At 40.5% G+C, this 57,671-nt stretch carries 55 protein-coding genes; 14 read left to right on the plus strand and 41 right to left on the minus strand.

What is annotated here, in order from left to right:
* Positions 1–252: 252 nt before the first annotated feature.
* Together IE056_RS16085 and IE056_RS16090 are read right to left on the minus strand one after the other, a co-directional pair.
* The gene (locus IE056_RS16085) at positions 253–606 is read right to left on the minus strand and encodes a DUF4870 domain-containing protein (RefSeq protein WP_189605834.1); all 354 of its coding nucleotides are present in this window, start codon (positions 604–606) and stop codon (positions 253–255) included.
* 85 nt (positions 607–691) lie between these two features.
* The gene (locus tag IE056_RS16090) at positions 692–1,207 is read right to left on the minus strand and encodes an outer membrane protein (RefSeq protein WP_189605836.1); all 516 of its coding nucleotides are present in this window, start codon (positions 1,205–1,207) and stop codon (positions 692–694) included.
* Positions 1,208–1,546: 339 nt separating this feature from the next.
* On the opposite strand from IE056_RS16090, the gene IE056_RS16095 reads away from it, so the two are divergent.
* Positions 1,547–2,311, plus strand: coding sequence for a LytR/AlgR family response regulator transcription factor (locus IE056_RS16095; RefSeq protein WP_189605837.1), 765 nt, complete (start codon positions 1,547–1,549; stop codon positions 2,309–2,311).
* A 34-nt stretch (positions 2,312–2,345) separates the two neighbouring features.
* Positions 2,346–4,421: a tetratricopeptide repeat-containing sensor histidine kinase gene (locus tag IE056_RS16100; RefSeq protein WP_189605838.1), complete on the plus strand. Its 2,076-nt coding sequence runs from the start codon at positions 2,346–2,348 to the stop codon at positions 4,419–4,421.
* A 105-nt stretch (positions 4,422–4,526) separates the two neighbouring features.
* On the opposite strand, the gene IE056_RS16105 is transcribed toward IE056_RS16100, so the two are convergent.
* Positions 4,527–4,886: a hypothetical protein gene (locus IE056_RS16105; protein ID WP_189605839.1), complete on the minus strand. Its 360-nt coding sequence runs from the start codon at positions 4,884–4,886 to the stop codon at positions 4,527–4,529.
* 307 nt (positions 4,887–5,193) lie between these two features.
* On the opposite strand from IE056_RS16105, the gene IE056_RS16110 reads away from it, so the two are divergent.
* The 3 genes from IE056_RS16110 (at position 5,194) to IE056_RS16120 (ending at position 7,388) form a co-directional block, all read left to right on the plus strand.
* Positions 5,194–6,009, plus strand: a complete 816-nt coding sequence (locus IE056_RS16110; RefSeq protein WP_229793792.1) for a carbonic anhydrase — start codon at positions 5,194–5,196, stop codon at positions 6,007–6,009.
* 170 nt (positions 6,010–6,179) lie between these two features.
* Entirely contained in the window at positions 6,180–6,719 is a 540-nt protein-coding gene (locus IE056_RS16115; protein ID WP_229793793.1) for a lipid-binding SYLF domain-containing protein, read from the plus strand.
* A gap of 123 nt (positions 6,720–6,842) precedes the next feature.
* Positions 6,843–7,388, plus strand: a complete 546-nt coding sequence (locus IE056_RS16120; protein ID WP_189605842.1) for a lipid-binding SYLF domain-containing protein — start codon at positions 6,843–6,845, stop codon at positions 7,386–7,388.
* 207 nt (positions 7,389–7,595) lie between these two features.
* Here IE056_RS16120 and IE056_RS16125 read toward each other — a convergent pair whose 3' ends face one another.
* The 4 genes from IE056_RS16125 to IE056_RS16140 form a co-directional block, all read right to left on the minus strand.
* The gene (locus IE056_RS16125) at positions 7,596–8,963 is read right to left on the minus strand and encodes an FAD-containing oxidoreductase (protein ID WP_189605843.1); all 1,368 of its coding nucleotides are present in this window, start codon (positions 8,961–8,963) and stop codon (positions 7,596–7,598) included.
* 19 nt (positions 8,964–8,982) lie between these two features.
* On the minus strand, positions 8,983–9,759 hold the full coding sequence (locus IE056_RS16130) for an SDR family NAD(P)-dependent oxidoreductase (RefSeq protein ID WP_189605845.1): 777 nt from the start codon (positions 9,757–9,759) through the stop codon (positions 8,983–8,985).
* Positions 9,760–9,892: 133 nt separating this feature from the next.
* Positions 9,893–13,438 (minus strand): BamA/TamA family outer membrane protein, encoded by a 3,546-nt coding sequence (locus IE056_RS16135; RefSeq protein WP_189605848.1) that lies wholly within the window; start codon positions 13,436–13,438, stop codon positions 9,893–9,895.
* Positions 13,439–13,831: 393 nt separating this feature from the next.
* On the minus strand, positions 13,832–14,281 hold the full coding sequence (locus IE056_RS16140) for a nucleoside deaminase (protein WP_189605947.1): 450 nt from the start codon (positions 14,279–14,281) through the stop codon (positions 13,832–13,834).
* Between the two features lie 38 nt (positions 14,282–14,319).
* Here IE056_RS16140 and IE056_RS16145 point away from each other — a divergent pair, with 38 nt between their 5' ends.
* Both IE056_RS16145 and IE056_RS16150 read left to right on the plus strand, forming a co-directional pair.
* Entirely contained in the window at positions 14,320–16,098 is a 1,779-nt protein-coding gene (locus IE056_RS16145) for a 1-deoxy-D-xylulose-5-phosphate synthase (RefSeq protein WP_189605850.1), read from the plus strand.
* A 35-nt stretch (positions 16,099–16,133) separates the two neighbouring features.
* Positions 16,134–17,165 (plus strand): DUF3078 domain-containing protein, encoded by a 1,032-nt coding sequence (locus IE056_RS16150; protein ID WP_189605852.1) that lies wholly within the window; start codon positions 16,134–16,136, stop codon positions 17,163–17,165.
* A 47-nt stretch (positions 17,166–17,212) separates the two neighbouring features.
* On the opposite strand, the gene IE056_RS16155 is transcribed toward IE056_RS16150, so the two are convergent.
* From IE056_RS16155 to IE056_RS16190, 8 genes are all read right to left on the minus strand, one after another.
* Positions 17,213–20,020 (minus strand): T9SS type A sorting domain-containing protein, encoded by a 2,808-nt coding sequence (locus IE056_RS16155; protein ID WP_189605854.1) that lies wholly within the window; start codon positions 20,018–20,020, stop codon positions 17,213–17,215.
* Between the two features lie 63 nt (positions 20,021–20,083).
* A complete protein-coding gene (locus tag IE056_RS16160) occupies positions 20,084–21,427 on the minus strand; it encodes a deoxyguanosinetriphosphate triphosphohydrolase (RefSeq protein ID WP_189605949.1) in 1,344 nt (447 codons plus the stop codon).
* 171 nt (positions 21,428–21,598) lie between these two features.
* Entirely contained in the window at positions 21,599–24,055 is a 2,457-nt protein-coding gene (locus tag IE056_RS16165; protein WP_189605855.1) for a ribonucleoside-diphosphate reductase subunit alpha, read from the minus strand.
* Positions 24,056–24,208: 153 nt separating this feature from the next.
* Positions 24,209–25,186, minus strand: a complete 978-nt coding sequence (locus tag IE056_RS16170) for a ribonucleotide-diphosphate reductase subunit beta (protein ID WP_189605857.1) — start codon at positions 25,184–25,186, stop codon at positions 24,209–24,211.
* Positions 25,187–25,494: 308 nt separating this feature from the next.
* Positions 25,495–26,568 carry a Gfo/Idh/MocA family protein gene (locus IE056_RS16175; RefSeq protein WP_189605859.1) on the minus strand — a complete coding sequence of 358 codons (1,074 nt, stop codon included), beginning with the start codon at positions 26,566–26,568 and terminating at the stop codon, positions 25,495–25,497.
* A gap of 79 nt (positions 26,569–26,647) precedes the next feature.
* The gene (locus IE056_RS16180; protein ID WP_189605861.1) at positions 26,648–27,391 is read right to left on the minus strand and encodes a hypothetical protein; all 744 of its coding nucleotides are present in this window, start codon (positions 27,389–27,391) and stop codon (positions 26,648–26,650) included.
* 134 nt (positions 27,392–27,525) lie between these two features.
* Complete coding sequence (locus IE056_RS16185) at positions 27,526–28,350, minus strand: DUF4412 domain-containing protein (protein WP_189605863.1); 825 nt, start codon at positions 28,348–28,350, stop codon at positions 27,526–27,528.
* A gap of 262 nt (positions 28,351–28,612) precedes the next feature.
* A complete protein-coding gene (locus IE056_RS16190) occupies positions 28,613–29,182 on the minus strand; it encodes a DUF3109 family protein (protein ID WP_189605865.1) in 570 nt (189 codons plus the stop codon).
* Between the two features lie 133 nt (positions 29,183–29,315).
* Here IE056_RS16190 and IE056_RS16195 point away from each other — a divergent pair, with 133 nt between their 5' ends.
* From IE056_RS16195 to IE056_RS16205, 3 genes are read left to right on the plus strand one after another with little or no spacing between them, the layout of a single operon-like run.
* On the plus strand, positions 29,316–29,891 hold the full coding sequence (locus IE056_RS16195; RefSeq protein ID WP_189605867.1) for a MarC family protein: 576 nt from the start codon (positions 29,316–29,318) through the stop codon (positions 29,889–29,891).
* Positions 29,888–30,085, plus strand: a complete 198-nt coding sequence (locus IE056_RS16200; protein ID WP_189605869.1) for a hypothetical protein — start codon at positions 29,888–29,890, stop codon at positions 30,083–30,085. The genes IE056_RS16195 and IE056_RS16200 overlap by 4 nt, the downstream gene beginning before the upstream one ends.
* Positions 30,085–30,693, plus strand: coding sequence for an FAD-dependent oxidoreductase (locus tag IE056_RS16205; protein ID WP_189605871.1), 609 nt, complete (start codon positions 30,085–30,087; stop codon positions 30,691–30,693). The genes IE056_RS16200 and IE056_RS16205 overlap by 1 nt, the downstream gene beginning before the upstream one ends.
* Here the strand turns inward: IE056_RS16205 and IE056_RS16210 are convergent.
* From IE056_RS16210 to IE056_RS16235, 6 genes are all read right to left on the minus strand, one after another.
* Positions 30,685–30,990, minus strand: a complete 306-nt coding sequence (locus IE056_RS16210; protein WP_189605873.1) for a hypothetical protein — start codon at positions 30,988–30,990, stop codon at positions 30,685–30,687. The two genes, IE056_RS16205 and IE056_RS16210, sit on opposite strands and share 9 nt — an antisense overlap.
* A gap of 13 nt (positions 30,991–31,003) precedes the next feature.
* The gene (locus IE056_RS16215) at positions 31,004–32,590 is read right to left on the minus strand and encodes a S41 family peptidase (RefSeq protein ID WP_189605874.1); all 1,587 of its coding nucleotides are present in this window, start codon (positions 32,588–32,590) and stop codon (positions 31,004–31,006) included.
* Positions 32,587–33,018 carry a deoxycytidylate deaminase gene (locus IE056_RS16220; protein WP_189605876.1) on the minus strand — a complete coding sequence of 144 codons (432 nt, stop codon included), beginning with the start codon at positions 33,016–33,018 and terminating at the stop codon, positions 32,587–32,589. The genes IE056_RS16215 and IE056_RS16220 overlap by 4 nt, the downstream gene beginning before the upstream one ends.
* A gap of 104 nt (positions 33,019–33,122) precedes the next feature.
* Positions 33,123–33,734, minus strand: coding sequence for a HupE/UreJ family protein (locus IE056_RS16225; RefSeq protein WP_505973601.1), 612 nt, complete (start codon positions 33,732–33,734; stop codon positions 33,123–33,125).
* Positions 33,735–33,792: 58 nt separating this feature from the next.
* Positions 33,793–34,695 (minus strand): hypothetical protein, encoded by a 903-nt coding sequence (locus IE056_RS16230; protein WP_189605879.1) that lies wholly within the window; start codon positions 34,693–34,695, stop codon positions 33,793–33,795.
* A 114-nt stretch (positions 34,696–34,809) separates the two neighbouring features.
* Positions 34,810–35,184, minus strand: coding sequence for a PH domain-containing protein (locus IE056_RS16235; RefSeq protein WP_189605882.1), 375 nt, complete (start codon positions 35,182–35,184; stop codon positions 34,810–34,812).
* 125 nt (positions 35,185–35,309) lie between these two features.
* Between IE056_RS16235 and IE056_RS16240 the strand changes: the two genes are divergently transcribed.
* Positions 35,310–35,537, plus strand: coding sequence for a hypothetical protein (locus tag IE056_RS16240; protein ID WP_189605884.1), 228 nt, complete (start codon positions 35,310–35,312; stop codon positions 35,535–35,537).
* 54 nt (positions 35,538–35,591) lie between these two features.
* On the opposite strand, the gene IE056_RS16245 is transcribed toward IE056_RS16240, so the two are convergent.
* The 4 genes from IE056_RS16245 to IE056_RS16260 form a co-directional block, all read right to left on the minus strand.
* Entirely contained in the window at positions 35,592–36,215 is a 624-nt protein-coding gene (locus tag IE056_RS16245) for a hypothetical protein (protein WP_189605886.1), read from the minus strand.
* Positions 36,205–36,708: an RNA polymerase sigma factor gene (locus tag IE056_RS16250; protein WP_189605888.1), complete on the minus strand. Its 504-nt coding sequence runs from the start codon at positions 36,706–36,708 to the stop codon at positions 36,205–36,207. The genes IE056_RS16245 and IE056_RS16250 overlap by 11 nt, the downstream gene beginning before the upstream one ends.
* 11 nt (positions 36,709–36,719) lie before the next feature.
* On the minus strand, positions 36,720–37,586 hold the full coding sequence (locus IE056_RS16255) for a TraB/GumN family protein (RefSeq protein WP_189605890.1): 867 nt from the start codon (positions 37,584–37,586) through the stop codon (positions 36,720–36,722).
* A gap of 289 nt (positions 37,587–37,875) precedes the next feature.
* A complete protein-coding gene (locus IE056_RS16260) occupies positions 37,876–39,360 on the minus strand; it encodes an aminotransferase-like domain-containing protein (RefSeq protein ID WP_189605891.1) in 1,485 nt (494 codons plus the stop codon).
* A gap of 83 nt (positions 39,361–39,443) precedes the next feature.
* Between IE056_RS16260 and IE056_RS16265 the strand changes: the two genes are divergently transcribed.
* Positions 39,444–41,327, plus strand: a complete 1,884-nt coding sequence (locus tag IE056_RS16265) for a TonB-dependent receptor plug domain-containing protein (RefSeq protein WP_189605893.1) — start codon at positions 39,444–39,446, stop codon at positions 41,325–41,327.
* Between the two features lie 173 nt (positions 41,328–41,500).
* On the opposite strand, the gene IE056_RS16270 is transcribed toward IE056_RS16265, so the two are convergent.
* The 6 genes from IE056_RS16270 to IE056_RS16295 form a co-directional block, all read right to left on the minus strand.
* A complete protein-coding gene (locus IE056_RS16270; protein ID WP_189605894.1) occupies positions 41,501–42,049 on the minus strand; it encodes a putative glycolipid-binding domain-containing protein in 549 nt (182 codons plus the stop codon).
* Between the two features lie 536 nt (positions 42,050–42,585).
* The gene (locus IE056_RS16275; RefSeq protein WP_189605896.1) at positions 42,586–43,314 is read right to left on the minus strand and encodes a CPBP family intramembrane glutamic endopeptidase; all 729 of its coding nucleotides are present in this window, start codon (positions 43,312–43,314) and stop codon (positions 42,586–42,588) included.
* Between the two features lie 84 nt (positions 43,315–43,398).
* Positions 43,399–46,044, minus strand: a complete 2,646-nt coding sequence (locus tag IE056_RS16280) for a carboxypeptidase-like regulatory domain-containing protein (protein WP_189605899.1) — start codon at positions 46,042–46,044, stop codon at positions 43,399–43,401.
* 24 nt (positions 46,045–46,068) lie between these two features.
* Positions 46,069–46,887: a GLPGLI family protein gene (locus IE056_RS16285; protein WP_189605902.1), complete on the minus strand. Its 819-nt coding sequence runs from the start codon at positions 46,885–46,887 to the stop codon at positions 46,069–46,071.
* Positions 46,888–46,952: 65 nt separating this feature from the next.
* Complete coding sequence (locus IE056_RS16290; protein WP_189605903.1) at positions 46,953–47,798, minus strand: GLPGLI family protein; 846 nt, start codon at positions 47,796–47,798, stop codon at positions 46,953–46,955.
* Between the two features lie 52 nt (positions 47,799–47,850).
* Complete coding sequence (locus tag IE056_RS16295) at positions 47,851–48,696, minus strand: GLPGLI family protein (protein WP_189605905.1); 846 nt, start codon at positions 48,694–48,696, stop codon at positions 47,851–47,853.
* Positions 48,697–48,812: 116 nt separating this feature from the next.
* Here IE056_RS16295 and IE056_RS16300 point away from each other — a divergent pair, with 116 nt between their 5' ends.
* Together IE056_RS16300 and IE056_RS16305 are read left to right on the plus strand one after the other, a co-directional pair.
* Complete coding sequence (locus IE056_RS16300) at positions 48,813–50,306, plus strand: sensor histidine kinase (protein ID WP_189605907.1); 1,494 nt, start codon at positions 48,813–48,815, stop codon at positions 50,304–50,306.
* A complete protein-coding gene (locus IE056_RS16305) occupies positions 50,299–50,982 on the plus strand; it encodes a response regulator transcription factor (protein WP_189605909.1) in 684 nt (227 codons plus the stop codon). The genes IE056_RS16300 and IE056_RS16305 overlap by 8 nt, the downstream gene beginning before the upstream one ends.
* 307 nt (positions 50,983–51,289) lie before the next feature.
* Here the strand turns inward: IE056_RS16305 and IE056_RS16310 are convergent, their stop codons facing one another.
* The 10 genes from IE056_RS16310 to IE056_RS16355 all read right to left on the minus strand — a co-directional run bounded on the left by IE056_RS16310 (position 51,290) and on the right by IE056_RS16355 (position 57,496).
* Positions 51,290–51,739, minus strand: coding sequence for a DUF6730 family protein (locus IE056_RS16310; protein ID WP_189605911.1), 450 nt, complete (start codon positions 51,737–51,739; stop codon positions 51,290–51,292).
* A 12-nt stretch (positions 51,740–51,751) separates the two neighbouring features.
* Positions 51,752–52,624, minus strand: a complete 873-nt coding sequence (locus IE056_RS16315; protein ID WP_189605913.1) for a relaxase/mobilization nuclease domain-containing protein — start codon at positions 52,622–52,624, stop codon at positions 51,752–51,754.
* Positions 52,621–52,917, minus strand: coding sequence for a mobilization protein MbpA (gene mbpA / locus IE056_RS16320; RefSeq protein WP_189605915.1), 297 nt, complete (start codon positions 52,915–52,917; stop codon positions 52,621–52,623). The genes IE056_RS16315 and mbpA overlap by 4 nt, the downstream gene beginning before the upstream one ends.
* Before the next feature lie 354 nt (positions 52,918–53,271).
* Positions 53,272–53,937 carry a P-loop NTPase family protein gene (locus IE056_RS16325; RefSeq protein WP_189605917.1) on the minus strand — a complete coding sequence of 222 codons (666 nt, stop codon included), beginning with the start codon at positions 53,935–53,937 and terminating at the stop codon, positions 53,272–53,274.
* Entirely contained in the window at positions 53,930–54,739 is an 810-nt protein-coding gene (locus IE056_RS16330) for a phage replication protein O (protein ID WP_189605919.1), read from the minus strand. Before IE056_RS16330 ends, IE056_RS16325 begins: the two co-directional genes overlap by 8 nt.
* Positions 54,740–54,743: 4 nt before the next feature.
* A complete protein-coding gene (locus IE056_RS16335) occupies positions 54,744–54,974 on the minus strand; it encodes a helix-turn-helix domain-containing protein (RefSeq protein ID WP_189605921.1) in 231 nt (76 codons plus the stop codon).
* 117 nt (positions 54,975–55,091) lie between these two features.
* A complete protein-coding gene (locus IE056_RS16340; RefSeq protein ID WP_189605923.1) occupies positions 55,092–55,271 on the minus strand; it encodes a hypothetical protein in 180 nt (59 codons plus the stop codon).
* Positions 55,272–55,537: 266 nt separating this feature from the next.
* The gene (locus tag IE056_RS16345; RefSeq protein ID WP_189605925.1) at positions 55,538–56,359 is read right to left on the minus strand and encodes a carboxypeptidase-like regulatory domain-containing protein; all 822 of its coding nucleotides are present in this window, start codon (positions 56,357–56,359) and stop codon (positions 55,538–55,540) included.
* A 305-nt stretch (positions 56,360–56,664) separates the two neighbouring features.
* Positions 56,665–56,952, minus strand: a complete 288-nt coding sequence (locus tag IE056_RS16350; protein WP_189605927.1) for a hypothetical protein — start codon at positions 56,950–56,952, stop codon at positions 56,665–56,667.
* Positions 56,945–57,496 carry a hypothetical protein gene (locus IE056_RS16355; protein WP_189605929.1) on the minus strand — a complete coding sequence of 184 codons (552 nt, stop codon included), beginning with the start codon at positions 57,494–57,496 and terminating at the stop codon, positions 56,945–56,947. Before IE056_RS16355 ends, IE056_RS16350 begins: the two co-directional genes overlap by 8 nt.
* Positions 57,497–57,671: the final 175 nt, after the last annotated feature.

The following is a 57,671-nucleotide window of genomic DNA, read 5'->3' on the forward strand; positions in this document are numbered from 1 at the left end:
AATATCTCTAACTTTTCTGATAAGCTCCATCTCTTGTATTTCATATTTCAAAGGTATAAATTGAAATTTAAAATATCACTCCGATCTTATTGGGGGCTAAATTAGTCGTTGTCACCCGAATCATCATCTGAGCATGAACTAAATCCAAAAATTGCAATGCAAAGAATTAATAGGTGGTTGATTGATATGTTTTTCATAATGTTTTGATTAAATAATTTGATGCGTATATTCTAATGTTCCTATGCCTGTATTTTAAATATTCTGGAACCACTCTTCAAACTTGTTTCCGAAGAAAGGGACAGGTTTTATTTTTCCGTTGATGGCATTAATAAGTCCCATTATCCATAAATACAGCAGGAAGAGTGATCCGAAAAAACTGATGATCCACCCCAGGATTGGCACCATACCCACCACAAAGACAGCAATTCCGCAAAGAGTTAAGCCTAGTGATTGCTTTATGTGATAAGCTGCAAAGGGGTCGTTCTTATCTTTGTTCATGATAAAAGCTATCAATAGCCCAATGATGGTGAGATATGCAACGATGGCCAGGGTAGCATCACCTGTATATTCATTTTTAGTTTCTGTATGAGTATTTCCCGATTCCATAGTAATTTTTTAAAGGTTCATAAATGATTTTTCAGCAGATTACGCTAGCTTTTCAAGAAATCTGGAGGGGCAACAGTTGTGCTGGTTACAGATTAAATTTTATACCGGCGCCAATAACCAACTGACTTCCGTCTATGATGACGTATTTCGCTTCAGCAAAAGGAGTGATGCTGCTTCCAATATTGAAATTTGCACCGGCACCAAGGTTTAGTCCAAATCTCCCGTCACTGGATTCCATGGAGGTGCCGCCAAAACCTGTTCCGTCAAAATCTATTTTTACATTGGTGTAATTGAGCCCGGCGATTCCGTAGAAACCAAAACTTTCATCATTCAGAAAATAATAATTGGCATTTCCGTTCAATTCCCACCATTTGATATCAATTCCAGCTTCATCTTTAGGCAGGTAATAAATGAATCCGGGAGAGATCGTGAGGTTTTCCATAATTGGGAATTCCGCATTCACCCCAATTCCTATATTCTCAATTTCGGTTCCATAGGCTACCATTGCTCCAAACCGGGTATCGGTTTGAGCAGAGCTTATAAAAGTTCCTCCAAAGAATAGTAAAGTAGCAGTGAGCAATAGTGTTAATTTAGTTTTCATGCTTAATTGTTTTTGGTTTGTTTGATTTTCAAGTCATCAACCAACTTTCATTGGGCCGGCTGATTAATTTATTGATGTAAATATCTTTATGTTATTCATTTTCAGCAATATGTATTGAGTGCAGATGGAATATGGATGAGTGAAAGTGTGCTACGTTTTATTTAGCGGGTTTTAGGGCTTGTAAATGGAGATACGGCAGTATTCTAATTCATATGGCATTTACACCATTGAAAAGCAGCTTTTTAGGGATAATTCTTTTAAAAGTCCATTAAGAAAAGTTACATTTAATGAGAATATCCCTTTTTTTTTAATTTTATAACCTGAAGAAATCTTACCCTAATGAGAATTGCAATTATAGATGATGAAGTACATTGTGTGGAAGGGCTGGTTTTGCATGTAAGAAGTAAGTTTCCTGAAGCCGAAATTGTGTTCAAAGGCACAAAACCCGAAGATGCGCTACAGTCATTGCCCAACGCCAGGCCCGATCTTTTATTTCTGGACGTGGAAATGCCCGGGATGAATGGTTTTGAATTACTGGATCATTTGCCGAGAGAATCATTTGATGTGATTTTTACAACCGCTTACAGCCAGTATGCCGCCCGGGCCTTTAAAGCCAAAGCGGTTAATTATTTACTGAAACCTATTGATGAAGCAGAGTTTGAAAATGCTGTTTTGGAGTGGAAGGAAGAAAAGGAAATGAAAAAGAACCTTTCTTCTGAAAGATTGAACGAACTCCTTATCTACATGAAGCGGGAAGGAATCCTGAAAAATAAAATTGCCGTTCCTGTTTCTGAAGGTTTCGAGTTTATTGAAACCAATGATATCCTGTACTGTCAAAGTCAGAATAATTACACGCTGCTCTTCACCACAGATAACCGGAAACTCGTATTAAGTAAGACCTTAAAGGAATTTGAAAAACTGCTGGATAAGTATTTCTTTATAAGGATTCATAAATCCTTTCTTATAAACCCCAACTATATGAAAAAGTACTACCGCAATGACGGGGGATACCTGGTCATGCAGGATGGAAAGTCCATTCCCGTTAGTAAAAGTAAAAAAGACCTTATCACCAATCTTTTTGATGCAATCACAAAAACTGCGTAATATCTTCATGTTGCCGGTATGAACTACAAAATATATGCGCACTTCAGGAAAATATTTTCACAGGCTCCAATGGCAGATCTGTTTTTTCATACTCTTCTTTTCTTTTTCCGGAAATGCACAGTCACGCCTGGATAGTCTTCAGACGGTTTTTCAACAGGAAAGCAACGATTCCCTAAAGATCATTTATGAACTTCAGTATGTACGTGAACTGCATAGAAAAGATCATGATGCAGATAAGGAATACGCTATTGCGCAGGATGCAATAAAGAGGGCATTAAACTACGGAGATACTTTGTTATATGCCCGAAGCCTGGATAACCTGGGATTGCTGTACCGTTATCATCAGGATTATTCCGAAGCAATGCCTCTTCATATAAAAGCTTTCAACCTCGTAAAAAACAAAAAGAGCGATCCTGTTCACAAAATGATCTTTGCGAACAATGCCGGTGTTGCAGGCAGGTATAATCAAAAATATGATTCGGCCATTACCTTTTACATGCATGCATTGAGGATTGCAGAAAGGGAAAATGACCTCAAGAACATTGCCATTTCAAGTAACGGAATTGGAAATGCACTGGGGAATATTCCCGGGCGGGAAGATGAAGCGCTGGGGTATTTTGAACGTTCTCTTGAGGCAGAAGAAGCAAGGGATAACAGTCTGGGTGTGGCTATGAATTATCTGTCAATCAGCGACTATTACATAGACAAGGAACAGTACAGGACAGCCCGGCAGTATCTTGATGAATTGCATAAAATTAATCAGGAACGAGAGGATTTATACGGGCTGGCAATCACGTATGAATTCTACGGAAAATCTTACCTGGAAGAGGGCAGGAACCTTGCAAAAGCTGCTTCTTATTTTCAGGATGCTCTGGGTAGGTTTAGAACTCTGGGAGATAAACACCGGCAGGCACAGATCTTAATGAGTATTGGAGATGTTTTTTTAGAACAAAATGATCTTGCACAAGCTGCCGGCTCTTACCAGAATTCCCTGGCACTGGCGCGGGAACTTGATCAGCACGGGTTGATCATGGCTAATTCGTTTGGCCTGTCAAATATTTCCGAAAAGCGAAATCAGCATGAGCAGGCCCTGGAATATTATAAACAGGGAAAAGCCTATGAAGACAGTATTAAACTTTCTGAACAGAATGTTGAAATAGCAGCCCTAATCCGAAAGTATGATATTGAAAAAAAGGAAAATCAAATTCAGTTACTGGAAAAAGATAAGGCGCTGCAGCAAACCCTGCTGGACAATCAGGAGCAAAAGCTGGAACGAAGAAGGATCTTTATGATGCTTATGGGCATAGGCCTTTTGTTCATTCTTACCATCATCTTTTTACAATACCGAAACGCACGGACAAAGAAGAAGACCAATGAGAGAATTTTAAAAGAGGAAAAAGCAAAATTAAAAGCGATTTATGAGCGAAACCTGGCGCGTGCAGAAATTCTGGTAACCCGGTTAAGGATCAATCCTCATTTCCTTTTTAATAGTCTTAATGCCATCACATACCTCATCCAGAGTGAGCAGAATGCGAAAGCCATGAAATATCTCGTGGTTTTTAGCCGCTACACGCGAATGGTGCTGGAAACATCCCAGCAGCATGTGGTTCCTTTAACCGAAGAGCTTAAATTAACCCGCTATTACCTGGCGCTGGAAGAGAACCGTTTTGAAAAGGATTTTAAATATGAGATCAGGGGAGACGATTCTCCAACTATTGAAAATGTGTTGATACCCCCGTTGCTGCTTCAGCCTTTTATTGAAAATGCTATATGGCATGGCTTGTTGCCGAGCAAACGTGATGAAAAAATAGTACTTCTGGAGGTGATTTCAGAAGGAGAAGATATTAGGATCATCATTGATGATAATGGAATAGGAAGAAAGAAAACCAATTCCCGGTCTTCCAAAGATGCCCATAAAAGCATGGGGATGAAGATCATCAGGGAACGTATTGAACTTTATAACAAGAGTTATCCAGACACGATTGAGTATGAGATCATCGATAAAGTAAACCCAGAGGGGGAACCCGAAGGTACCAGGATCGTATTTGTACTTAAACAGGAAAAACTCAAGCAGAAGCCTGTTCATTCCTTCTCAGATAATTATGAATAATAATTACTTCGGAAGAAATTAAAAAATTTCAGCTGTTGCTGATAATTCATTTTTAAAAGGGTGCTTTTTACCACCTGAAGAATAATACTGAATTTTCAGAAAATATTAATGAGTTGCGGTATCTGTAATGGACAATTCATCCATAAGCTCATTTCTGTACCTGTCCAGCTCTCTTACTTCCTGCTCCTCCATAATTACGATCAATGAGTTCAGTTTTTCCTGAAGTGGTTTTGCGTATGCCTGAAATTCCTCCCGGCTAGCTTCCTCATTTTCCACTTTTTCTATTCCTTCGAAGATCTTTCTGGAAATGGCTTTGGCTTCTTCCAGTTCGGCATTATCGGGAGGTATGCTGGTTTTCGGCTCCTGTTCTTCTGTTACTCCTGATCGTTCCTCACATCCAAAACAGAGAAAAAGTATAAAAGCCGATAAAAAGAATATTTTTTTCATGGTGGAGGTAATTGACATATCAAATATATTAAATTTTAACATAATCTGTAGCAGCCGATATCATATCAGTAAAATAATTTTTGCTGATTCTTGTTGAACAGCCAATGATTCTATTAGAATTCTTTCACGACAACGAGAAAGAGATAGTATCTCATTGTATTATAACACTTTATATTTTATTTGTGAACATGTTTTGAAGTGCTTCTTGAGAAATTCTTTAAATTGAAAGAAACCCTATTTAAGGTGTACTGCATGGAATGAAGATGTTATCTAATCAAAATGCAGGATGGATAAACAGATTTTAAACCTTTTTAAACTAATCAAAATGACTAATAGAAAAATGCAGCTGATTTTATGTTTTGGAGTATTTCTGATGTTCCTTCAAACATCCTGTGCACAAACCAGGAATACCTCTGAAAGGGATCAATCCACCATGAATGAAGAAAACCTGCAGTCCCGGGAATGGAGAGAGGAAAATTATATCGTTAACCGTGATTCTGCCTCGGCGAATCCCTATTACGGACTGCAGAAACTTCGCGGCGGGAACCAGCGTTTTGAGCAGGGGAGAAGTATTCACCCACGGCAGCACCCGGAATTAGTAGAAGCTTTGGTGGAAGGACAGTATCCGTTCGCGACTATTGTAGGTTGTTCAGATTCCCGGGTGGCGACAGAAATTATTTTTGATCAGGGGTTTGGCGATCTATTTGTGGCACGTACGGCAGGTCAGGTCATGACGCAGGCCAGTTATGCCACTTTGGAATATGCATATTTAAACCTTGGCACCAAACTCATTGTTGTTTTGGGCCATAGTAGTTGTGGCGCTGTGACTGCTGCAGTGGAAAGGCCGGCAGACCCGCCAAGTCATATTGTAAGTCTGATAAATGCCATTAAACCTGCTGCTTTGGCTGTGGAAGGAATGGGGGATAATCAACTTGAGATGGCAGTGAAGCAAAACGTGATCAACCAGGTAGAGGAGTTAAGAAGGCTCGAAGCGGTCCTGAGCAGAGGGTATGAAAAAGGAGACCTGTTGATTGTGGGAGCTGTGTATGATCTGCCTACCGGAAATATTGAGTTTTTAGAAGAGACCCTTCAGGAGCTGCCGGCCACAAATTATTCTACAAAAGATATCACGGGACTATAACAGTATCATTTCAACTGAAAAAAAGAACGGGAAAGGAAACGGCTCTTTAACGTTCATTAAGGAAAAGCGTTAATACCTAATGAAATAACACTCAATTAACATAAGAATACTTTGATTCAGAGTACATTGAGTAGTAACTAACTTAAAAATAAAGTAAAATGGAATCAGTTATGAGATTTAATAATTTTTACAAATCAATTTTTGCATTGATTTTTCTAGTATTCGCGAGTTGTGGATCTATGAAGAAAACAGGAGATGACCTGGTATCAGACGCTCAGGAGGCGAAGTCTACTATTGAACAAAATTATCCCGAAATGTCCGATCATTTTAATGATGCGGCAGGATATGCAATTTTTCCAAATGTAGGAAAAGGTGCATACGTAATAGGAGGGGCATCTGGTAATGGTGCAGTTTATGAAAATGGTAACCTTATTGGATATGGAGATCTAAAACAAGTAGATGTAGGTCTTCAAATAGGTGGTAAAGCCTTTATTGAGGTACTGTTTTTTGAAACTCAGGAAGCTTTAGATGATTTTAAGAACGGTAGCTACGAGTTATCGGCAAATGCATCTGCAATTGTACTGGATGAAGGAGCATCCCGTAATATTAACTTCGCAGATGGTGTTGCGGTTGTAACCATGCCTAAAGAAGGTGCAATGGCCGGAGTTTCTGTTGGAGGACAAAGGTTCGATTTCCAACCGGTACAGTAATCTTGAAATAATATTGAATAAAGAAGTGGTTCCTTATCCGGAATCACTTTTTTTATATGATGTACATCCAGATAAGTAGAATTGGTACAATAAATGAAACTATAAATGCATAACAGAAAAACTATGAATTCAACATTAATATTTAAAAGAACAGGAATTACCTTACTTCTCATTTTTTTTATGGGTACTATGGTAACCGCTCAGACGTCAGATCAGAAGAAGATCATTAATGATGCTGAAAAGGCAAAACAAACCCTTACTCAAAAAGATCCGGGAGTAGAAAACCTGCTGAATAATTCTGTGGGGTATGCTATTTTTCCGAATGTGGGGAAAGGAGCATACATCGTAGGAGGTGCATCTGGAAACGGAGCAGTATATCAAAATGGAGAATTGATTGGGATGGCCGATTTGAAGCAACTGGATGTAGGACTTCAATTGGGAGGTCAGGCTTTTATTCAGGTGTTGTTGTTCAAGACCCAGGCGGCATTAGATCGTTTTAAAGAAGGGAAGTTTAAACTTTCCGGTAATGCATCTGCCGTGGCTCTTGATAAAGGTCGTGCAGAGAGTATAGAATTCCGGGATGGAGTAGGTGTTATTACCATGCCTAAAGCCGGAGCGATGATCGAAGTTTCTGTAGGTGGACAAAAATTTAATTTTGAAGAACTGTAAGCAGTAGCTTAAGAATTTAAAGAGAGCTGTTTCAGGGTTTAAGTACTTTCTGTTCTTCTATGTAGAACCAGTCAGGAACAAAGCCCGAAACAGCTTTTTTATTTCCGATTATTTTCCTGTACGGCAAACAATCTCCCCAGAAGCCTCAACCAGGTAGTGTTTAAATTCTTTGTTCCTACAGCGAAATAATTTTGCTTTTTCTGGTAATTACTTCACGGGTTTTAGATTTTGCAGCATGGTAGGAATTAATTCACTTACCGTTGGATGTATGTGAACAGCATTTTTGATGACCGTATACGGCGCATCTGCATACATCACATCAATAATTGCATGGATATATTCATCTGCCCTGGTTCCCAGGAAAGAGGCTCCCAGGATTTTATCTGTTCCTTCTTCCGTATAGATCTTTAGAAGTCCGTCTGTTTCCCCCATTTCTTTTGCACGTGCTATCTCTTTCATAGGTTTAATTGCAATATTGGCTTTTAAGCCTTTTTCCCTGATTTCTTCCAGATTCATTCCAACCCGCGCCAGCGAAGGATCTATATAGGCGGCATAGCAGGAAATTCGATCTGAAAGATATTTTTTTTCCGTGCCCTGCAGGTGAGAATCAACGATCTGAAAATCATTATAGGAAGTATGGGTAAAAGCTCCCTCTCCATTGCAGTCGCCCAGAGCAAAAATATGATCCATATTGGTTTGCAGCCTCTCATTCACCTGGATGTATCCTTTTTTGTCGGTTTTAATTTCCGCAGCATCCAGTCCCAGTTCATCTGTGTTGGGTATTCTTCCTGTAGCCATGAGCAGGTGTGAACCTTTTATGGAAGGCTCCCCTGTTTCACATTCCAACTGAATTTCGACACCTTCTCCCGCGGGTTTTGCACTAATACACTCAGACTTAAACCGGATATGTATATCTTCCTTCTTCAGGATTTCAGCAATGGCTTCAGAAATATCTTCGTCTTCCTTTTTCATTAATCTTTCGCCTCTTTCCAGGATGGTCACTTTGCTGCCAAACCTCCTGAACATCTGGGCGAACTCTAATCCCACATAACCGCCACCCACAATGATGAGGTGCTCGGGAATTTCCTCCAGCTCCAGCATGGTTTCATTGGTCAACACCGGAACATTCTCAAAACCTTCCGGAATTCGAGGTCTTGCTCCCACATTGATATAGATGGTTTCAGCAGAAAATATTTTTCCGTCTACTTCGATGCTTTTTGAATCAATAAACTTTGCCTTACCCCTTATGAGGCTGATGCCCGGTTCTTCAGAAAAGCTTTTTTCCCAGCTGTCTCTGGACTCCTGGATTAGGTCATCCTTTCTTCTTTTGATCTGTTTGAGGTTCACCTTGACCTTTCCTTCAATACCAACACCCAGTTCTTCACTGTTTCTGGCTACAAAAACTCTTCTGGCGCTTGCAATATAGGTTTTGGTGGGGGTGCAGCCGGTGTTTACACATGTTCCACCAAGATGATTTTTCTCTATTATGGCTACTTTTTTACCTTTTTTGGCAAGGCTGAGAGCTAACGGTGGGCCAGCCTGTCCTGTTCCAATAATGATGGCATCGTATTTCATGTATGTCTGGTTTTACTGGTTATGCTCCCTGGCCTACGTTTTGCATTAGTCCGCCGTCCATTACGTAGGTGGATCCGGTTACATAATCTGAATCTGAAGAAGCCAGGAAAACAGCAAGTTTTCCAATTTCTGCGGGTGTGCCTGCTCTCTTCAGCGGGATATTGGAAGCTTTATCTTTCCGCACTTCCTTGTCTTCCTGTGCTTCCTGATTGAATGGCGTAAGGATCATTCCCGGGGCGATGTTGTTCACATTGATTTGGTATTCGGCCAGTTCCAGCGCAAGAGTTCTGGTAAGCATTCGTATGGCACCTTTGGTAGAACAATAATCGGCAGTTCCCGGTGCAGGAATATCTTCGTGAACGGAAGAAACGTTGATGATTTTCCCTTTTCCACCTTTTTGTTTCCGGATATTTATAAACCTCCTCACACAGAAAAAATATCCGTAGAGATTCGTTTTTATGGCCTTGTCCCATTTTTCGGTAGAAAGGTCTTCCACTCTAATTCCCTGTCCGTTTATCGCTGCATTATTAATAAGGATATGCAGATCTCCGAATTCTTCCAGCGCTTTATCAAACATTCTCTCTACATTCTCTTCATCGGAAACATCAATCTTGATAATGATCCCTTTTCTGCCGGCTTCCTGTACTGCTTTTAAAGTTTCTTCGGCGCCCTCTTTATCGGAATGATACGTGATCACCACATCGGCTCCTTCTTTGGCGAGTTCTATCGCAGATGCCTGTCCAATACCCGAATCTGATCCTGTTATTAATGCTATTTTGCCTTCTAGTTTACCCATGACGTTTTCTGTTTTATAAATATTCATCTCAAAAGAATAAGCTACCAACTATTATTGGGATACGATGTTAACAAAAAGATAATTAAGCAGTTATAATTAAAAGCCTGTAGCTGCTACTTTTAGCTGACAAACACTAGTATTTAAAGTTAACAGTGAAGGTTAAGCGGTTGCCATCATCACCGTGATAAAATCCTATATTTCCGGTGAGAGCCAGTAAACCGTTGATCCAGATGGAGCCTCCGTAGTTGTTGCGCCACCGGTCTGAAAGGTCATTTTCTGACCATACTCTTCCGTAGTCAAAACCAACACTGGCGCCCAGGATAATGGGAAGAAATTCCGTTTCCAGAAGCGCAAAGGCACTCCGCAGATCGGTACTGTGATAAAAAGATCTTTTTCCATTGAACCTGTGGTTACGGTACCCCCTTAAATTATTATTACCTCCCAAAGTGGCTCCATGGTAGAACTCATATTCATCTCCAAGAATTGCTTCCCCGCCTATTTTGGTGGCTATAACCGCAAATCCGCTGGAAATTAAAGGATAATCAAAAGATAGGGAAGGTTCAATGTATCCAAAGCTATTGTCGCCACCATCAATATTGGTCTTGTATCCTGAAGTTACATCGAATTCCATTCCTCTGCTGGGGAAAGAGGCGTTATTTTTATTGTAGTAATTGTAATTTATTTCTGCTCCTCCATAAAGCTGACTTTCAAAAATGTCATTTTCGGGAGAGAAAACCTGACTTACATAATCATCCCCGTCTGAATGTATTTTTAAAGATTCGATCATGGGTTTAAAATAAAATCTTCCTCCGGCGTCATTCCTCCAGATGAGAGATGGTGCTATATGCCATTGCCGGATCTTTACCCGGTTAAAATCTTTTTCTACAGAATTTCGGTCATATTGAGAATCGTTACCTGTTCCAAAATAATTCAGGAAATAATTGGGGCTGGTATACCTTGCTTCAATTCCGAAGTTCCAGTCGTAAAATACATGGGCAAATTCTCCCGAATAATTCACCTCGTACCCATTGGTGGCAAAATAATAATTGGCGCCCAGCCTATGCTGAGTCGAGAATGGATTTTGAACAAGACCATAAGTGGTGAAAATATTTCTTACTCCCAGGGAAAAACCGGCATCGGGAACAAAATCGGCATAGGGTAAAATTCTAAAATCGTGATATTTTCGTTTAGTGTAGTCGTAATGATTGATGTCATAAGAGTCTACCAGCCATTTCCGGCTTTTTGAATTCAAAATGGTGTTTTCGGAGCTCCTGTAATCATACAGTTTAATTTTTCTGGTGTTTGTGAAGTCGTACGTATCATTTTTGGCACCTCCAAGCACTTTCATTTTGATCAGGTCATTTCCTTCTCCAGAGGTCGTGAAAGTATCCTCTCCATCAAGTCCATAGACCCAGATTTCTTCGGTTTCGGCAGAAGAGTAGTCTTTGTTAAAGATCTCTTCCCCTGCGGTTGTGATGTTGATATTCGTGATACCATTTTCTTTTCGGGTGATTGCAACATCATCGTCCTCTTCGGTTCCAATAACCATATTGAATTCCTGAAGATAATCGTAATAAGTTCTTGCAGTTGCCAGTAAATTGTCGCGTCTGTATTTTAAGGTAGACTTTATTTCTTCTATACTATGGTCCCGGACTTCTTTGGGTAATTCGGCAAAGGAACTTTCAATGACTTCATCGGTCATTTGCTCCTGAATGATCTGCACCTGCTGTTCCCAATCATTCCATTCCGAAGATTTTAGGAAACTATGATCCAGGGGATAGCCAGACCAGGTGAGCCATTTTAAATTTTTGATCTCATTGGTGTAGGATTGCATTTTTCTAAGCTCGGGGATGGAAAGCTTTAAAAATGCCATAAGGGCTCCGTCATAATTGGGAAAAGCGAAATCCCGGTCCCTGGGAATGGGATAATATACTTTTTTTCCGTTTTCTTCAAATTCTGCCCAGCGCCATTGATCTTCATGCCGGTCCCAGTCTCCCACCATAAGGTCAAATAACCTCACCTTGATAAAAGAATTTTCGTCTACTTCTACATTTTTGTCTTCTCTTATTTCCAGGAGAAGATCAAGAGTGCTCAAAATATCATTTGATGCCCCCAGGGTTTCAAAATCCTTATTTTCATCGCCTACATGGGGCTCGAGCATGTATAATTCATCTCCATATTCGTCATTATGAATGCCCAGGGCCGGCTGCTTGGGCACATAGTAAATTTCCGGGTTTATGTGATAGATGTCCAGCGCGTCATACAGGCCGTTTATTCCGAAGGGAGCATAGGGATGGGAAGTAGTGAAAAAATCTGATAAATATCTGTAAACAATGGTATTGTCCAGAAATTCTCCCACGTAATTTTCTTTAATTAAATCGGCCTGAACATATCTTTTCGGACTTTTCCTTAAAGCGCGAATGGTATATTCATGGGCATCATCATCAATAAACCTTAGAGAGCGGGATTGTTGCCCGCCACCTTCTTTTAACGGCCTTAAATTTCCCGGAATCGTGTCAATATTCAGCACGGGTGCTTCAATCTCCGTGCTAAAGATTTCCCGGTTGGTATTTCCCAGTAACCATTTGTGGAATTTACTTTTTTGGGTCTCCTCTTTACTGTAGATCGAAGATAACATGGTGGGGCCTACGTCTTCCTGTTCCTCATAAGTTACATCTTCCAGCCGTGGGCGCTCCCGTTCAATGTTTTTACTGAAAAGCAGCTGGGAACCTTCTGTAGTTACCTCATAAAAATCGGCTTTAGAGCTTCCGTCCTTATAGATGGTAAGTTTTACAAATCCGTTTTTTTCCGAAGCAAAGTGTTCGTCTTCTTTTGCCCGGGCAGCTTCAGTTTTTGCGGCAGCACCGCTTATGATTTGTGGGTTTCTTTCATTGTCGAGGAATTGAAGGTTACGGTGACTTCCCGATACAAAAATGACATCATCATAAAGACTGGCAAGAGTTTCAAGTCGGCTTCTTAGACGCTGCAGCTTTTGGTGTTCAAAGGATTGAGGGAAAAAACCACCCGTTCTGTTAATAAACCCGAGATTATTGTTACTCATAACTGGATGGTGAATGGCCACAATCTTTGTTTTTCCGTGGTTGTCTTTCAGGTCATCTTTAAATTCAACAAAAAACTGCTCCCGGTCTTTGATCTCGCAATCCAAATTCATCTCCGGGTGGTCATCCCAGTCCTCCAGGAACCATTGGGAGTCTACAGTGATAAGAACCACCTCATCATTTAAAACTTCTTCTTCCAGTGGGCAGCCGTCATCGGGCCAGACTTCTGCTTTGCTGTTGTCCTGCAGGAAGGATTCAAGATCATCAATACTTTGTGGGGCAGCCTTGTTCCATTCCCGTACGCCGGGAGTGAAAATCACCTTTCCGTTAAAATTACTAATGGGTTCCAGTAGCTGTTTCCTTAGAAAATCTTCTGAATTTTTTCTCGCTGCTCCTTCAGGAAATCCTTCTTTCCGAGTCATATTGCCCAGCAGCAGGAGCATAGCGGAATCATCTTTTTCGGAAGCTTTATTGATTTCAGAAAAAATTGATGCTGCAGCATTCTCTTCTGAATCTCCCGTGTTTGCAGAAATGTAAAAAGTATGTGATATTTCCTGTTGTGAAAAAGCAGGAGAGGAAAATATCAGCAGGATTAGCATTAAAAAATGAAGTTTTCGCATAGATTTTAAAGGTCCATCTTTGGATTTGTATTCTATCAATGTATAATTAATACAGATTAATTCTTGAACATGTCAAGATCAAAAAAAAAGCAGAAATGCATGTGATTTTTAACGGATTATAACATTTTAAAAGGGCTTCTGCACAAGATTTCGTTAATATCTGGAGGGTGTGGAAAAGGAAATGTTTTTCCGGAAATGATTTGTTTATAAGAATTAAAAAATGGAATATTTTGCTGATGCGGTTCATCACCAAAAACATTTCTGTCGTCGTTGAAAGAATAGCAGGATCAACCCAATCACCTGCACTATGCGGAATAAAGGAAGAATATCTGGTTGCTTAGCGGATACCTAATAGACCGGTAGGTATTGATATTGTAGAAATTTCTTAAAAGATTAATTCAAATTTCTTTTTTCAATGAAAAACCGCTTTAGCAAGGCAGAGGCTTCATTTTCCATAATTCCTGATGTTACTTTTGTTTTAGGATGGAGTCTGGTGCCCATTTTTCGATAGCCGCGATCGGGATCGGTGGCAGCAAAAACAAGATTTGAGATCTGGCTCCAGTACAGGGCACCGGCACACATTTGGCAGGGTTCAAGAGTGACGTACATCGTGCAACCTTTTAAATACTTTCCGCCAAGAAAATTTGCGGCAGCGGTAATAGCCTGCATTTCTGCATGGGCAGTTACATCATTTAAAAGTTCGGTCAAATTGTGTCCGCGGGCAATGATCTGTTGATCTATTACCACGACTACCCCTACAGGAATTTCTCCTTTCTCAAACGCATACTCGGCCTCTTCAAGGGCTTTTCGCATAAAATAACTATCGTCAAAAACCAGTTGCATATTCAAAAATACAATTTCAAAATGTACCTTTGCTGCTTATGGCAAAAAGTCTCTTAAATAAGATAAATTCTCCTGCAGATCTTCGGGAACTTCCTGCTGAAAAACTCGCTGATCTGGCAGTAGAACTACGCCAGTTTATCATTGATATTGTAGCGGCAAAGGAAGGACATTTAGGAGCCAGCCTTGGGGTGGTGGAATTGACCATTGCCTTACATTATGTTTTCAATACGCCCGAAGATGACCTCATCTGGGATGTGGGCCACCAGGCCTATGGCCATAAGATCCTAACCGGAAGGAGGGAAGTCTTTCATACCAACCGACAACTTAACGGCATTAGCGGATTTCCGAAGAGAGGAGAAAGTGAATATGACAGTTTTGGAGTGGGGCATAGCTCCACAGCAATCTCTGCAGCCCTGGGAATGGCCATTGCTTCCAATCTTTCCGAAGATTTCGAAAAACAACATATCGCTGTAATAGGTGACGCGTCCATTGCCAGTGGAATGGCCTTTGAAGGTCTCAATCATGCCGGAGTTACCCGTGCAAATTTGCTGGTGATCCTTAATGACAATGCAATAGGGATTGATCCAAGTGTAGGTGCTTTGAAGCAATATTTTGCCAAGGCCAAAGTTGGTTATAAGCCACGGCAAATGAATATGATCGAGGCACTCAATTTTCAATATCACGGTCCGGTGGACGGTCATGACCTTCCATCACTGATAAAGGCCCTGGAGCATTTAAAAACAATAAAAGGCCCTAAGTTTCTTCATGTGATCACCAAAAAAGGCAAAGGCCTTAAAAAAGCTGAAGAAGACCAGGTAAAATACCATGCCCCGGGAAAATTTGACCGGGCTACAGGTGAGATTATAGTCAAAAATTCCAATGGATTACCGCCAAAATATCAGGATGTTTTCGGACTTACGTTGCTGGAACTGGCAAAAAAGAATGAAAAGATCATAGGGATCACTCCAGCCATGCCCACGGGAAGTTCTTTAAAATACATGATGGATGCCCTGCCCGAAAGAGCTTTTGATGTTGGCATTGCAGAGCAACATGCGGTCACACTTGCCGCCGGAATGGCAACTCAGGGATATATTGTTTTCTGTAACATATATTCTACCTTTTTACAGAGAGCGTATGACCAGTTAATTCATGACGTTGCTTTGCAAAAGCTGCCGGTGATCTTTTGCCTGGATCGTGCAGGACTGGTTGGGGAAGATGGTGCTACCCATCACGGAGTTTTTGATCTGGCTTACCTGAGATGTATTCCCAATCTGCACATTTTTGCACCCATGGATGAAGTGGAACTTCGAAATATGCTGTACACTGCCCAGCTGGGACTTGAATTTCCGTTGGTGATTCGATATCCAAGGGGAAGGGGAGTGACCATTGACTGGCAACAGCCTTTTGAAAAAATAGAATCCGGAAAAGGGATTTGTGTTAAAAATGGTGCAAAAATTGTGGTTCTCAGCATCGGCCATATTGGACAGAATGTAAAACAGGCACTGAAGCAAACTCCGGAAGAAGGGCTTATTGCTCATTATCACCTTAGGTTTGTGAAACCACTGGATGAAGAACTTTTACATACCATCTTTGGAAAGTATGAAAGAGTTGTAACAATAGAAGACGGTACGGCCACGGGAGGCTTTGGAAGTGCTGTTCTGGAATTTGCTGCAAAGCATCAATATAGCCTCCCGATTGAAGTTATGGGAATACCCGATTTCTTTATTGAACATGGAAAAGTGGAAGAATTGCAAGAAATCGCGAAAATTAGCGTTGAGGATATAGTGAAGATGTTGAAACTTCAGTTACATAAGTAGAAAATCATTAAATAAATACCATAGTACACGGCCTCATGTCAATTCGATTTCTTCTCCTGTTTCTTTCATTGCTCTCTTTTAATGCTCATGCCGCTATCGATACCACTTCGGCAGATACTACCAGGCACTCATTTTCTCATTTTCTTAAAACGGCTGCTGTTGTAGATACCATCTCTACCGATACTACCATGGTGGTAAAGGAAAAGGTGAATTACTGGAACAAAGTAAACAAAGTGGGACTCAACCTTAGCGAAGTGGCTTTTGTGAACTGGAATGCGGGGGGGAACAATTCCTTTTCCGCTTTGTTGCATGCAAATTTTGGAAGAAGGTATCGAAAAAAGCTGCTCAACTGGAATTCTACCATGGTCATAAAATATGGTTTTAATGCCCAGGAAGGAAGGGAATTGAGAAAGACTGAAGATCAGTTAGAGATCAATTCCAACTTCGGATATAGAAGAGATTCCGTTTCTAATTTTTATTATTCAGCAAAATTTAATTTCAATACGCAGTTTACCTACGGATACCGGTATCCCAATACAGAAAACCCTATTTCCAAATTTATGGCTCCCGGATATGCTTTTCTGGGGGTAGGAACAGAATATTCTCATCCTTCCGAAGAGTTTACTGCATACATTTCGCCCGTGACGCTAAAATCCACCTTTGTTCTTGACCAGCGCCTGGCGAATGAAGGGATGTTTGGGGTGCGGGAAGCCATAAGAGACGAAGAAGGAAATATTTTACAGGAAGGAGAGAAGATACGGGCCGAATTTGGTTTTCTGGTGAGTAGTACTTTTAACAAAGAGCTTTTCGATAATATCATTTTTGATAATCAGTTAAGGCTTTATTCAGATTACCTGAACAAGTTTGGAAATGTTGATGTGGATTGGGAGTTTAATGTCAATTTAAAGGTAAACACTCATGTGCAGGCTAATATTGGGTCGCACCTGCGATATGATGATGATGTGAAATTCAAGGAAGATCGTGATGGGGATGGCGAACTGGAAACCGGAGGCCCAAAAATTCAATTTAAGCAATTGCTGGGGGTGGGCCTCGTCTACGAATTTTAATACCCTGGTAATAATTTACAGTTCCACAGGATTCTTAAGCAGAAAACTTACTTAATGATGATCTTCTGGGTGCTGGCACCTGCATTTCGTTCTATTCTTACAAGATAAACCCCCGTCCTTAGATGTGATAGATCTATTTCTTCGGGATCTTCTGAAATATTGAGATTGAAGGAAGCCATACGCTGTCCTATGGTGCTGAAAACATCTACCTGAGACTCACCCATATCTCCTCCGGAAACTATTTCAACAATACCTTCTGAAGTGGTTGGATACACCAGAACTTCGTCTTCTGCAAGTTCATCTGTTCCGGGCACTTCTTCTGAAGAAAATTGTCCTGAAAATATGCCGCGGCCATAAGAAGCGGCAAAGACCGTATTATCTCCTTTTCTAAGATCAAGATCTGTAACCTTTACATCACTCATTCCATTATATGCCTGCTCCCAGGTGGGAGCATCATTTAAAAAGTCATTGGTGGCCCACACGCCGAGTTCTGTACCTATAATAACTTCTTCAGGATTTGTGGGATTTTTCAGGATACTTAACACCGGAAGATCGGGTAAATTACCTTCTTTCTTGATCCAGTCGGGAGTATCTTCCGAAGCATTTTCGGTGTACCAGATGCTTTCCACTCCGTAATTATAAAAGGTAACGAGGATCTCATCTTCAGAATCTCCATATTCCACATCAGATATGCTTCCAACAAATTGGTCTCCGGTAATTTCTTTCCATTCTGCAGCGCCGGGAGATCCGTTTGCATTGGCAATACGAATGAGTTTCCCATTAACCAGTCCCGCCAGAACAGTGGAACTGCTGGTGCTATAGGGGGAAACTGCCAGGGCTGTGATTGCGGCATCGAGCAAATTGTTGTTGAGAGAAACCCTGGGAGCCACAGTCCCGTCGCCCTGTGTGGATTCGGGTAATTCATTGAGATCATCGTACCTGTACAGGGTGCCAACAGGACCGTTGGAAAACAACTTATCAAGGTTGGAGTCCAATGCCTGCGGATTAATAAAGAATCCGTCGTTGTCCTCATTATCTGCAATATACCTCCAGCCGCTATCTTCCCCATATTCATAGGCAATGATGAGGTTATTGTAAACAAGGTTGGCTACAAAATATTTGGTGTCTACCTCATCATAAAAGGTATGGGCGCCGTCCCCGCCCAGGATACCTATAGAAACAGGATTTCCGTTTTCAATTAACTGGGTGCCGTTATCCTGAGTTCCACCCAGGAAGTAATCTCCGGCAGCGAAAGTTGTAGGTGCTACTGCCACCGAGTAGAATTGTGTAGTGATATAATCTCTTTCGGGAGTAATAAAAACATCAGATTCCGCTGCAGCAGCAAGATCCCGGGCATATGATACCCCGCCGTCATGTCCAAAGATCGCCTGATTTGTATTTCCCGGCCTGAACTGCATCACGTGATGATCTGCATGTACCAGAGAGACCGGCAGATCCTCCAGATTGTTATTATCTGCCCATTTTGAGATCTGTTCCCAGCTGTTCCCGCTATCGGAAGATCGGAAAAGATCAATTCCGCCGGCGTAAACTAAATTGTCATTGGTAGGGTCGGCTTCGATGACCAGATTGTAAAACGCCTGACCTCTTGCAAAATCATCTGGCGGAATATCAAGATCGGCATCATTAGGTTCAGGAAGTTGGGTGATACTGGAAAATGCATCGGTGGTGATCCATAAGTCCGCTTCACTATTGGCATTTTCAGCAAGAATATAGAATTTCATAGGTTCTGTGGCCGAGGCTTCGATCTCTGTTCGCAACACGTTAGGAATGGTTGCTACCTGAGAAAAGCCAGTGTTTTCTCCCTTTTCTCTTTTGAAGATCTTTCCGCCGCGATTATTAACCCCGGCTCCGGGAGAATTGGTAGTGGCTACCCAAAGGTTTCCGGCGGCATCGGTCTCGAAATCATTAAAAGAATCGTCTTCTATGATGCGGTTCCAGGAATTTCCACCATTGGTGCTTCGGTACAATCCTTTGTCAAAAAATCCGAGGAAATTGGTGGGATTGGCGGCATTGGCATACACGTGAGTGGTAACTCCAATAAATACTTCGGTAGAAGTGCCATTATCCCAGGCTGTAATATCATTAATATAATGAATTCCTCCAATCACCCGCTGGTTGTTACCTGATTGATCTGTGGCCTGCTCCTCAACGTCCAGTACTTTTGTCCAGGTTTCACCCCCATCTGTAGTTTTATAGACTCCGGTACCTACCACATCCCCTGCAGTATATTGCTCCCCTGTTCCCACATACCAGATGTTCGAATCCCGTGGATCTACCGTAATGCAGGAAATGTTGAGGTTTGCGGCAAGTCCGGAAACTCTTTGCCAGGGAGAATTTTCTGAAGTGATATTTTCATTCACCCATAATCCACCACTTATGGCTCCTGCAAAAACTCTTCTGCCGGACTCATCGTTTGGATCAAATAGCAATACCCTGGTTCTGCCGCCAACATTGGTGGGACCTCGTTCCTCCCAGGCCACATCTCCATCCTGTCCCGGAGCTTTAAGTGCTGTTTTATTACGCCTTTTTGCAGCCAGTTCTTTTTGCAGTTGGTGGATCTTATAAGGTTCGGGATACCCCAGAGCAGGGTTCATGGTGAAATAAGCCATTAACTCGTAATATTCATTGGGCGGAAGGCCCTTCTGGATCTTATCTTTCCGGGAAAGTTTTGTGTTGGCTTTTTGAGGCTGTTTATTTTTCAGAAATTCAGCATGCCGCAGGCGAAGTTCAGTAATCTCATCATCTGCCGTCATGTCCCTGTTTCTTACATTGAGTAAAATTAAAAGTGCCGGGACAAAAATGACCAGTAGAAAAAGGAGTACTTTTCTTTTCATTTGCTGAAGATTAGAAGAGATAGAAGTTGATCTTCTGCAAAATACGCATTTTGGTTCACATCTTTATATTCGTAAACCTTTGAATTTTTTAAAGGAATTGACAATATTACTGTCTGTAAGGGACGAAATGTAGGAACATATTTTGATCAGGTTCCCGTAAAGATCGAGATTTTCGTACTCAATTACGTTTGGAACCAGTTTTAAAACCAGTTTATTGAAGTTGGACTCGGGTTCTCCTTTTTCCGGTAAAAGAGCATTGGTGTAAGTGTCCAGAAGATGGGAAAGCATCTGGTAGCCGGCAATTTCTTTGCTTATCACTTCTTCGCTCTGGTAAATATTCTCAATACTTATCTTGATTATATCTGTGATCTGTGCTTCATACCTGCTTTTGTCAAAAAGCGACTGATGGAATTCTCCCGCCAGAATGGCTTCTTCATTATTCAGGAAGATTTCAACTGCTTCTGTAATTAAGGTATTGATCGCAAGGGCGCGCAAATAACTCAGGCGATCGGCCCGGGTCTGGAGGCTGTGATATTTTGCAGTGTTAATAGAATCTTTGACGAGCTTGATAAGATATTCCAGGGCATATTCTTCTTCAATTAGTCCCAAGTTAATGCCGTCTTCAAAATCAATGATGGTATAACATATATCATCTGCGGCCTCAACCAGGAATGCTAGTGGATGACGGGCGAAACTTTTATTTTTTGTATTTCCGGTAGGTAGTAAACCCAGTTCATTGGCTACCTCTTCAAAAAAGGCTTTTTCACTTTGAAATATTCCGAATTTTTTATCGGCAATATGATTGGTTGGTTTGTGCGGAAGGGATTCCTTCGGATATTTCATAAACGCTCCCAAAGTAGCATACGAAAGCCGGATTCCTCCCGGAATTCCGGGTCGGTCTTCCGTGAGGATTTTAAATCCGTTGGCGTTTCCTTCAAATTTTACAAGATCCTGATATTCTTCCGGCGTTAGTTCATTTTTGAAGCGTTTCCCGTTGCCAATGCTGAAATATTCTCCAATAGCTTTTTCTCCGGAATGACCGAACGGCGGATTTCCGATATCATGTGCCAAAGCAGCGGCAGCCACAATTGCTCCGAAATCGTTCATTTGGTATCCATGGATGGTTTTTAAATGCGGATGTTTTTCTATTATTCTTTGCCCCGCCAGCCTTCCCAAAGATCTTCCCACTACTGAAACTTCAAGACTATGCGTTAACCTGGTATGAACAAAATCTGTTTTTGACAGTGGAATAACCTGGGTTTTATCCTGAAGACTCCTGAACGCGGATGAAAAAATGATTCGGTCGTAATCTACTTCAAATCCTAATCGGGTTTCATTTTGCTCTTTTCGAAGTCGTTTGTTTGTGTCTCCGGCTCTTCTAAGAGAGAGGAGTTGTTCCCAGTTCATCATTGCTACGGTAGAAGTTAATATGTGAACAGTTAAAAGTAACTGCGATAAAATTCAGATTTTGAATGCGATCCAAAAATAACAAAAAAGGGAAGTAAGCCACGGCTTAGTTCCCTTTTCTTTTAGAGAGAAAAAATCTCAATACTCAATACTAATATCTCATATCCAGTTTTAGCTTCCACACATCAAACAATCATCGCCTTCGGCTTCTTTGGATTGAGCGATCATTGTCCGTAGCTCTTCCGGAGAAAGGCTGCCTTCTTCAGAAGTGGTGAGAGGTTTTGTTTCTGAAGCTTTAAAAGTTGCTGCTGCCCGTTGCGGGACTGTAGATTGCTCTTCAGGGATTTCCTGCTTCTTCTCTTCTTTAGAAAGCGTAAATTTGATAGCGTCTACAGCCGATTTTGTTCTTAGGTAATACATTCCGGTTTTGAGTCCGCTTTTCCAGGCGTAGAAGTGCATGGAGGTCAATTTTCCGAAGTTGGCATTTTCCATGAACAGGTTGAGTGACTGTGACTGATCGATAAAATATCCGCGGTGACGGGACATGTCAATGATATCTTTCATGCTCAGTTCCCAAACGGTTTTGTAAAGTTCTTTGAGGTCATCGGGAATTACATCGATATTCTGAACAGACCCATTGGAACGCATAATCGCATTTTTCACGTCATCGTTCCAGAGGTTTCGCTCTACCAGGTCTTCCAGTAAATGTTTGTTTACCACAATAAATTCTCCTGAAAGGACCCTTCGGGTGTAGATATTTGACGTATAAGGTTCAAAAGCTTCGTTGTTTCCAAGGATCTGGGAAGTGGAAGCCGTGGGCATTGGAGCTACCAGAAGAGAGTTTCTAACGCCATTTTTTAATACCTCCTTCCGAAGTTTTGCCCAATCCCATCTTCCGCTGAGATCTTCATCGTTCATGCCCCAAAGGTTAAACTGAAATTTGCCCTGGCTCATGGGAGAACCTTCATAAGTAGAATAGGGGGCTTCTTCTTTCGCCATCTCCATGGAAGCCGTAACGGCGGCAAAGTACAGGGTTTCAAAAATCTCCTGATTCAATTTTTTGGCTTCGTCACTGGTAAACGGAAGCCGCAGCCTGATAAACGTATCTGCCAGTCCCTGCACGCCCAATCCCACCGGGCGGTGCCTTAAATTGGAATTTTCTGCTTCTTTTACAGGATAATAGTTTCTGTCAATGACCTTGTTGAGGTTTTTGGTTACCCTTTTCGTGATCTTGTACAGCTCTTTGTGATCAAATTCGTTTCCTTTTATAAACATTGGAAGGGCGATGGAGGCGAGGTTGCAAACAGCCACTTCGTCTTCGCTGGTGTATTCGAGAATTTCGGTACAAAGGTTTGAGGAACGAATGGTTCCCAGGTTCTGCTGATTCGATTTTCTATTGGCCGAATCTTTATAGAGCATGTAAGGAGTACCCGTTTCAATTTGAGATTCAAGAATCTTCTCCCACAGTTCACGGGCTTTTATTGTTTTCCGGCCTCTTTTTTCGGTTTCATATTTTAAGTAAAGTTCCTCAAATTTGTCCCCGTGGCGGTTGTATAAATCCGGACATTCATTGGGACACATAAGCGTCCAGTGAGCGTCTTCTTCCACGCGTTTCATAAAAAGATCAGGGATCCACATGGCGTAGAAAAGATCGCGGGCGCGCATTTCTTCTTTTCCGTGGTTCTTTTTAAGGTCCAGGAAATCAAAAATATCTGCATGCCACGGCTCTACATAAATGGCGAAGGAACCTTTTCTCTTGCCGCCTCCCTGGTCCACATATCTTGCGGTATCATTGAATACCCGCAGCATGGGTACAATCCCGTTGGAAGTGCCGTTGGTTCCGGAAATATAGGAGCCGGTAGCACGAACGTTGTGAATAGATAATCCTATTCCTCCTGCAGATTGGGAGATTTTGGCTGTTTGTTTCAGGGTGTCGTATATCCCGTCAATGCTGTCATCTTTCATTGTCAATAAAAAACAGGAAGACATTTGGGGTTTTGGCGTTCCCGCATTGAACAGGGTAGGAGTGGCGTGTGTAAAATATTTTTTTGACATCAGCTCATAAGTTTCTATGGCTGCATCGAGATCATCCAGGTGTATTCCAATGGACACACGCATTAACATGTGCTGTGGCCTTTCAGCAATTTTTCCGTTTAACTTCAGAAGATAGGAACGTTCGAGGGTTTTGAATCCAAAATAATCATACTGAAAATCGCGGTTGTAAATGATCAGGGAATCCAGCTTTTCCTTATTTTCCTGAATCACCCGATACACATCACCGGCTAAAAGGGGGGCTTTGTTGCCGGTTCGGGGGTTTACATATTCATACAGATCGGTCATCACTTCCGAAAAAGACTTTTTCGTGTTTTTGTGAAGGTTAGAAACAGAGATCCTTGCCGCCAGTTTTGCATAATCGGGATGTGATGTAGTCATGGTAGCCGCAATTTCGGCTGCGAGATTGTCAAGTTCGCTGGTGGTAACGCCGTCGTAAAGTCCTTCAATCACACGCATGGCAACTTTTACAGGATCTACCAGTTCATTGAGTCCGTAGCAAAGTTTCTTCACCCTGGCAGTGATCTTATCGAACATTACAGGTTCTTTACGGCCATCTCTTTTTTCTACATACATAGTTGGAATATTTACAGATTGGAACCTCCGGATCTTTCAGGCAGGGAAAAATTCCCTAAAGAGGAAGATCTTTTGGAAGTCAGGATTAATTATATAGGTATGGATTACACCACGTTGGGGGGCCGTGATGCTACCCGATATTACTGAAGTAAATTAAAAATCGGCGTCAAAGCTGATTTTGTCCGATTCTTTGTCTTTGTTCATTACGCCTGCTTTCTGATACTCGCCCACACGTTTTTCAAAGAAATTGGTTTTTCCCTGCAGGTTGATCATATCCATAAAGTCAAATGGATTGGCAGTTCCATATTCTTTTTCACATTCCAGTTCTACCAGCAGGCGATCTGTCACGAATTCCAGGTACTGAGTCATCAATTTAGAATTCATCCCTATAAGGCTTGCAGGAAGCGATTCTGTAATGAATTCCCGTTCTATATTAAGCGCATCCACCAGGATCTCGCGAATACGTTCTTTAGGTACTTTATTAACGAGGTGGTTGTTGTGCAGGTGCACAGCAAAATCACAGTGAACCCCTTCGTCTCTTGAGATCAACTCGTTTGAGAAAGTAAGACCGGGCATTAATCCGCGTTTCTTTAACCAGAAGATCGAACAGAACGCTCCGGAAAAGAAGATCCCTTCCACGGCGGCAAAAGCAATAAGTCTTTCGGCAAAAGAATCAGATTCTATCCATTTCAGTGCCCATTCTGCTTTCTTTTTTATCGCCGGAAAAACTTCCAACGCCCTGAAAAGCTGATCTTTTTCCTTTTCATCTTTCACGTAAGTGTCTATGAGCAAAGAATAGGTTTCAGAATGGATGTTTTCCATCATGATCTGAAAACCATAAAAGAACTTGGCTTCGGCATACTGTACTTCATTGACGAAATTTTCTGCCAGGTTTTCGTTCACGATCCCGTCTGAAGCTGCAAAGAATGCAAGGATATGCTTTATGAAGTAACGCTCATCGGAATTTAATTTATTGTTCCAATCGCTAAGATCCTGGTGAAGGTCAATCTCTTCAGCAGTCCAGAAACTAGCTTCCATCTTTTTGTACCAATCCCAAATATCATGATGTTTTATAGGAAAAATTACGAATCTGTCTTTGTTTTCCTGTAAAATGGGTTCAGGGTGAGTCATGATTTCTTAATTTGGTTGGTTATTTTTCAATAGTCGATCTAACAAATATTGCAATTTGTAGGACAAGTTAGAAGGATGATACCCAAACCTTTTCAACAAAGTTTTCAACAAAGAAGAATTTATTTGTTACTGACATTTTGTTAACGTGAGAAATTATTCAATTAAAAATCAGAAAATTAGCTTTTGTTAATTAAATTAAGAACAGAAAGTGAGACGGAGGGCAATGAGGTTGTGAACCCTGTATTTCCTACAAAGCACCGGAAAATCTCCGAGGTGAGAATTTGGATGAAATTACTGGTTTGTCCGTTTTAAAGCGTCAGTCTTTTTCCGGCATTGGCGGCAGATTCGTAGATCTTTTCCAGGATCACAATATCACGCAATCCTTCTTCCCCGGGAACAAGAACAGGTTTATCCTTAATAATGGCCAGTGCATCATCATCCATTTGTACGGCCTGCTGATTTTTCCCAAAAGGCTCCAGGACTGTCCCGTCACTTGCTTTTCCCTTCACACCTGAATATGATTGAAAGGGACGTAAATAATACCAGCCGTTTTCACAATTGATCTCGAGGTTGTTCAGGTTTTGTCCAAAGCTGGTACTGCAGTTGGCAATAATTCCATCGGGAAATTCGAGCGTGAAATTGGTGGTCTCGTCTACTTCCTCAAAAAGTTCAGGTCTGCGGGTGCTATGGGTGGCAGTGACAGCGATGGGTTCCATTCCTGTGGAGTAACGTGCAGCATTTAGGGAATAAACCCCCATATCATACATGGCACCTCCTCCTAATTCTTTATCCAGTCTCCAGCCGAGATCAGATCCGTTAAATCCTGCAGCAGCTTCCAGTTCTCGTATTTTGCCGCAGGGTTTGGTTTCAGCCCATTTCATGATGGTCTGTGTGTTTTTTTCATGCTGCATTCGGTAGCCAATGGATAATTTCACCTTATTTTTTTCGCAGGCGCTTATAATTTCCCGGCATTCTTTAGCAGTGGTAGCCATGGGTTTTTCGCACCATACATGCTTACCGGCATTGGCCGCTTTGATAGCATACTCTGCATGCAGAGCATTGGGAAGTACTATATAAACAACATCTATATCCTCATTATCGGCAATTTGATGCATGTTTTCATAATTGTACACATTAGCATCCTTAAAGCCGTACTTTTTCTGCCACTCCGGAATTTTCTCCGGACTTCCGGTCACGATCCCTCTTAATTCACAGAACTCGGTCTCCTGTAGCGCCGGAGCTAGAAGTTGGGTGCTGTAATATCCCAGGCCCACCAAAGCAACTCCTAGTTTTTTCTTCTCCAGCAGGAAATTGGGCAGTGGAAGGGTGGTAGCAGCCAGAAATAAACCCGATTTTTTAATAAAAGTACGTCTGTTATCCATGTTTGTCCGATTTTATAGTGTTTAAATTTAATGATTTACAGAATAAAATCGGATATTAAATGTGGCCAGGTAAATCTGGTTATTTCTTTTTCGAGGGAACAAAGATCCATTGCACATCTTCAGGGACTTCTGTAATGGTTGTAATTTCTATTTGTTCAGGAATTATTTTTCCCTGTTCATCCTCAAAAATTTCAAGGATTTCATGCTGTACCATATTCCATCCTTTTTTAAGATCCATATCAAATTCATGGTGTTGTTCAATTACATCATTGTTTGTAAATCCATGTGAATAGCAGGATCCTTTCACAGCGGCCTCATCTTCCAGATATACCCATTCAAAATATTTTCCTTTTCCGGTGTTTTCCTGTTTATAAGAAAGAAGCCATTTTGCGATTACTGGGTTGGAAACGGGAGATAGCATGCCTAACAATTCTTTTTCTCCTTTTACACGCGCAACCATGAGATGCTGCGGAAGCGAAGTTAATTTGGTTTCAGGATTTATATATTCTGGTTTCCCTTTATCGCAGGAAAAGGTTCCCTGTAGGTCTTTCAGAGAAATAGTTCCATTTTCAGCGGCTTTTTCCTGTTCCTTCTGCATCGCAGCTTTTACTGAAGTAAAAAAATCTTTTTCCAGCGGAATTTCAAAGTTTCCTTCAGCATCAATACTGCCTAGCTCCCGCATGCACCCGCTAAACATATCAATAAACATAATTTTTGCTTCCCCCTGTTGCCACCCGGCAATGGAGCCTGTGATCTTTTCCTGCGCTTCCGTTTGCTGTTGAAAACTCAGTAAAAACAGGAAAACTATAAAAAGATACTTCATAAGAAAATTTTAAATCGAATGGTGATTAATGGTTTTACGGCAGCTTAAGGCCATGTATAAAAAAGGGAATATGCTCCGGAATCCTTTTGGATTCGAATCTCCGGAAAAATCATAATTCGGCTTTAAAAAAAGTGTTATCCCCCTATTCCCTGGTAATCAGATTTATTTATTGACATGGGATTCTTTTCAATTCCAGTGCAGGTCATGGTCGCGCTCTTTGCAGGATTTTTCTTATCCTCCATTTGCATTTCCATCATTAAACCTTCTCCGTTTTTCATCCATTCGGCGTTTTCAAATCCTTTTGGAAGATCCTTTGAGCTGGTTTTATAAATATCATTAAAGCTAACTTCGGCTTCATCTGTCACATAAAATGTAAAAACATGGTCATCATTCTCCATTTTATAGCCCTGGCAATCATACCCCATGATCGTTTTCGAGCCAATTTCCTCTACTTCCATCTCTTCATAGGAATCTTGTGCCTCCTGCTGTTCAGTTGCTTCCACATCCATCCGGGTGGCCATGACCATATTACTTTCCTTAGAATGCATAAAGATCACGGTGAGATCATTTTCAGTATCTAAAACAGTTATCATATTTTCTGCCTGTGGAACCTTTAATCCTATGTACGAGGCATCTTCTTTTAAAAGGTATATCATGTCCATGTTCCCTTCACTGGTTTTCATGTTCATGTTGTACTCCCACTCAAAATTATAGGAACCAGGAATTTCTGAAGGGTCTACCCGCTCGGTACCCATAGAAAATGAGGAGTTTTCGAGCTGAGTTTCCCAAAGGTTGTTCAGGGATTTATCAGCTTCATTGGCTGCTTTGTTGGAAATGTTTTCGGTCACGGTGTTCTCCACCTTCTGTTCTACTTTTTTCTTTAACTTTTTCAGAAATTGGGCTTCGGCTGAAGCTGAAACAAGAAAAGCGAACAGCATTAAATAAATTAATTTTTTCATAATTCTCCGTTTTTTTAAAAATGAATAATTCAGTTTTACAGCAATAGCTGCACCTGCAGGGCAGGAATTGGGGGAGAATTTAAAGGGGAAAGACAGTTGATCGGATTAAAATTTATCCGAAAAACCTGATTAAAGATAACAAAATAAATAAGATTGCGAAAAAATCCGGAAGGTATTTTCGGTGTAAGTCACTATGGATTAGATGATAAAAGGCTTGTCCCGGGAAATAAAGGTCAGATAAATCAGGAAATATTGAAAAAGATTACTTTTTTACCTTTTCGGCTACTTTCTCCAGTTCTTCGTACCAGTCTTCACCAAATTTTCTTATAAGTGCTTCCTTTACGAATTTATAAACAGGTACCTGCAGCTCTTTTCCTAAGGTACAGGCATCATCGCAAATGTACCAGTGGTGATAATTTACTGCAGAAAATTCGGTATAATCCTGTACCCGAACGGGATACATATGGCAGGAGACAGGTTTTTTCCAGGAGATCTCTCCCTGGTTATAGGCCTCTTCGATTCCACATAAAGCAGTACCAAATTTGTCGATGGTAACATACGCACAATCTGCTCCATTGATCAGCGGAGTTTCATATTCTCCGTCCTCTCCAATAACAGAAGTTCCTTCTGCTTCTATGACTTCAATGCCTTCTTTCCGAAGAAAAGGCTTCACTTTAGGATAAATTTCCTTCAATATTCTTGTTTCTTCTTCCTCCAGAGGAGCGCCGGCGTCACCTGCTATACAGCAGGCACCTTTGCAGGCAGAGAGGTTGCACACAAAATCCTTTTCGAGGATCTCTTCAGAAACGATTGTTTTTCCCAGTTGAAACATTGTGCAAAGATAATTTTTATCCTGAATTTATGGAGGAAAAATCAACCTTCTAAATTTCAGAAAAAAATCCTGACTTCAAATTACTTCATTCTCGTTTTTCACAGTACTTTTGCCGGATTAATTTTTGAGAAAGATGAACCTTAATTTTAGAGAAATAGCCTCGGCAACTATGATTCTTTTTGCTGTGATCGATATCATTGGAAGTATTCCCATTATTATTGAACTAAGAAAAAAGGCCGGGCATATTCAAAGTGAAAAAGCCACTATTGTGGCAGGTCTTTTAATGATCGCTTTTTTATTCCTTGGGAAGGAGATTTTGAACCTTATTGGGATAGATGTCAATTCCTTTGCGGTAGCGGGTGCCTTTATCCTGTTTTTCCTGGCACTGGAAATGATTTTGGGTATTACCCTCTATAAAGACGATGCGCCCGAAACTGCTGCGGTGGTACCTTTAGCTTTTCCGTTGATTGCGGGTGCAGGAACCATGACTTCCATACTTTCTCTTAGAGCAGAATATGAAACCGTTAATATAGTGGCGGCCATTGTAATAAATATTATTTTTGTATACCTTGTTCTTAAGTCTTCGAAGAAGATTGAAGGTGTACTTGGAAAACAGGGAATAAGTGTTATTCGAAAAATATTTGGCGTAATTTTACTTGCCATTGCGGTAAAACTTTTTGCTGCCAACATTAAGAGTTTATTTATATGAAAATTTTAATTTATACTTTAATAGTACTGGCCATAGGATTGATAGGTTATAATGCTACTTTCCTCGACTTTGATAATCTTTTTGTGGATGACAGTGGTACAGCGTTAATAGGAATTCTTTCTTCCAGTATTGTAGTGGTCTTAATGGTGATTCTATTAATGTCCAGGACCATTGCCAAAAAAGCCCAACATTAGTGACTTTTGATGTTTTGATCATAGGAGGCGGTGCTGCAGGTATGTCCTGTGCACTTGTTTTAGGATCTGGTTTATCCAAACCACTTGCCCAACATAAGAAAGCAGGAATTATACTGCACCAAAAGTCATCTCATCTTCAAAGCGCTCTTTTTAATAATGTACTGGGCGTAACCCCGGGTACTACCGGAAAAGAGATCCTGGTCTCGGGACAAAAACAACTGGAGGAGAAATATCCCGGGGTAGAGCAACTGCACAAAGAAAAAGTTTCAGAAATAAAGTTTCTGAAAGAGGGCTTTGAGGTGATCACGAATAAAAACATCTATACTTGCCGAAAAGTGGTAATAGCTGTTGGTTACACAAATCTTTTAAATATTAAAGGGCTTGAATCCTATACAATTCCGCATAAGAGAGCTAAAACCAGCAAAAACAGAATTCAGCTGAAAAATGAAGATCATGTGGTTGCGGAAGGGCTCTATGTTGCCGGAACTCTTGCAGGATGGAGGAGTCAATTCTCCATTGCCACAGGTAGCGGAGCTTCAGTAGCAACAGATATTCTTACCGACTGGAACATGGGGGAACATACCAAGGTTCACGACAAATCAGAATAAGAAAAAATAGGTGAAGATAGTCACGGGAAATGCCGGGATGATCATAAGCAGAAACAGGCGGTGTAATTTTCGGTAAACAAGTACCTTTTTAAGTCTTTTCCGGAACCTGGAATCTTTGGTGCGTTGGATTTGCTCACGCAGGATATTGACCGAAACATAGGAGGAGTTGATCAATATTTCTTTCTGAAGAAATAAATAGCCGCTGTTATCCAGCAACCGAAAAGCCATTGCAATGATGAAAAGCAGCAGTGGGGAGAGAAGTAAAAGTATTTCTAGATATTCAATTAAATCCTTCACAAAAGCTGATATACTACTTTTGGCGGGACAATTCTATCACTTTTTCGACCATGGGATCTTCATCATTCACGATCTGTTCAAAAACATTGGAGCCGTAAAGCTGTTGTGCGATGGTAGCTTTTAAATATTGTTTTAATAAATGGTCGTATTCGGCAACCTCTAATTCATACCCCTGCCGAGCCATGTATGAGGTGAAATCCTGCACCATTTTTTCATCTGCCAGTTCCGTTTCCCGGAATTCTTCGAGGCTAAGGTTGTTGTAATATTCCCTGTTGTCTTCCAGGGTTTCAAAGATAAACCTGCCCATAAAAGGACTGCGTAAAATGAAATTCAGGCTTTCTTTTTCGTAGCTGGTATCCTTGGGGACAAAAATATCGGGAATGATCCCGCCGCCGCCATACACGGTCCTGCCGCCGGGAGTGGTATATTTAAGTGAATCCACAACCGTAATACTGTCGGCGCTAATCAATTCTCCGTTTTTATAACGGTTCAGGTAATCATTAAAATATTCTTTATTTCCGTTTTCATATGGCTTCTGAATGGAACGCCCAGTGGGAGTGTAATATCTTGCAATGGTAAGCCGCACAGCACTGCCGTCTCCAAGTGCCATTTCCCGCTGTACAAGTCCTTTTCCGTAAGATCTTCTTCCCACGATCAACCCCTTGTCATTGTCCTGAAGTGCCCCCGCAATGATCTCACTGGCAGAAGCGGAATTTTCATTAATAAGAACGTAAATATCCCCCTGCTCAAAAATTCCTTTTTCGGTAGCAAAGGTCTTTTCCATGGCTCCTTTTTTGTTTCGGGTAAGGAGCATAAGCTTGTCATCTTCCAGAAACTCGTCTACCATTTTGGTTGCTTCACCAAGATATCCCCCCGGATTGTTGCGCAGGTCAAGGGCAATTTCGGTAGCTCCCTGTTTCTTCAGCTCCAGCAGGCTGTCCCGGAATTCTTCATAGGTGGATTCTGCAAAACGATTGACTTTTATATAACCCAAAGTTTCGGTAAGCATGTAAGCTGCATCCACACTTTTGAGAGGTACTTTTCCCCGGCGAATGTCGAATTTTAGCAACTCGGGAATACCTTTCCGAAGAACTTTAAGTTCGACTTTGCTATTTTCCTCTCCCTTCAAATGATAGGTGAGGGAGTCATTGCTGATGTTTTTATTGAAAAGCGCGGTACCATTAGCATACAGGATACGGTCGCCGCCCTGAATGCCCGCTTTTGCACTGGGGCCTCCTTCCAGTGCCTGGATGACAGCTATGGTGTCGTTGACGTTGTAAAAGCTCACGCCAATACCCACGAAATCGCCCTGCATACTCTCGCTAAGGCTGTTGTATTCTTCTTTTGTAATGTAAACGGAATGTGGATCGAGATCCCGCAGGATGCCATTGACGGTGATGTCTACCACGCTATCAATATTCACATCATCTACATATTCATATTCAATGTAGTCAATAAGCCTGCTAAGCTTTTCTTTTTTCTTGTTGGCGGATAAAAGTCCCGGAGAATCTGAAAAATTTAATTTTGCACCAAGAATTACCCCGCCGGCACAGGCCAGTCCCAGTAATAATGGCAAATATTTTTTCGAGTATCCTTTCAACTGTCCAGTTCTGTAATCTGTTTTAATTCAATTCCTGCTTTTTCCAAAAATTCAAGTCCGGAATTATCCTTGTAATCTACCTGATACACCAGCCGGGTGATCCCTGCCTGGTGAATTAGTTTACTGCATTCTTTACAAGGAGACAGGGTAATATATAGGGTAGCCCCCTGGCAGGATTGTGTGGAAGCGGCAACTTTTAAAATGGCATTTGCTTCAGCGTGTAAAACATACCATTTGGTGTATCCTTCTTCGTCTTCACAATAGTTTTCAAATCCTGTTGGAGTCCCATTGTAACCATCAGAAATTATCATTCTGTTTTTTACAATAAGTGCGCCAACTTTTTTGCGTTCACAGTGGGAAAGTTTGCTCCATTCCCGGGCGATCCTTAAATAGGCCTTATCGTATTTCAGCTGTTTTTTATCACACATAATTTTTTAAAGAACAATGGGGGGATTTTTTAAAATGTATATAACAGCCTGTTTACTAAATTATTGCAAGGCTGCCTAATAAACAATGTATCCTCCGTTAAATTTTACCAAAAAATGTTTTCTATCAGCATCGGGATGGCAAAACCAATTACTATGGACGACACCACCAGGATCCAGTCACGCTGAGAGAATTTAAATATATATTGTACCAGGAAACTTAACAGTAATACCACAAGCACCACGATAATTTGTGCTGCTTCAATTCCCAGCGCAAATTCCAGCAGTGGCAGTACAATATCTGAAGAACTGCCGGAGATCATTTTGAAATAGGTTGAAAATCCTAATCCGTGGATGATTCCGAAGAAGAGGGTGGCAAAATAGAGCACCTGGATCTTGTTGTTTCCCGATTTTTTTCCTGCCCGGGTAAGGTTGTAGACAGCTGTGAGCAGGATGGTGAGGGGAATTAGAAATTCCACCAGTTCGCTTCTAACAATCACCACTTCAAAAGTAGAAAGTGCCAGGGAAAGGGTGTGTCCCAGGGTGAAAATGGTCACCAGCCAAATGATTTTTTTCCATTCGTTAATGGAATATGCGGCAACCAAAACGGTAATAAACAAAACATGATCATAAGCCTGCCAGTCCAGGACGTGCTGCAGACCCAAATTAAAATACAACCAAAACTGGGACATTGTGTTACTTTTTGAGAAGTAGCGAATGTACGATTTAAACTGAAATCAACAAATAGGGCCCGCTCTGGCCAGATGGGTGGAGGCTTTAGGTTTTTAGCTTCTGTTCTGCCTTTTGAATTGCGGAAAGAACCTCTTTCTTTTGGGGTTGTTCAAGCTGGCTAATCATCACCGGATATTTTTTTAGCTGATAAAGTTCCTCCCATTGTCTGGATTCCAGAAGCTCGTTGCACAGCCGCGGCAGAATCTCCGGGTTTATGGAATGGTCAAGAGACGGCGGGGCAATTTCAGATTGCTGGAGATAATGGAAGTTTTCAGCCTTTTCCAGTAGGGTGTACACATCATAACCGTCAGAAGAATTTTCCAGATGTAGCAATTCATCCTTCAGCCTTATCATTTTTTTAAACCGGTTGGTCTCCGGTTCACTGTAAAGCACGGGGATATGAACTTTTGCAATAAATCGTTTTTCATAATCGTCCCAGAATATATTTCCCCAGCACTCCACGGGTTCATTATATAAGACCTGCAGGTTTTCGCATAGCTGTTCCTTTTTTTTGCTAATAAAACCGAGAAGTTGTTCGGGATATTTGTAGACTGCCTGTACTGTTTCATTGGAGTAGTCTTCGTTGACCACGTACCCACCAAAAAAGCCCGGGGTAATTTTAGTAGTAAGATCTTCAGCGAGTTTTATCCTTGCTTTTTTGATGCATTTATTTTTATAGATGTTGGAAGGGCCTGTTCTCTCATGAGGGTTCTTAAGGTATTCATCGGGAGTGGCAGGCTTTTGTGCTGCAGCAGCCAGTTTCTCCTTCTTTTTCCTGGTTTTTTCAAGATAGGCAAGTCCTCCGGCGGCCAGTAAGACCAATATCCAGAGGAGGAATAAAACCTGGTAATTAATTCTTACATCATCGGTTACCAGCACGATGATGAAGGAAAAATTCAGGGTAATGATGAGGATGGTAAGAAATCCGTATATCAAATATCTTTTCATTCCAATGCTTAATTTATTATAAATATACCAATAATTTTCCTTTTTCGTAAGAATCTATGAATAGAATAGCTAAAAATAGCTGCTGAAATATGTATTCTTTAATAGTTCGGATTATTATTTTACATGTTCACTCAGCAGTTTTCCTATCGCGCTAATATCTATTTTCTTTCCCAGTTTCACACCAAAAACTCCTACTCCTGAAACCCATATTTTTAAGTCGCTGTCCAAATCGAAGGTTCCTGCTGTTTCCACAGAAAAAGAAGATATTTTGGAATAAGGAAAGATGCAAAAAGATTTCTTTTTTCCGGTGATGCCCTGTGCGTCCATGGCTATAATTTTTCGGTTAGTAAAAACTACCCGGTCCCTGGAATGTTTGTAAGACAAGAGTACAGGCTCATCGCCGGCGATGAATTTTTCGAATAATTCAATTCCGTCCTCAGGAGAGGTTTTTTGCGTGACGCTAAACTTTGCTAACAGATCTATGGGCATACTGGTTCTTTTTAAATGTTTTTTGAATTATTAGGGAGAACGAAGGTATGCTTTGTTTGACATTAGAAGCTGATTTCTGCTTATTTTTAAGAATAGATTATACATGTTAAAGCACAAAAAGACATTTGAAAACCTACGGCAATCTTAGCGGCACCTCGGGAGTTACGGCCTATGAGATAGAGGATGAAGGAATACTGGTAGAATTCAACCGGGATAAAATTTATCGTTACACCTATACCAGCGCCGGAAGAGGAGCGGTTGAAATGATGAAGACCCTCGCGCAGCAAGGCCGTGGCTTAAGCACCTACATAAGCCGGAATGTAAAAGAGCGGTATGAGGAGATTGTGAAATAGATACATGGAAGATTGAATGCTTACTATTTCAGAAGCCGGGATCTGATTTTTGTTTCAGATTTCGAGTTCTTTCAATGTTTCTTCCAGCTTTTTAATATGTACTCCGTACAAACTATTAGACCAGGCTACAGTACCAAAATATATTAAAACGGCTAAAACTATATATCCAACAGCACCGATGAGTAACATTAGGGGAGACATGTCCAGGAGAATAAATTTGGTGAATATGCTTTCATCCACATGTTCAATTCCAAGTAAGAAGATTATCAGGGAAAAAGGCAGTAAAAGGCTTCCTGCAATGATGGCTGTTTTATAAACTTCTAAAGTCAGTTGAAGATCATGAATAAAAGTAACGACTGTTTCTTTACTGCCGGCGCTCAGATTGCTGGTTTTATTTAAAAACCAACTCATTTTTATTAAATACCCCAAAGTAATGAGGCTGGTAATAAACATTAACATGTAATACAAAGATTTTGGTAACCGGTACATCTCTACAAAACTAGGGACGGCAAAAAAGACGGCTATACATATCAACTGAGTGATAATTTCACCTCTCATGGTTTTCCTTACTTTTTGAATAGGCATCTTACGGGATCCTATCCCTTCCATTCTTTGGGGAACCTGAATGTTATCCATAGGTTCAGCGTCCATTTTATCTTTTATATTATCAAAATTCATATCCTTGTCTTTTTATAATTTCCTGTAGTTTACTTTTTGTCCTGTTTGTTTTAACTCTCACGTTTACTTCTGAAAGGCCAATGTTTTCGGCAATTTCCTTTCCGGAGAGACCTTCTATAAACTGAAATATTAAAGCTTTTTCAATTTTATTCAATTCCTTTACAGCCTTATAAAAATGCATCAATTGCAGATCTTTTTCACCATTGTAACCATCATGGGCGAATGGTTCGATTTTTATTGAACTGAATTTATCAGGTTTTCTTTTCTCCTTTTTATAGAATACTATGGCAGTATTTAAAGCCACCCTGTACATCCATGAAGAAAACTGACTATTTCCTTTAAAAGACTCCTGGGATTTCCATAACTGCAGAATGATTTCCTGAAACAGATCTTGTTGGTCATCAAGATTATCAAAATACATTCTTGATACTTTATAGAGTATCCCTTTATGCCGATTAATAAGGGTTAGAAATTCCTGTTCAGATAATTTCATCAATAGGATTTCTAATTAGAAACAGCGGTTACGGTGTATCCTTTTGTTCTTAGAAGATGAATTATGCCATAATCCTCTGTTAAATGGGCGGCACCAACGGCAAACAAATTGCTTCTTTCTTTCATCATTTCCGGCATTTTTTCCACCCAGTCTTTGTTTCTGTTTATTTGCATTATGGTAGTTGCATTCTCATCCATGTAATCTTCTTTGGAAATTAAACCTACGGCGGTAGAAATATCCTCATTTTTATATGCTATAATGGCATTATTAAAATCTTTTTTATAAGATTCAAATAACATTAGTTGCTTCAAAGCAAATTCGGTGGGATACGCGTTTTTCATCAGCTCCATTTGTTGTGATACTTTCTCCAGGGCAAAAATTGGCTTCTTGTTTTTAGTTGCCAATAGTGTTAGTTCATTCTCAAGAAGTTTGATTTCAGAACACGGCAACATATTAGGGAGAAGAATAGCGTTTAACATGGAAAGACCGTAGGCATCATACGTGCTCAAAGGCATTGCTGCAATTTTTGTCACAAGTTGATCTAATTTCCGGTATTGTTCTTCTGATAATTCCTCGGAAATTTTTGTAGGATTGCTCATCGACTCCTGAAATGACTGCATTTCTTTAGGATCGGAAAAATTCACTTCTAGCACTAATGCGTCTACATTTAGAAGGGTGTTGGTTACTTTTTCCGGAATGTTGAAATCCTCCTCGCACATTACATGCAAAGTTCCCAGGATATAAGAAGGCTTTTCAAGTTCTGTGTGCTCAATTTTCCATAAAACAGAATTTTCCAGTTTTATTTTTTCCTGAGCTTGTGACAAACTGAAGGTGAAGATAGACGCCAATACGGCGGCAAATAATTTTAGATATTTCATTTTTTGGTTTTTTAGAATTCGCCTGGTAAGTATTGGAACCTAAAATATGTTACAAAAAAAAATGAATTCTGTTTTTTAAATGGGGATAATTGAGCAGGTAATCAGGATTTTAAAATTTGCCTGACTGAATATTTTAGTGAAAAATTACCTGTCTGTAGGTATTTTCCGCCTGTTCTCTGCCTTAATTGCTTGAAGGTGGCCGAAGAATTTAATGGAGTTTCTTTCGTATGGGGAATCTTATAGCATTAGATATTTAGACTATGACTTAAAGCCGTACTCAGTCTTTCATTTATTGTTGTATCTCTTTAACTTCTCGATAGGTTTCGTCAAGTATTCTTATGGCTTCTTCCATCTCCTGTTGGTTAAGATGTGCGAAACCTAATCTCAAAGCAGTTATTCTTCGATCCTGATAAAGACATATCCCCGGGATCAACAGCCCTTTTTTCCGGGAATTTTCCTGTAACCGGGTCAGTGAAAGAGGTTCTTTGAACCGGATCCAGAAAGCCAGTCCTGAAGAGGGAGTACTAAAGGAAATCTCATCTTTAAAGTGGCTGTTCAGTAATTGCGCAAAGCTTTCTTTTCTTTCGCTGATCACTTTTTGGGCTTTCCGCTGGTAGCGGTGAATATCCCCCTGATGAATAATCTCTCCCAAGGCCTTTTCGATCATGAAATTCGGCTTCCCAAAGATATCCCTGTATTTCCTCGCCTCTTCCAGCAGGTCTTTTGGCCCGATTAGAAAATTCATCTGAAAACCGGGCGTCAAAAACCTGCCGAAAGCTCCGGTATAGATCACACGGTTTCCGCCGTCTTTTCTAAAGAGTGATGCCGACCTGTCTTTTGCTCCTGAAAATTCGAAATCGGCATCATCTTCGACCACGATGAAATTGTACTGTTCGGCCAGCTCCAGCAACTGAAGCTTTCGTTTTTCAGAAAGACGCACCGTTGTGGGATACTGGCATCGGGTGTTGATGAAAACAAAACGGATTTCACCGGCTTTAAAATGCTCCCGAATATGATCGATTTTCATCCCGTCTTTGTCTATGGGAACAGTTTTTAGCCGGGCTCCAGCCTGCCCAAAGATCATATTGGGTAAAAAATAACTCAGCTCTTCCACCAGGATGAGGTCGCCGGTCTTTATAAGCAATCGGGATAAAATGGAAAAAACCTGTTCCCGGCCTGCTATGGGCAACAAGAAGTTTCTGGAAAGGTGAAATCCCCTGGATAAATTCAGGTAATAACTCAGCTGATCCCTGAAAAACAGATTCTCATTGGTGAGATGTTGCAGGCCACCGGTTTGCTTTGCCCTTTTCAGTACCGATCCGTAAGAGCGCAACAATTCCTGCGCTTTCACCATCCCGTAATCGGGTGTGCCATCTGTAAAAGATAATTTTTCCTGTGGTTCCGGAAACGGGCTGTCCAGAATAAATTCTTTCCTGAAAGAAAACGCAGCCCTTTCCGGTGGATTCTGAAAAACTCCCGTATGCGGGGATTTAGCTGAAGAAAGTTCAGGGTTCTTTACAAAGGTACCTGTATTGGGAAGACTCCGCACCCATCCCTGTTCCTGCAACTCTGCCAGGGCGGCTACCACTGTTTTCCTGTGCACCTGCAGTTCCTCTGCAATCTTTCTGCTTCCGGGAAGTCGGTCACCGTCCTCCAACAGCTTTGTTTTTACCGCATTGATAAACTGATAAACTATCTGAATATACACCGGATCTTCTTTTCGGCGGTCTATCCTGACAAAGGTTCTAAATGAAATGCTAACCGGACTACCCATTATATTTATTTCGGACTACCAAAGTTATTATTTAATCGCCAATCTTTGCACTCGAAATTGAGAACTACAAGAAAAATCCATATATGAAAAAGTCACTGATCATTTTAATAAGTATGATCACTCTTCCTGTCTTTGCACAGGAAACGGAGGAATTTCCGAAGAATAAGGAACAGGAAAACCAGCTGGAAGAGATCATTATTCAGGGGAACAGAATTCAGCTGCCCTTCCGGCAAACAGCCCGTGATATTCAGGTTATCACACAGGAAGAGATTCAGAAGCTACCGGCAAGATCCCTCAATGAGGTGTTGTCTTACATTAGTGGTGTGGATATTCGGCAGCGAGGTCCGTTCGGAACCCAAACCGACATCTCCATTGATGGCGGAACCTCTGAACAAAGCATCGTCCTGATCAACGGAGTAAAAATGATCGATTCGCAGACTGCCCATAATATGATGAATCTTCCCGTTCCGTTGACTGCCATTGCTCACATCGAAGTATTAAGAGGGGCAGCCGCCAGGGTATACGGGATCAATGCGCTTACCGGTGCAATTAATATAGTTACTAAAAAAGACCGCAATTCCTCCATTACTGCAAGATTGCTGGCCGGTAGTTCTTTTGAATCCAAAGAAGAGGGAGATGGATCGGGAATTTACGCAGGAGGGGGAGCAGAAGTTACGGGCAATTTCGCAACCGAAAAGCAACGGCATCTTCTTGCGGTTGCTCAAAACAAATACAACGGGCAGCGTTACAATTCCGCTTCAAGAAACACCCGCCTTTTTTATAACGGCCAGTATGATCTGGACCTTAATAACAGTATGCAGGCAATGGCTGGTTATGCCGGAAGCCGCTTTGGGGCCAACGGTTTTTATGCTGCGCCCGGGGACCGCAATTCCGAAGAACTCGTTGAATCCTCCATATTCAGTCTTTCCTCAAAACACCAGTGGGGGGATTTCATGATCTCTCCCAGGATCAGTAATCGTTATGGGGAAGATGACTACCGGTATTTTAAGGATGATCTTAGCAAAGGACGTTCCTTACATTACACCAACGCCCTGATGCTCGAATTAAACAGTCATCTTGTTACCGATATTGGGACCTTTGGGTTTGGCTGGGAGTCTCGTCTGGAAGAGATCAACAGTTCAAATATTGGTGACCATAAACGTGATAACCACGGCGCCTATGCCGAACTGGCGGGCAGCCTGGGAGAGAAGCTGCAGGGTACTGCCGGACTTTATGCCAATTACAACACCGATTTTGGTTGGCAATGGTATCCGGGGCTGGATCTGGCCTATCTCATTAATACCTCCTGGAAAGTCTCCACCAGTATTGGGGCAGGGCAGCGGATTCCTTCCTTTACAGATCTGTACCTGAACCAACTTCCGGGGAATATAGGGAATGAATCCCTCCAACCGGAAAACGCCTGGAGCTACGAAACCAATGTTGAATACCAGAAACAGAATTTGACACTACAGGTGGGAGCTTTCTCCCGAAACATTACCGATTTTATTGATTGGGTGCGAGAAGATGCGTCGCAGCCGTATTCTCCTATTAACTTCGGAAAGAATACTGTGAAGGGCATTTATGGAAGGGTGCGACAGAATTTCACCCTGGGCAACCGGGAATCTATTGGCTACCGATTCAGTTACAATTATTTGCAGCCAACACTGGAGTCTTCAGCCGGAGTAACGTCAAAATATGTGCTGGAATCCCTGAAGCATCAGTTGATTGCGGGAGTACATTATCAGGTGGATAAGTTTTCCTTGCACCTGGAAAACAGGTGGCTGCAGCGCGAACTCGCCGATGCCTATAACATTGTGGACCTTCGTGTAAATTACCAATGGCAAAATTTCCTTTTCCATACCGAGGGAACAAACCTTTTCAATGCGGAATATAAAGAAGCAGGTGCCGTGCCAATGCCCGGGCGCTGGTTTAGTCTGGGAGTGACATACCAGTGGGAGCAGCTATAAGGAGGTTTAACCTTAGGAATATGTCTTTGATACGTCTCCTAAAAAAACAAGGTGCGTGGGAGCTTTCTTAACGTATTGGAAGTTCACAGGAAAATCAAACGGAGGAAGAGCGTGCGGTGTTCGGATTCAAGACGGGTGTCAGCATTGTGTTTATTTATTGTATAGCAGTTTAATTAAGTAACACGTTCAAATAAATTCGGGTAATTCAGAACAATCCCTTCTTTATCCGTAAAAATTTTTGCTTTAAAACTTGAAGAAGCGTTTTCATAGAGGTATACTCCATCTTTTATTTTTGTGTAATACTGTTTTACACTTTTAAATTCCCAGTTAATCACGTCAAAATAAAGAACAGTTAATTCTGTTCTAATTCTCAATTTATCTTTAAGTCTGTTTATTGGGAGTGAATTAGTAAATGGTGTAACGGAAATATCTATGTCTATACAATCCTGAAGATGTTTTAAATGCTTATCATCCTCATTAAACCATTTACCATTTAAATCGGATCTTAATTTTATATCAGGCCTGGTTTCTAACAATGACTGGATTCTCAAAGATTCTACTTTCCAGTCATTTGTAATTTTTAATAAATAATTAAAAGAAATTGAATGGTTATTCCTTATCCCCTTTACAAGACTTGTTACCGTTATGTTTTTTGAATTTTCCTTTAACGATAAATTTTCAATTGTCTGATTACCTGTTTCAATTCCTTTCCAGCTTATCATTCTTTGATTTATTTTTAAATTCTGATTAAGGCATTAATATAGGATTTCCTTAATAACAAACGGTTATTTAACATCTACTTTGTCTTTATCAGCTAATTTAAAAGATATTATTAGTATCGCTCCCTGAAGATTTGGGAATGTTGTGCCTGAAAACAAAAAAGCCGAGATTTCTCTCAGCTTTTCTGTGTGTACTCGAGGCGGGAGTGCTTTAGTTTACTGCTAGCCCGTATTTACTAAGGCTTCCGATGAGGTCAATTTAGAGTGCCACCGAATTAGACACCTTTAACAGTATTTTGGCATTATTAATCGCCTAACATTTCACTTCGCATATTAAAATTTATATCTAAGAGAGTAAGTTCACTATAGTTAAACAGAAACAGGATCTGTGAGATTTTCTAAAAACCTAATAAAATTGCTTTCCTGAACATTTTATTTTTTCCTAACCCTATATCTCGCAGTTTCCACACCTCTTACAGAAATATTCAACAATGGCGCTATTTCTTCTTAAGTTTTAGGACACCTTACTGCCAGGAGTATTAATCAGTAATTTTTGCTGCTAACTTTTTCTTAAAATCCAGATTCCACATTGTTAGCAATACAGTCCATATAATCGCACAAATAATGGTTACGTTTAAATCTCTCAATATTAAAAGTGCGTGTATGGAAGATGCTACTAAAATAGAATTAGTTCTTTCCGTTGCATAAGACATCAAGATCGAAACGAAAACTGAAAGAGCTAAGAAAAAATGAAATCCACCAAACTGGTTAAAATTTTGAAAAATTAAAACATGCCAAAGACTCCAAAATATTCCAGTAATGATCCCTTTTAACCAAACTGGAATTGGACTCAAACTGTCATGAAGAAAACCACGCCAAGCCGTTTCTTCAAATATGTCATAGATCAATGTAAATAAACAAAATATAAATGCCCATAAATATCGGTTTATCCCATAATCATTAGAAAATCCAATTACTGAATATGCAACCAAGAAAACAACTGCAAATAATAAACTGTAATACGGTTTATTTCCTAAAAACGTTGTATTACGCTTTATCTTAAAAAATCCGTAAGCTGCTATACTGACTATAAATAAAGCTATTCCGTGATTCCAGCTAAAATTAGGTGTAAAATCAAAAAGTCTACTCCAGATCTCTTTAATTATATTTGGTACTTGAATTAGCACATAGGTAAGTCCGCAGGCTAAAAGGTAGAATACCCCGACTGCTTTCCATTTTACTCTTTTACCTTTTTCTCTGATCGTCATAAAATTTTTGATTTCTTCAAATTGCTGGCAATGAGTTGGTAAATGTAAGGAAACTGGATAACCTAACCCCTTCGCTCCATTCCCTTAAAACGAAAACTTCAAACCAACCAGCAACTGTGATGGCCGTAAACGATACGTGCTCTGCACATAAGTAAACTCGTTGTTTGAAACACTCACGAATTCATCTGTACCCAAAACATTGTTCCAGGTTGCTGTAATATCTATTTTTCTTTCCTCAATAGTATAATGATACTCAAGGTTCAGGAAATAACTGTTCCGGTTCTCCTCAGAAAGGTTATTGTAATAATATTCAGAAGCTATACTAAAGTACTGATTGCCTGCCGGAAAGAACGACAGATCCAGTAAATGCTGCTGACTTCTTATCTCATCGAAATCCCTGCCTGCCATTGCTATTTGAAGAAAGGATAAATTGCCTTCGTAGGAAGTGCTCAACCAATCCGACACGTCAGATTCCAGACCCAGGCTGAAATTTAGATTATGATTATTTACTTCTACTAAATTGTTGTTTAATAGCTGCTCCCGCTGTATTAAAGAATACCTGGAGCCCAATTTTAGGGTTGTACTGATTTTGTTGAAGTGTTTACTGCCCTCCAGGTTCAGATTGTGCGAAATTGAGGTGTTTTCCTGTTCAAATGCTTCAAAAAGAATGGCTCCCCCTTGTCCTACCTGATTGCTGTACAAAAGGTTGTTTTCTGTAACAGCATAGGTATAGGAGGTGCTAGCGAATATAGAATTTAACGGATTTCGATAGGAAAGTCGACCATTGTAGGCCTGACTAAAGCTTTCCGGCAAGGGGGAGTTGTACCGCCGAATGTTCCTGTAATTGCTCAGGATAAAGCCATTATACGTATTCCTGAAATCCCTGAAGTCATTGCTAAGAATTGCGGAAATGCTGCTTTCCCAATAGGCCGAGACCTTCTTTTTGATGAATAGATTTGGCTCAAATGTGAACCTGTTTAACTCCCGGGCATCTTCCAAAAAAGCATCCTCAATCTCAAATCTTCTGTAATTAAGAGGAGTCAGCAATCTAATATTCCAGTTATTCTTTTTGTAATTAAAGCTGCTGGTAAAGTAAAACCGGGAGGAAAGGAAATCCATTTTGTTCCTGAAATCCGCGTTTGGGTATGTTGTCGCACCTCCATCCATGACCCCTAACCGACTTTCGAGCTGCTGTTTTCTAATCGAGAAACCAACTTCAGGCGCTATGGTTACACTCTTTATTCCCTTTGTGAATCCGGCCGAATTATCTGTAAAGAAGGTGGAAGAGGTCACCACTTGTTCCGTTTCAGCATAAGGTTCCCCCTGGTTGAGCAGTGCTGCAAATTGTCCGGGATTGACATTCAGGCTTTGATTCGATTCTGTATAACCGGTATTGGATCTGAAAGTCACCAGTTGTTTCCCCACCGGCTTAAGCAGCCTCAGGTTATTCCTTATCGCCGAAAAAGGATTGGAAAGCCTTTGCTGAATGGCGGCATTCCGCGTCATTATGTTTCCCCTCTGCGAATCCCAAAAGCCGTTCACCTCCAGCTCATTCTTAAAGTAATTATCACTGGTGTTTCGCTCCAGGATAAATTTAGACTGCAGCGTGTTTATAAACAGTTCATTATGGGTGTTCTCCACAAGGTCAATTGTATCTGTGGGCGTAAAAAAACGGGTTCGGGTGTTCCCTATTTGCTGTTGGAAATCATTCAGATAAGAAATATTCGTTTTGAGATCTACATCTTTCTTAAGCCTTATGAGGTAGTTTACAGAGCCAAGGTGCACGTTGTTGTCCAGCCATCGCTCCTGCCTGAAAGGGGGAGGGGAAAGCTGCCAGATCCCCAACCAGTCCCTCTTGTTTATGCTGAACTCTTCCCGCCCAAAATCTGAAATAGAAAAATCCCGAATCTCCCGTGATACATCACTGCCGGTGTTGTTGGACTGGTAAGTAACAATAGCCTGTTGTTTTTTGGTAAAGATCATCGGAGTAATCTTTGTTCTCCAAAGCAACGGCGAATAGCCTACTCCAACTTCAGCAGTACCACTCACCGTAACTTGTTTTTTTAATTTGATGTTCAGGGATGCCCGCTCCGAAAATTCCAGGCTGTCCAGTATTTTTACCGGCTGATGGTTTTCAAGGATCTGTACTGCGGAAACATCATCTGCAGAGATATTGTTGTTGGCCAGGCTATAGCGGCCTTCCAGCAGATCAAGCCCCTCGATATAATATTTTTGAATAGGCTCCCCCTGATACCGAATCTGCCCCCCTGACATAATTTCGATACCGGGCATTTTCTTCAACACATCGGCAATCACTCTGTCCTTCTGGTTCTTAAAAGCAGAAACCCTAAAGCTTAGTGTATCCCCATGTTGCTGAATGATTCTCGCCTCTACCATAACCTCCTTAAGTTCTTCGGAAGACTCCGTCAATACCACGTCCACCTGTTGATCTGCATTCGAAAGCTGTTTTGTCCAGGCGGCGTAACCTATGTAAGAGACCTTAAGGAAAACGGTGTCGGCTTCTGAGTTAACCTTGATCCTGAAATCCCCGTCACCACCTGATATTCCGTACGCCAGGATGGCCCCCGAAGAATCCTTGCTAATGGTTACAGAAGCCCCATTCAGGTTTTCTCCGGCATTATTCAGAATCTTTCCGGAAATTGAGGTTTGGGAATGAGTGGCCGCAGAAGTCACAAGGAATAATAGAATAAAGGAGATGGTAAATTTCATACAATTAATGCAGTTCCAGGAGTATTATTTCAATTCAAAAAGATTATTATATTTCTCAAATTTTTCCTTCACCTCTTTTTTAGCCTCTCTCTCTTGTTCAGGGGTAAAGTGAATTTTCATTCCGTATCGCTCCATAGCTGCAAAAGGATCAAAATTGTATTTTTCCACAACCTCTTTGCACTTTCTTTGGTTGGTGGTGTTATAATCCTTAGTTGTAAAATCAAAAGGTATCCCTTCTATCTCTTTAAATTCAGTTAGTACAAAAGAGTAATGATCTTTTTGATCTCTTATTTCAACTATCAATTCCGGCAGACCATTGAATTTATGGGGCCCCTCCGGAATAGGTATTTCGCTGGTAAACCAGGCTGTGTACTCTCTTCCCGAAAAATTCGTAGTAGCTTTTTGTGCCTGGTACCCGGACACCTCTTTAGTTTCAGGCTGAATTTCCCAATTGAACAGGTCTAAATCCTGGACATACCGAAAATTATCTTTCACTATTTTTCGGGTATAAGAAAGTTCGCCCTCGGGGATGCCTTTGAATACATAATAATCGAATTTCGTTTGAGGAGCACCCTGAAACCTGCCTGTAAATTCTAACCGGTTTCTTTTCCGATGCCGAAGGATAGAATCCCCTCTTGATCTTTCAGCACTCGAAAACCGGGAGATCTTTTCTCCCAGATAAAGTATCATGAATTCAGATCTCACCGAATTTGCATCAGTGGAATCCGGTTGATAAGTAAGTTTGTAGATTGCTTTATATTTAAATTCATCGGAAAAAGACTTCTGGGCGATTCCCTGTTGGGGCATCAAAAGCAATGAGATCAACAGGAAAAGATATTTCATAAGTCTAAGTTGTTAGTGGGCGTTTTCAAAATGAAAACTCATTAATGACAACAAATTAATTTTTATTATTCCAGTTCTATAGGATTGTTCTTCCTTTCCAGTTCTTTCTGGATCTTTCTCAAGTGCTCGCGTTTCTGTTGTGGACTTATCTCTATCGTCACCTTTTTGGTAGATCCCCTGTTGGCATTATCCAGCGCCGCAAAAGGATCTTCTTCATATTCTTTTTTTAGCTGAAGCAGTTTTTCCCGGCTGGTCAACGTATAATCGCCCATGGAAAATTCCAGGGAAAGGGGTTCCTCCAAGCTCTGAAACTGTACTATTTCGAATACGTAGTGATTCTCGCTGTCACTTAACTGAAGGATGAGTCCCGGCAAACCACTGAATTTATACGGACCGTCTGAGATGGGTATTTCAGTAGTGAACCAGGCGGTATATTCCCGGCCACGAAACACTGTTTTAGCTTTCTGACTTTCATATCCCTGTATGGTTCTGGTCTCAGGCAGAATCTCCCATTCAAACAGCCCTTTGTCTTCCTCATACCGCAATTCGTCTCTTAATATCTTAAGGGTGTAGGAAATTTTGTTTTTAGGAATATCCTTGAATACGGCATAACCAAATTCGGTTCTGGTCAGTTCTGCCCTGGCTTTGAAGTCTGGCATGCCTGCTCCAGAAAGGTTTTTGGTACGGTACAATGAATCCTTCAGGGCTTTGCCCTTACTTGAAAATTTAGAAATTTCCTCCCCCATGTATAACCACATCTCTTCAGAAGTAACAGAGGATGCATCTGTAGAGTCAGGTTGATAGGTCAATTGATAGACGACTTTGTACCTGAATTCGTCGGAATAGTCAGATTGGGCAATTCCCTGAGAGCATAGACATATCAACAGGAGAAGCAAAGAAAAATTTTTCATAGGTAATAGTTGTTTCTGTAAGTATTAGGATTGAGATTGTAAATAAATAATCCTACCGTAATTCTAGAGGATTATTCTGTTTCTTCAATTTTTCTTTTCGTTCCTGCTCTATTTTTTTCCTATCGGTACCTGATCCGTACTGAATTTTCACGCCAGGTACAGAACGTTCTGAAAATCCCACCGGATCTCTTTTATATTCTTTTTCCAGCTCTGATAACTTTTCTTTCTCTGTATCTATAAGATCTTCCATTTGAAAAGTAAAAGGAATAGGATCTTTAAGCTTTTTTATCCTGGTCAGTTCAAAAACGTAATGGCCTTTATCATCTCCGATCTTTACGATCAATCCCGGCAGACCATTGAATTTATACGGCCCCTCTGAAATAGGAATCTCTTCCGTAAACCAGGCGATAAAATATCTTCCTGCGAAACTGGTCGTGGCTTTCTGGACCCGGAAACCTGCAATAGTATCTCTTTCGTCCAGGACCGTCCAGTTGAACAGGTTTTTGTTATCTGTGTAACGATATTTGTCCGTGACTATCTCCAGAGCATAAGTAATCTTTTCCGCCGGAACTCCTTTGTAGATATAATATTCGAATTCTGTTCCGGGAATTTGCTTCCTCATTCGCACGAAGGCAGCCTGGTCGAAATTTGAATAATCAAAAGCTGATTTCAAAGAATCACCTATTGCCTTTCCCGCACTCGAAAAACGGGAGGTTTCATTACCAATGTAGAGAGACATCTTCTCCTTCTTCTTCAATTCTGTGTTTGTAGAATCAGGTTGATAAGTAAGATCATAGGTTATTTTGTAATTAAACTGGTCCTGAACGATACCATCTTTCTGTCCATATAAACTGGTCAGGACAAAGTACAACATCAAAAAAGGCAGTAACTTTCGCATAATTTTTTTAGGTAAGAATCCAAAATTCCAAAAACCTATCAGCTTTCTGTGTTAACTAATGTTAACGAGTGTTAAGCGCTATTTGCCAAAGAACAGGAATAGCATACTTTTGACTTATGCAAAATCGCAATTTTAGAAGCATCCTCTACTTTATCACTGTAGTTATCTTCGCCACCCTTAGTATCCAATTCTATTGGAACTACAAGAATTACAAGGATGGAAAACAACAACTGATTCGGGAGGTACAAAGTAGCGTTGACAATGCCATAGATTCATATTATATAGAGTTAGCCGATAGAAATACCATAGGAATTTCCTTAAAAAAGGATGGGAGCATTTTAGAAAATCCACAGGTCAACAGTCTCCTCCGCAAAATAGATCGATCAGGCAAAGGATTGGATGTACTAAACAGTATAGATCCAAACGAGATTTCTGAAATGAAGGTCATTAGCGGGTCAGCGCTTCGTAACAAGGACACGGTTTTCGGTGCGGTCAACTCTCCAGGAAAACATAAGGACCTGCACAACTTTTTTAATGATACGCGACCCCTGGACACAACACCAAATATGAACCAGCTTGCCAAACGCATTATTATATCGCTTAATACAGATACTCTTGAAATACCCGTACTCAACAATCATATAGACGAACAATTAGCTGCTAAAAACATCGATATTGATTATGCCTATATCTTCAGGAAAAAGGAGGAGGTGACACAAAAATTCAATACAGAAATTGTAGATGACGAAGTTCTGAGCACCTCATCCAATTCTGCATACCTCCCCAAAAACAGCTCTTTTAATCTTTACTTTACTAATGTGGCAACTATTGTCCTGCAAAGAAACATATTAGGTATTATTCTTTCCGCAGTTCTGATTGTTGCTGTAGTTGTATGCCTTTTCTTTCTTTTAAAGATCATTAGCCGGCAAAAGCAGCTGGCAGAACTTAAAAATGATCTCATCAGCAATATTACTCATGAATTTAAGACGCCCATTTCTACCGCCAAGGTGGCACTGGAGGGAATTCAAAACTTCAATAAGGAAAATGATCCGGCAAAGACTAAAAACTACCTTGCGGTCTCAAATATACAGCTGGACAAACTCCAGCTAATGGTGGAAAAGCTACTCGAAACCGCCACCCTTGACGGAAATAACCTGCAATTGAACCGAGAAGAAGTGCCTTTGGTGCCAATGCTATCAGAACTTGTTGAAAAACACCGCAACCTGACAAAGAACAAAATTCTTTGCTTTTCAGCTGAACAACAAAAAATCCATGTTCCTGCCGATCCTTTTCATCTGGAAAACGCTCTGAACAACATTCTTGATAATGCTGTGAAATACGGAGGTGATAAAATAGAAATTTCAATTCTAGTTGAAAGCCAAATGGTGAAAATCAGGATAAGTGACAACGGAACTAATCTCACAAAGGCTCAGGCTGAGCACCTTTTTGAAAAGTTCTACAGAGTTCCTAAGGGAAATACGCATGATGTAAAAGGATTCGGCATAGGCCTCTACTATACCAAAAACATTATCAAAAAGCACGGAGGCAGCATAGACCTTCACGTAAATAATCAAACCGATTTTACTATTATCCTCCCAAGAAATGGCTGAAAAGATCAAATTACTACTTGCCGAAGATGAACCTGCCCTGGCACAGATCGTAAAGGAAAGCTTGGAAACAAGGGATTTCCTTGTAAACCTGGCTGAAAATGGAAATGAAGCACTGCGAATGTTCCGAGAAAAAACACCAGATATCCTGGTGCTGGATGTAATGATGCCGGTCCGGGATGGTTTTACTGTAGCGAAAGAGATCCGGCAACTGGACGAAACCATTCCTATTATCTTTCTAACGGCTAAATCACAGACGGCAGATGTAGTAGAAGGTTTTAATGTTGGAGGGAATGATTATTTGAAGAAACCCTTTAGTATGGAAGAACTTATCGTGCGCATTCATAATCTCCTGAACAGAAAAAAAGTCTGGGACACGCCAGACATCCTGAAGTTAGGAAAGTTTGTTTTTGATTTCCCAAAGCAAACTCTTACTTATGGTAATGATGAAAAAGTGCTGCTCACCCATAGGGAGGCTCATCTTCTGTACCACCTGTGTCAGAATAAAAATAAGGTGCTCGACCGATCTTTAATCCTCAATAAACTCTGGGGCGATGATGATTTCTTTAATGCCCGGAGTATGGACGTCTTTATATCGAAACTAAGGAAAAAACTCAGTAAAGATAAGGACGTACAGATAGTGAACGTTAGAGGATATGGTTATAAACTGATTGTCTGAAGGAAGTAAAATTAAATAGGACTGCAATTGTCTATTTACTGAAAGTGTCATCAAGAGACTAAATATAAAAGCACCGGAATATGATTAAATTTGGGCTTTAAAGTAGCCCCAATATCTACCATAACTTACCTGCGCCGGATCCTATGCTGTTTTTATAGCGTACGGGAAGTTAAGCGTTAAGTAAAAACAGCATAGGGCGCACCCTACTTATGATTTACAGTAAATATTTACCTGTTTTATAGGGGTTCCAGAGGATTTACTGTAAATAATGGTTTGTTTGCTACAAAGTGGTTTGTCATGACAAATCCTACTTTGGGGCTTCCAGCCACCGGCAATATTCCTCTTTAATCTCAGGATGTGTTGCAAAGAAATCCTGTTGCAGGTGAGTTTCTGATTCTGTGATCATACGATAGATTTTAAAGTTTTCCTCCTGTTGTGCATTGGTGGAATAACCAAAGTAGCCTATCAATCCCAAAGCAAGTACTGCAAGTGCTGCGAAAAGGACCAGGAGATAGTCGGGTATAATCCTGGCATTCTTCAGTCTTTGATCAATGGACTTTAAAATTTCATCCCTTTCCCGGCTTTCCGATTCCTGTTTTTTCAGGAAAGCGTTCAGGTCCTTTTCCAAGGCTTCGGTGCTGATAGGTATACTTAGCTCGGATAACTGCCGGGAAAGTAGTTGGAGCTGCAGGACAGCGGTTTTAAAGTCGGCCATTTCATCAGCCATCAATTCCATGATCTCGTCTAGTTTTTTCATCGCTCAAAAATTTTAATATCCCATTCCTATTCCTGTATCCAGTGCCCTTTTCAGAACTCCCTTGATGAGTTCTTTGGCTATTTTTGTCGTCAGGTTAGTACTTAATTGAATAGTTTTGTCCATTATCAGCAGGCTTTTGGGTGCTTCCTTTAACCTGGTAAAACTCCTGTTCTGTGAGATTTCAGCAATAAGTTTATTGCCACTCATATCCCGGTGCACCTCGCTTGCTTTGAGGTTTGCTCCTTTGTACTCCAACCGAAACCCCTGCAGCTGGTTCGATTTGTTAATAGTAGGAATCACTTTCACCTTGTGATCTTTCATTAACCTAATATAGTCATCCAGCGACTTTGGCCTGGAATCCAGCACCTTATCATTGATTCTCTTCATCTCCTGCCGGATACCATTCAACTCCTGTAGTTTTTCCTGTTGTACTTCCCTTACCCTTGTAAGTCCTAATTCCTTTGCCACGTTATCTGCGGCAATCTGGCTGCGCTTACCAAAAAAGTTATCTTTATAGGTTTCTCCGGTAAGACTGATCCTGTTGACATAGATATGAATATGGGTATGCTGCTTGTCCCGATGTACAAATGCAATCGCCTGATGGTTTGTTAGCTTCATTTCCTGTAAAAACTTTTGAGCGATTTCTCCCAGCTCTTTCCTGCTCATGTTCTTACCATCTTCTATGGTAGGACTTACTACAAAGCTCAGGGTATTATTCGTGCACCGCTGGTTTTGGGATTGGATGATCTTGAACTCTTCCGCAATTTCCTGGGGAGTATCTCCTGCCAAATACTCCTTGAGTACTATTTCCGCCTCTTTCTCCTGATTCCATCCATATGCTATAGAGGCTTGTGTCCTGGATATGGAATGTCCTTTCCCAATCATTTTTTAAAGTTTTTAAGGTGGATTCGTATTTCTTCTGCCAAAGCCTCCACAGTTTTAGCCAGTTTCGGATCCCGCTTTTTGAACATGTTGCTGATCCTGGCAAAATTGTTCTTGTATCGAACCAGCATCTGGTAATATTCCAACTGCTCGGGGGTGATCCGCTCCACAATATTTCGTTCAAAGGCAGTGGAACGAAGGTATTCTGAAAGGGAAATTCCTGCCCTGGCCGCCCTTCTTTTGAGTAGCTTTTTCTCGTAGATCGAGCAACGGATCTGGATGAATTCCTTTTTCATTTTTTCCTTTTTAGCCTTTGCAACCTCCGGGCGCAAAGCAAGAATGTCATGACAATGACACATCTTGCTTTGCTACTCAAAATGTTGTGTGGATACTTTGCTGGTTATCTTTCAACTTGTATTGTTTTAAAATTTCATGGAACCGATATCCTTCTTCAAGGCGTGGAGGTAAGCCAAAAGCATACTATACCAGGTTTATTTGAATCTCAGTTCCGGTTTCTATTTTGCTGCATTCCCAAATTTTAGTGTCTATTTTGGCTTACTTCCAATTCCTCTTTCCAGACGAACCTCTTTTCCCTAAGACGCAGCTTTTGCGAAGGCGTGGGAAATGTGGTGAGGACTTTTAAGTACCAATCATTCTCGCCAGCTTTCTCCTTCCCATTTTATGATATTGAACATTTCCGGCAACCGGTCTCCTATGTGGTTTCCATACCTGGCAGCAATGGCCGATGGATTTTCATTGGTAGTCACATAGGTTTTTAATTTCCTTCGATGTCTTTCAAAAAGCAATTTTCCGATGATTTCTTCCCGGTTATATGCTTTATCCTCTATCCCCAGATCATCCAGGTACAATTTGCCCCGGTAGTAGCTTTCCAGCTTAAAATTACTGGTGTTGTCTTTTTGCGACTGATAAAACATCGTCAGCAGATGTACTGTTGAAATGCGGGGGAACCAAAGCTGGCTACTTCCTTTTTGCTTCAGGATTGTTTTTCCGACATCGTGGATAACATCGAACAAGGTTGATTTTCCAACGCCATAATCTCCATACACCAACAAACCTTTATCAAGGCTTGCTTTATTTTTAATTGTTCCGAAGGCGTTAAAGTCTGGCTGCAGCAGAAAATACCGGAAGATGGTAAAGATGACCGGTTCGTTTTCTTTTTTGATCTTAAAACCAGGTGCTGTTTCACGGAACAGTCTCCAAAAGAACTGTTTGCTTATCAAAACCTGGTTGTTGTCTGCAACCTTAACTGGTGGGGAAATTTCCGGTGATAGAATTTCCGAAGCTGACTTAATCATAATTTTTTATTTTTTGCCGGACCCTTAGATCCATGTTTTCTGTTTTTATGGGCTTTTTCCCCTGTGCGATCAGTTGCCCTATCTTTTGCCGAAGTTTGTTGGTGTCCAGGATGATTCCTTTCCAGAACTCGTCCGGGCCATTCAGCAAATTATAAGCAAGCTGTAATTGGTTTTCTGAAACCCCGTCTTTCTCGATCATAAGGCGCATCGGGTCCAAACAATCCTTGAAGTTTGCCATTTCTGTTTTTTTTGTTGGTGCGCCTTTGTTTTTTAGATTTTTCAGAAATAATTCCTGAAATTTTAAAGCCCAATCATAACTGGCCAGCTGGTCTTTTGGAACTTCAGATTCTTTTGTTTTTAGTAATGGCTGTTTTAAAAAAGAATCCTGGTTTAATAGTTTATGGTTTATTTGTTTATAGTTTAATTGTTTATTTATACTCGCAATGCTTCGGACTTGCTTTGGATAGTGGTTGGACATTGCTTTATCCAATGCTTTGGGTGGTGCTTCGGTGTTTTTTACCAAAGCAATGACATTGGCAGTGTACTGGTTCCTGCTCTTTTGGATCCACTTTATAAACCCCCATTCTTCCAGATCTTGTAGTGCCCCGATATAGGTCTTGTAATTTTTAATACCCAGGGCTTCCATTGCCAGGTCAGTTGGAAAACTAAATTCCTCTTTCCATCCGAGCCTATTGCAGCGCTCTATGGCAAAAAAATAAACAGCAGTATGAACCGGCTTCACTTTGCCTGGATTGACAAAGCTGAAATCAAACCATAACCTTGAAAATTCATAGCCGTTCATAGCACTAAGGTTTTTCATTTTGCAATAACCAGGCATTCAGTTTCTTCCTTTCGAAATAGATTTTTTTCCCCAGAGGTTTGGAATGGGGGATTTTTTCTGCAGCGGTAAGCTTGTAGATGTAGCTCTGGGAAATCCCTGTATAGTCACAAGCTTCCTCTAATGTTAGTACTTCCTTGTTTGCTGCAAGTAGTTGTTCAATCCGCATCAATCGATTTTCTAATTTTAAATCATTCATGATTTCTATGTTTTATAAAGCCAACATCCCTTGATTGGCTTTTGGTTTATAGAAACAAATGACTGACTAAAATCCCTGTTAATCAATATGGTAACAGGTAATCTAATCGTAATTACCTTATAAATGCTGTTGAAAAATCCTCGAGATCTCCTTTAGGTAAGCGGCTTTGTTGATACGCCAATCAGAGATGTTTTTAGTAGATAAGGTTTGGGTGCTGCCTTTTGGATTTTTGAGGATGAAATAATGATCTACCAGTTCTTTTATCTGGTTGTTCTCCAGGTTTTCGAACCCGATCATCAGTTGGCTTAAAAACTCCAGTAAAGTTTGACGGTTTACCTGTTTAGATCTTTTAGGTTTTCAAAACTTTCTCTGTGAAATGCTTGGATGAGTAGCAGGTGAAGAAGATTTGGCCCAGCTGCGAATCTGCTTCCCGCAGGAGATCGCTATTAAGGTGAGGAGCTTTGCCCTCACCTGAAGAGTGAGAACCGCTATACGCTCCAAAACATGCTATCTTTCTCACTGAGATTATTTGAGCATTTTTATTTAGCGTTGTGCGTAGACTTTTAATATTCTACTTCTACATTAATTGATTGTGCCCCATCCACTTTTTCCCATTTCCCAAGACTGCTTGTTCTCATAAAACCTTTTCCTTTGGTTAAAATAGCTCCGATAAAAATTTCAAGTGGTTTTTTGAAATCCGGAATAATTTCGACTCCAACAAAGAAATCTTCTTCAAGATAAACAGAATGTTTTTCAAGGTCAATATTTACCCAACCTTGTTCAATTTGCTTACGTTGAATAATATTTTCAAATACTATTTTTTCACCAGGGGAATCGTCAAGATTTTTATAAAAATTAATTCTAATAAAAGCACTGTCTGCCTCAAACCCACGTCTCAAATAAAAATTTACATCCTTCACCCTGACAGTTTTATTATTAGGAATTTTAATTTGTTTTGAACTTTCGATAATGTCCATTTCTTTTGAGATTGTACTCATCCATAACAATGGATTGTAGCTTTTAACTCCTATTTTTCTATTTTTCTTCTTTTTGTTTGTAACAACAACCTCAGATAATTTATTCTCATTTGGTTGAAGTGGAATGACTAAGTTTTTAGAATCTTTAATAGGAATTTTTACGGTTTTATATATAACGTGACTAATTGTAAGGCTATCACCAGCAAATTCTTTTGAAAATTTGATCCTAAATTTTCCTTCGAGATCAGAAACGGTGCCTTTATTTTTATCGACTACGCCTAGGTTGGCAAATTCAATCGGTTTATTTGTTTCGGAGTCGATTAATAATCCGCTCACTACAATTTCTTGCGAAAAGGTAAAAAGGCTTATAAATTGGAATAGGATAAAAGTGTAAAAGGATTTTTTCATTTTAGTTTCCGTGCGTAAATTAATATTCTATTTGAAAGTCTATCGTTTTTTATTTAATTTCTGAAAAGTTATTTCTTGTTTCAACCCGCTACATTTGCTTTAGAAGGCCATTTTCAAAAATAAATTCCGTGGTGACCCAGAAATCCTTAATCCTTTCGGTATAGTACAATTTCTTCACTTTTTTAGCAGGAGTTTCGTGGTACAGAACCTTGTTGAATAGTATTTTGAGAAATTCTTCATTGCACTGGAAATTGCTTTTTTACTTTTCATTTTCCTTTGAGTTTATATCAAGAATTTTATTGTTATTAGTCTTCCCAGAGTATAGAATACCCTCCTGTAGGTATAGTCTCAATCCATTTACCGTCTACAATTTTTTCTTGTCCGGTTCTATTGTTGATTAAGCCGAGCTGATAGGAAACCTGACGCTTTCTCCACTCCTGTTCAATGTAAAATGCAGATTGGCCAGTAGGAATAGTAACTGTTGCCATTTCTTCAAAACCGTGAGGACTTTTTGAAAAATATTTGCTATACAACCTTTGTTCCCCATTGAAATAAATTTCACTGTTATGAATATCAGTGGGCACTTCAACCATAATGGAGTCCTTCTCTATCCAGATAAATGCATCCTTTTCGGAACTTAAAAAAAAGAGATTGCTTATGAACATCAATACCTCCATAGGGAGAGACAGTGAGTATTTGGGATTTCGATACATTGTGCCTATAAGTTGTTCCTTTCTTTACAAAAAGAGAATCTCCATCTTCTTCTTTCAGACTGAATTCGATACTTTCAAAATGATATCCTTGAGATTTTTTCTGAAACACCTCAATCCTTTTGACTTCTTCTCCTGATTTTAATACTACAGAAAAGCCAAATTCTTCGCCAGTACTGTTTTCTTTTAGCTGAATCATAAGGGAAGTTCGGGTATTCCTGTTAATCACAAAACCTTTGTCAGACCATAGGGCTGCCATTTTTCCCTTTGCTTCCAATGACAATACCGAATTTTCCTTAATCATTCCTCCTTCGAGGGAATAGGTGTCTCCATGGATCCTTGTATCACCAATTTTGTTTATTATTTCAGCAATATGCCAATCACCGTTGGTAAAGGATATTTCTGTTTCCCCACCTTCAGCCTCCATCTCTATTTGGCTGATAGAAGGCTGTATTACTGAAACTTCATCATCATTGCTGCATGATATAAAAGGCGAAGGACAAAAATAGTATTACAAGATTTCCTTTTAGATTCATTGTTTTTGTTTTAATGGTATTTTTAAATGTCTCGTTATTTGCTTGCTTTTACTTTTATCTTGCTCT

Source organism: Salinimicrobium marinum (assembly GCF_014651535.1).
Classification (GTDB): Bacteria; Bacteroidota; Bacteroidia; order Flavobacteriales; family Flavobacteriaceae; genus Salinimicrobium; species Salinimicrobium marinum.

Bases quoted from the DNA above. Each gene is read 5' to 3' on its own strand.
- IE056_RS16085 (WP_189605834.1), bottom strand. From the start codon at position 606: ATGGAATCGGGAAATACTCATACAGAAACTAAAAATGAATATACAGGT.
- IE056_RS16090 (WP_189605836.1), bottom strand. From the start codon at position 1,207: ATGAAAACTAAATTAACACTATTGCTCACTGCTACTTTACTATTCTTT.
- IE056_RS16095 (WP_189605837.1), top strand. From the start codon at position 1,547: ATGAGAATTGCAATTATAGATGATGAAGTACATTGTGTGGAAGGGCTG.
- IE056_RS16100 (WP_189605838.1), top strand. From the start codon at position 2,346: ATGCGCACTTCAGGAAAATATTTTCACAGGCTCCAATGGCAGATCTGT.
- IE056_RS16105 (WP_189605839.1), bottom strand. From the start codon at position 4,886: ATGTCAATTACCTCCACCATGAAAAAAATATTCTTTTTATCGGCTTTT.
- IE056_RS16110 (WP_229793792.1), top strand. From the start codon at position 5,194: ATGACTAATAGAAAAATGCAGCTGATTTTATGTTTTGGAGTATTTCTG.
- IE056_RS16115 (WP_229793793.1), top strand. From the start codon at position 6,180: ATGAGATTTAATAATTTTTACAAATCAATTTTTGCATTGATTTTTCTA.
- IE056_RS16120 (WP_189605842.1), top strand. From the start codon at position 6,843: ATGAATTCAACATTAATATTTAAAAGAACAGGAATTACCTTACTTCTC.
- IE056_RS16125 (WP_189605843.1), bottom strand. From the start codon at position 8,963: ATGAAATACGATGCCATCATTATTGGAACAGGACAGGCTGGCCCACCG.
- IE056_RS16130 (WP_189605845.1), bottom strand. From the start codon at position 9,759: ATGGGTAAACTAGAAGGCAAAATAGCATTAATAACAGGATCAGATTCG.
- IE056_RS16135 (WP_189605848.1), bottom strand. From the start codon at position 13,438: ATGCGAAAACTTCATTTTTTAATGCTAATCCTGCTGATATTTTCCTCT.
- IE056_RS16140 (WP_189605947.1), bottom strand. From the start codon at position 14,281: ATGCAACTGGTTTTTGACGATAGTTATTTTATGCGAAAAGCCCTTGAA.
- IE056_RS16145 (WP_189605850.1), top strand. From the start codon at position 14,320: ATGGCAAAAAGTCTCTTAAATAAGATAAATTCTCCTGCAGATCTTCGG.
- IE056_RS16150 (WP_189605852.1), top strand. From the start codon at position 16,134: ATGTCAATTCGATTTCTTCTCCTGTTTCTTTCATTGCTCTCTTTTAAT.
- IE056_RS16155 (WP_189605854.1), bottom strand. From the start codon at position 20,020: ATGAAAAGAAAAGTACTCCTTTTTCTACTGGTCATTTTTGTCCCGGCA.
- IE056_RS16160 (WP_189605949.1), bottom strand. From the start codon at position 21,427: ATGAACTGGGAACAACTCCTCTCTCTTAGAAGAGCCGGAGACACAAAC.
- IE056_RS16165 (WP_189605855.1), bottom strand. From the start codon at position 24,055: ATGTATGTAGAAAAAAGAGATGGCCGTAAAGAACCTGTAATGTTCGAT.
- IE056_RS16170 (WP_189605857.1), bottom strand. From the start codon at position 25,186: ATGACTCACCCTGAACCCATTTTACAGGAAAACAAAGACAGATTCGTA.
- IE056_RS16175 (WP_189605859.1), bottom strand. From the start codon at position 26,568: ATGGATAACAGACGTACTTTTATTAAAAAATCGGGTTTATTTCTGGCT.
- IE056_RS16180 (WP_189605861.1), bottom strand. From the start codon at position 27,391: ATGAAGTATCTTTTTATAGTTTTCCTGTTTTTACTGAGTTTTCAACAG.
- IE056_RS16185 (WP_189605863.1), bottom strand. From the start codon at position 28,350: ATGAAAAAATTAATTTATTTAATGCTGTTCGCTTTTCTTGTTTCAGCT.
- IE056_RS16190 (WP_189605865.1), bottom strand. From the start codon at position 29,182: ATGTTTCAACTGGGAAAAACAATCGTTTCTGAAGAGATCCTCGAAAAG.
- IE056_RS16195 (WP_189605867.1), top strand. From the start codon at position 29,316: ATGAACCTTAATTTTAGAGAAATAGCCTCGGCAACTATGATTCTTTTT.
- IE056_RS16200 (WP_189605869.1), top strand. From the start codon at position 29,888: ATGAAAATTTTAATTTATACTTTAATAGTACTGGCCATAGGATTGATA.
- IE056_RS16220 (WP_189605876.1), bottom strand. From the start codon at position 33,018: ATGTGTGATAAAAAACAGCTGAAATACGATAAGGCCTATTTAAGGATC.
- IE056_RS16230 (WP_189605879.1), bottom strand. From the start codon at position 34,695: ATGAAAAGATATTTGATATACGGATTTCTTACCATCCTCATCATTACC.
- IE056_RS16235 (WP_189605882.1), bottom strand. From the start codon at position 35,184: ATGCCCATAGATCTGTTAGCAAAGTTTAGCGTCACGCAAAAAACCTCT.
- IE056_RS16245 (WP_189605886.1), bottom strand. From the start codon at position 36,215: ATGAATTTTGATAATATAAAAGATAAAATGGACGCTGAACCTATGGAT.
- IE056_RS16250 (WP_189605888.1), bottom strand. From the start codon at position 36,708: ATGAAATTATCTGAACAGGAATTTCTAACCCTTATTAATCGGCATAAA.
- IE056_RS16255 (WP_189605890.1), bottom strand. From the start codon at position 37,586: ATGAAATATCTAAAATTATTTGCCGCCGTATTGGCGTCTATCTTCACC.
- IE056_RS16260 (WP_189605891.1), bottom strand. From the start codon at position 39,360: ATGGGTAGTCCGGTTAGCATTTCATTTAGAACCTTTGTCAGGATAGAC.
- IE056_RS16265 (WP_189605893.1), top strand. From the start codon at position 39,444: ATGAAAAAGTCACTGATCATTTTAATAAGTATGATCACTCTTCCTGTC.
- IE056_RS16270 (WP_189605894.1), bottom strand. From the start codon at position 42,049: ATGATAAGCTGGAAAGGAATTGAAACAGGTAATCAGACAATTGAAAAT.
- IE056_RS16275 (WP_189605896.1), bottom strand. From the start codon at position 43,314: ATGACGATCAGAGAAAAAGGTAAAAGAGTAAAATGGAAAGCAGTCGGG.
- IE056_RS16280 (WP_189605899.1), bottom strand. From the start codon at position 46,044: ATGAAATTTACCATCTCCTTTATTCTATTATTCCTTGTGACTTCTGCG.
- IE056_RS16285 (WP_189605902.1), bottom strand. From the start codon at position 46,887: ATGAAATATCTTTTCCTGTTGATCTCATTGCTTTTGATGCCCCAACAG.
- IE056_RS16290 (WP_189605903.1), bottom strand. From the start codon at position 47,798: ATGAAAAATTTTTCTTTGCTTCTCCTGTTGATATGTCTATGCTCTCAG.
- IE056_RS16295 (WP_189605905.1), bottom strand. From the start codon at position 48,696: ATGCGAAAGTTACTGCCTTTTTTGATGTTGTACTTTGTCCTGACCAGT.
- IE056_RS16300 (WP_189605907.1), top strand. From the start codon at position 48,813: ATGCAAAATCGCAATTTTAGAAGCATCCTCTACTTTATCACTGTAGTT.
- IE056_RS16305 (WP_189605909.1), top strand. From the start codon at position 50,299: ATGGCTGAAAAGATCAAATTACTACTTGCCGAAGATGAACCTGCCCTG.
- IE056_RS16310 (WP_189605911.1), bottom strand. From the start codon at position 51,739: ATGAAAAAACTAGACGAGATCATGGAATTGATGGCTGATGAAATGGCC.
- IE056_RS16315 (WP_189605913.1), bottom strand. From the start codon at position 52,624: ATGATTGGGAAAGGACATTCCATATCCAGGACACAAGCCTCTATAGCA.
- mbpA (WP_189605915.1), bottom strand. From the start codon at position 52,917: ATGAAAAAGGAATTCATCCAGATCCGTTGCTCGATCTACGAGAAAAAG.
- IE056_RS16325 (WP_189605917.1), bottom strand. From the start codon at position 53,937: ATGATTAAGTCAGCTTCGGAAATTCTATCACCGGAAATTTCCCCACCA.
- IE056_RS16330 (WP_189605919.1), bottom strand. From the start codon at position 54,739: ATGAACGGCTATGAATTTTCAAGGTTATGGTTTGATTTCAGCTTTGTC.
- IE056_RS16335 (WP_189605921.1), bottom strand. From the start codon at position 54,974: ATGAATGATTTAAAATTAGAAAATCGATTGATGCGGATTGAACAACTA.
- IE056_RS16340 (WP_189605923.1), bottom strand. From the start codon at position 55,271: ATGATCGGGTTCGAAAACCTGGAGAACAACCAGATAAAAGAACTGGTA.
- IE056_RS16345 (WP_189605925.1), bottom strand. From the start codon at position 56,359: ATGAAAAAATCCTTTTACACTTTTATCCTATTCCAATTTATAAGCCTT.
- IE056_RS16350 (WP_189605927.1), bottom strand. From the start codon at position 56,952: ATGGTTGAAGTGCCCACTGATATTCATAACAGTGAAATTTATTTCAAT.
- IE056_RS16355 (WP_189605929.1), bottom strand. From the start codon at position 57,496: ATGGAGGCTGAAGGTGGGGAAACAGAAATATCCTTTACCAACGGTGAT.